The sequence below is a fragment of the Paraburkholderia phytofirmans OLGA172 genome (assembly GCF_001634365.1).
GTDB lineage: Bacteria > Pseudomonadota > Gammaproteobacteria > Burkholderiales > Burkholderiaceae > Paraburkholderia.
This window is the reverse complement of the sequence record NZ_CP014579.1, coordinates 2,756,323-2,812,026: the sequence shown is the minus strand read 5'-3', so window position 1 is coordinate 2,812,026 and position 55,704 is coordinate 2,756,323. Positions and strand designations below refer to the sequence as shown.

Below are 55,704 nucleotides of genomic sequence, written 5' to 3'. Positions count from 1 at the left end.
GAACTGTCGATCCGGAACGGATCCGGGACAAATTGGTGCTGGTCGGACTGACCGGTGCCGGCTTGACTGACATGCGCACGACGGCGTTGGGGGAGCTGGTGCCGGGTATCGAAATTCAGGCGCAGGTGATCGAGACGATTTTCGAGGGACGCTTTCTGCGCCGCCCCACCTGGCTGAAATGGGTGGAATGCGCCTTCATCATGACGTTCGGGTTGCTGATCATCTGGTATGTGCCTCGCCCCCATTCGCGGTTCGCGTTATTCATCAGAACCCTCCCCAAGGGTGTCACCGCACTGGGTATATGCCTGCATCTGCTGAATCTTCTTTGCTGCTTCTTTGTTTTCATGCGCTTCGGACTGCTGGTCGATGCGGCCTCGATTTTTATTATCCTGTCCGCGGTCATGGGCTGCTTCCTTTCTCCCGCGTTGCTCCGCCTCGACGAAAAAACCAGAACGGAGGCCATGCACGCGCCGGGGCGTGAAGACGACAACGACCGCACCGGCAGAGCGCCAGGACCTTGAGGTAGCGGTCTGCCCACTAACGCGTTTCTCCATGCCCGCTCACAGCATGGATTTCCCCTGGGAGAGAATCTTGTCGCAGATCTGCTTCGTGGCCTGTTCCTTCAGGCCGCCGCCGCTCAGGTCCAACTGTTTGCCGTTGCTGCCGCTCAGGATACCCTTGGCGCCGTCGGTATAGCCACTGTCGGACGAGGCGGAACTGGAACCGCCCGGGAGCTTGCTCATGAGCGAGTCCTTGACCGAAGACGCGCTGTTCCCGCTGAGATAGTTGTTCTTGATGCAGAACTCCAGCACCCCCGCGACGTTGCCGGTGCTGCCAGAAGTTAATGATTGACCCGACAAGGCACTGCCCATGCCGCCGAGGCTTCCGAGGCCACCGGACGATCCGCCACTCTCGCCCTGCTTGAGCAGGTCTCCGAGTTGCGCCTGAGCGGCCGAGACCGGTAGCAATAGGGCGATCAGGATCCCTGTAGCTGCGGTGCGATACGTCCGTGCTTTCATATTTGAACCTCTCTGCTGGCTGAAAATCCTTTCTACTATAGTTCGTCTCAGCGGTACGGCAGGCGGATGCACCACGGCGTCGCACCTGGAAGAGCGGGAACCGAATCGACAAGGATCTTGGCGGTCAGCGCCGCATGCCGATCCTCATACTGTAGGGAGCAAATATACGACAGCTGAGGAGACCATGGACACGACAACGTCGCCGCTACTGGGACTGATGATGGATGTGCCGCTCACCGTGTCCTCGCTGATCGCACATGCCGCGCGGCACTTCGGCGATACGGAGATCGTGTCGCGCCGGATCGAAGGCGACAGCTGCCGTCGGCATGATCTGCCCCCGGCTTTGCGCCGGGGGTAGGCGAATGAGCCAACGTCCGTGGCTTGAACCTGCTTTGCCGTCAGGGAAACGCTGGAATCGTCGGATCTGTTCCCTCGATGTCCGCTTCCGGATGATGACCCTTGACCAGTTCTTCGATTTCGTCGACGCGATCCTTCCCGACGTCGACCATCATCAGCAATTCACCCTTTTCGATCGCGCTTTCGAAGCGCTTCAGACGCGTGCTCGGAATGCCGACACCGATCATGGTCGCGGTCCACGCGCCGAATCCCGCGCTCGCCAGCGTCATCAGGACGACGACGCCGCCCGCGATCGTCAGCCCGGCCGGCGGAAAAGCCATCGCGACAAGGCCCGCGAGCATGCCCGTCACACCGCCCGCCGCAGTGCCTCGCGCAAGCGCGGGGAGCAGGTCGCTGCGCTGGGTAAGCGTTGCCTCCGGCAACTTCTCGAGTCGCACGTCCGGACGTGCGAGCACGTGGATATGCCGCCACTCGACCCGCTTCAGCAGCAGTTCGTCAATGATTGCCTTCCCGCTTTGCACGTTGGGCAATAGAAAATAAATGCGCCGCATATCTGGCCTCCTATCGGGAGTAATCGCCGGTCAGTCCAAAGCGAAGATACGAAATCTGCCGCCCTGATTACCACGGGTTCGCCCTTATTTCAGACATCGAAATACAAATAAAACTCCCATGGATGCGGACGCAGTTTAATCGTATCGATCTCGCGTTCGCGCTTGTATGCGATCCAGGTCTGGATCACGTCGTCGGTAAAAACATCGCCCTTGCGCAGAAACGCGGTATCGGCTTCTAACGCTGCGAGGGCCGCATCGAGTGAGCCGGGCACCTGGCGGATGTTGGCGGCTTGTTCCGGGGGAAGGTCGTAGATGTTCCGGTCGAGCGGTTCGCCCGGATCAGTCCGGTTTTCAATTCCATCGAGTCCGGCCATCAGCATTGCCGCAAAAGCAAGGTACGCGTTGGCCGACGGGTCCGGACAGCGGAACTCGACGCGCCGCGCGTTCGGCGAATCCGAATACATTGGAATACGTGCCGCGGCGGAACGGTTGCGCTGCGACATGGCCAGATTGACGGGCGCCTCATACCCCGGGACCAGGCGCTTGTACGAATTGGTGGTCGGCGCGCAAAAAGCCATCAGCGCGGGCGCGTGCTGCAATAAACCGCCGATGTACCAGCGGCACAGGTCGGAGGTCAGCGCCCAACCGTTAGCGTCGTAGAACAGATTCTGCCCATCTTTCCACAGGCTCTGATGGCAATGCATGCCGCTCGCGTTGTCGGCAAATAGCGGCTTCGGCATGAAGGTGGCCACCTTCCCATGCCGGCGCGCCACGTTCTTGCAAACATACTTGTAGATCATCACGTTGTCGGCCATGCGAGTGAGCGTGGCAAACCGCATGTCGATCTCGTTCTGGCCTGCCGTCGCGACCTCATGGTGATGCACTTCAATCTGTACGCCAGCCTGCTGCAGCGTGAGCGCAATTTCCGAGCGGATCTCCTGCAGCGTGTCGTGCGGCGGCACCGGGAAATAGCCTTCCTTGTAATGCTGCTTGTAGCCGAGATTGCCGCCACCGTACGCGCCCTCGTCGCGACCCGTGTTCCAGTCGCCCTCGGCCGATTCGACATAGTAGAAGCCGCAGTGCTGGTCCTGGCCGAAGCGGATGGAGTCGAAGATGAAGAACTCCAGTTCGGGCCCAAAATAGCATGTCGTCGCGATTCCGCTCTGGCGCAGATAGGCCTCCGCCTTGTTCGCCACATAGCGCGGATCGCGCGAATAGCGTTGCTGCAGCACGGGATCGACCACGTCGCAGATGATCGACAGCGTGGGCGTGTCGCAAACCGGATCGACAAAGGCGGTGGCCGGATCGGGTCTGAGCAGCATGTCCGATTCGTGAATCTCCTGGAAGCCGCGGATCGACGAGCCGTCGAAGCCGATCCCGGCGTCGAACAGGCCAGGGTGAATTTCCGGAAGTGTGATTGAGAAGTGCTGCCAGAGGCCGGGGAGGTCGGTGAATTTCAAATCGACGATCTGGATATTTGTTTTCTCCAGCAGATCGATCACATCGTTCGCGCTTCCCGGCCGAGTGACGTGGAAGCTACCTGCATCGACAGACACCGCGAAAGGCGATCCAGAAGCGTGTTGCGTCGTGGACATTGGCGACCTCCCTTTCTGGCCCTCTGCCTTTGGTCCAACTTTAGTTTGTCCGCGTGCGAAAACAAAGCAACCCCGCAAGGCAACCCCGCAAGGCGGCCCCGCGCCGCGCTACCGGTCTGCGGCCAGCCCCTTCAGATAGGCTTCGCCGGCGTCCTGAGCCGCAGCGCGCATAGCGAATGTGTCGTCCGAAACCAGTGAACGTTTAATTTTTTGTGCCCCAAAGTCGACCAGCGTAATCACCCAGACATACTCGCCGGCCTGCTCGGCCGTTTGAACGAATGCGCGTACGTCTTCGCTGTCATTTGCCTTTGCGTTCATTGTGACCTCCTGAAAAAGAGTCGCGGGAAGAAAACGGCTCGCGTTCCGGATGACTACCTGTTTTATGGGAGTTTGCCGATAATCGCGCTGCATTCGTCCTTCGTGAACGCACGGAGCGTTTGCGTGCGGACATTGCCGGCCGACCCTAGCGCGTAGCCGAAGGCCGCGAAGCTTTGCTCATCGGGTGCTTCGACGATCGTGACAATGTCATATTTGCCCACTGTCCAGTAGATATCTTTCATTTCACAGCCAAAGGTCTTGGCTAACTCCGCCGCCTGACCGGCCCGCTGCGGGCTGTTTTTGATGTTGCGAATACCCTGATCGGTGAATTGTGCAAGAACCACATAAGTCGCCATGGCGATTCTCCTTACGATTGGTGCGAGAGGGAATCCAGACGCGCAAGTCGGACTGCGGACGCTGCTGCGGTCGTCGTAGTCGAAAGCGTTTTGCGCGCAATCTGAGTGTAGGCAATGGAAGCGCGTGCCACCGGGTGTTTAGCTTCGATCAGCAGCCCCGGAACTTCCTGTTCGACCCGGGGTGACCTCTACGGCAGCATCCAGGGGGAAGCGATCATGTCAGGTCCGCGACCAGGTCCTCAAGGAGCTGATCTGCCAGTGCGGCCTCCCATCGCAGACCTGCAGCGCTTCGGCATAGGCGTTCCCGTGAGGACAATGGTAATCTTCCGCCGTTTCCGTCAACACGTTCAGTTACGAGCCTGACATTAACCCGGCCGGCGCGGCACCTTCCGCGCCGGCCATCCATCACCGACCGAAAGAGTGACCATGACAAGTTCCATCTACAGCGCCTCCGTCCCAGTTTTCAAGCAAATGCTGACTGCATTGTCCGACGTGCTGAAGAAAGCCGAAGCACACGTGACCGAAAAGAACATCGAGCCGAACGCGCTGCTGCAGGCGCGCCTGTTCCCGGATATGTTTCCCCTCGTGCGCCAGGTGCAGATCGCTGCCGATTTCGCCAAGGGCATCAGCTCGCGCCTGGCCGGCGTGGAGGTGCCGTCGTGGCCCGATACGGAAGCCACGTTTGCCGACCTGCAAGCGCTTATCGCCAAGGCGTTGACGCACATCGGCACACTCGAGGCCGCCCAATTCGAGGGTAGCGAGAACAAGGAAATCGTCTTGCGTCCGGGCACGCCGAAAGAGAAGAAGCTGGTTGGCAGCGCCTATCTGCAACACTATGGCCTGCCCCAGTTCTTCTTCCACCTGACGACGGCCTACGCAATTTTGCGCCACAACGGCGTCGAAATCGGCAAGCGCGACTATATGGGCTCTTACTGATCGTCAGCGCGCAGGGGCCACGCGAGTTACCGGCCGGTGGCAGTTTCAGCGGTGCTTGCCGGCCGGCCCGCGTGCTCGAAGGCAAGCCCGATGTCTGGATCGACCGCGTACTTCATCTCATTGCTGAAGGCGAGTGCGCGCGGAAGAACGCGAATGCCAGACAAAGGGCATCCAGTCAGTGCCGGCGATTATCTTTAACCGCCGCAATCTGGTGAGCGGCGGACAACCCGTGGAAACCTTCGAGCAAGTCATGCAGCAGATTCTCGCTGAAGCGTAGAGTAGCTTTGCGACGTTCGATGCGTCACGAGCCACCATCCTTAAGCCGGATTCTGCGTGGGATAGAGGCCAGCGAACCGGCCCGATATGCCCGTCAAATAGTGGGAAATCGGCGCGCGATCCGATTGCGCACAATACTAGGGAATGCCCAATTGAGCCGCGACTGTCCAGCGGCGTAAAATCGTGGCACATCGGTTTGGGGGCACCAGGCAATGTGTCTGGCTTCTCGTTGCGATTTCAGCCGCGATTCCAGCCGGAATACCCGGCGACGCCAAGCGCAGCGGCGCTTCATGCTTTGTCGACCCGCTCCTTGCAATGAGGCCAGCGGCGCTCGCGGCATTGACGTTCAAGCCGCCCCATGATCCCGCTCATTTCCGTCCAAAGGCTCAACAAGCGCTTTCCCGGCGTGAGAGCGCTTCACGAAGTCCAGTTCGAGCTCATGGCGGGTGAAGTCCACGCGCTGATGGGCGAGAATGGCGCCGGCAAGTCGACGCTGATGAAAATCCTCGCCGGCGTATACACCCGGGATACCGGAGAAATCCTCTACGATGGCCAGCCGGTCGAATTCTTGAGCCCGCGCGAGGCGCAGGCCATGGGTGTCGGCATCATTCATCAGGAACTCCAGTTGATGAGTCACCTGACCGTCGCCCAGAATATGTTTATCGGCCGCGAGCCGCGTGGACGCCTCGGCCTGTTCCTCGACGAAGACAAGCTCAACGCGCAGGCGCGCGACATCCTTGCCCGCATGCATGTGAACATCGACCCGCGCGCGGTTGTGAGCACCCTCACCGTCGCGAGGCAGCAGATGGTCGAGATCGCCAAGGCTTTGTCTTTCGATTCGCGCGTCCTGATCATGGACGAGCCCACCTCGGCGCTCAACGACGCCGAGATCGCCGAACTCTTCCGCATCATCCGCGAGTTGAAGAGCCGCGGCGTGGGCATCATCTATATTTCCCACAAGATGGATGAGCTGAAGCAGATTGCCGACCGCGTCACTGTGTTGCGTGACGGGGAATATGTGGCCACCGTCACCGCCAGAGACACCAGCATCGAAGCAATCATCGGCATGATGGTCGGGCGAACGTTGACCGACGTCGCGCCTTCTCACAGCGCGGCAGACAAAGGCGAAGTCGCCCTCGAAGTCAAACATCTGAACGCTGGCCCGCTGGTCAGAGACGTGAGTTTCGCGCTGCGCCAAGGCGAGATATTGGGCTTTGCCGGCTTGATGGGCGCCGGCCGCACCGAGGTTGCCCGCGCGGTGTTCGGCGCCGATCCGATCGAATCGGGCGACATTGTCGTGAGAGGCGTGAAGGCGACGATCAGGAATCCGAGCGATGCGGTGGCGCGTGGTATCGGCTATCTCTCGGAAGACCGAAAACGCTTCGGCCTTGCGACCGGCATGAACGTCGAATCGAACATCGTGATGTCCAATTTGCGCAAATTCCTGTCGCTCAACTTTTTCCTGCGGCGCGCCCAGATACGCCGGACAGCTTCCCATTTCATCAATCTGCTTGCCATTCGTACACCCTCCGCGACGCAGGAAGTGCGGCTTCTCTCGGGCGGCAATCAGCAGAAAATCGTCGTCGCGAAATGGCTCGAGCGCGATTGCGACGTGCTCTTCTTCGACGAGCCCACGCGCGGTATCGACGTCGGCGCCAAGAGCGAAATCTACAAGCTCCTGCGCTCGCTCGCCGAGCAGGGCAAGGCGATCGTGATGATCTCGTCGGAACTGCCGGAAATCTTGCGCATGAGCGACCGCATCGTCGTGATGTGCGAGGGCCGCATTACCGGCGAACTCTCAGCCAAAGAGGCGACGCAGGAGCGCATCATGCAACTGGCGACGCAACGCGAAACCTTAAAAGCGGCGTGAGCCTGAAGAGGAGAGGTTCGGTTTATGACACTGCCATCGGATACGTCGGCGCTGGGTAACAAGGAAAGGTCCTCGGGCCTGAGAGCCCGCGTCTTCACGCCGACCGCTCTGCAAAAGCTGCTCGCCTTCGGAAGCCTGATCCTCCTGCTGGTCTTTTTCAGCTTCGCGTCTCCCGCGTTCATGCAGATGGACAACATGCTCGGGATTCTGCAGGCGACGGCGGTCAACGGTGTGCTGGCGATCGCCTGCACGTTCGTCATCATCACCGGCGGCATCGATTTGTCCGTCGGCACGTTGATGACCTTTACGGCGGTCATTTGCGGCGTGTTTCTGACCTATTGGCATTTGCCGATGTGGACCGGCGTCGTTGCTGCGATTGGCACGGGCGCGATCTGCGGGACCATTTCGGGAACCCTCACGGCGAAAATGAAAATACCGCCGTTCATTGCCACCCTGGGCATGATGCTGTTGCTGAAGGGACTTTCGCTCGTCGTCTCGGCCGACAAGCCGATCTATTTCAGCGACACCGAAAACTTCTACCGGATCTCGCAGGATTCGCTGATCGGCTATGTGCTGCCGAGCCTGCCCGTTCCGAATGCAGTCCTGATTCTGTTTTTCCTTGCGGTCGTGAGTTCCATCACGCTCAATCGCACGGCGCTCGGCCGCTACACCTTTGCACTCGGCAGCAATGAAGAAGCCGTGCGCCTTTCCGGCGTGAATGTCGATCGGTGGAAGATCGCCATTTACGGCCTGGCCGGGGCCATTTGCGGCGTCGCCGGGCTGCTGATCGCCTCGCGCCTGAATTCGGCCCAGCCGGCGCTAGGCCAAGGTTATGAACTCGAAGCAATCGCGGCCGTGGTCATTGGCGGGACCTCGCTCAGCGGCGGTGCGGGCACGATTCTCGGCACGATCATCGGCGCGTTCATCATGAGCGTGCTGACCAACGGCCTGCGCATCCTGTCCGTTGCTCAGGAATGGCAGATCGTGGTGACCGGCCTCATCATCATTCTCGCGGTCTATGCCGATATTTTGCGGCGCAAGAAGAGCTGACGAAGTCAGACGAAGGCTTACGCCGCGCGCAACAAGATCAAGAAAGGGGAGCGCTCAAGGCTCCCCCAATGGCTGAAGGTAGACGGCCCACTTAGGAGGAGAAACCCCATGTTGAAAAGAAGACTAATCGGTGTCGTGGTCGGCGTTGGCGCGCTCATTGGCGGGACGAGTGTGACGTACGCGCAAGATACCTACATCCCGCTGATCTCGAAGGGCTTCCAGCACCAGTTCTGGCAGGCGGTCAAATCCGGCGCGGAACAGTCGGCCAAGGAGCACAACGTCAGGATCACCTTCGAGGGACCGGAAACCGAGGCCATGGTCGATAAGCAGATCGACATGCTCTCGGCCGCGCTTGCCAAGAAGCCCCAGGCGCTCGGCATTGCCGCGCTCGATAGCAAGGCCGCCATTCCGCTGTTGAAGCGGGCGCAGGCCGCCAAAATACCCGTCATCGCCTTCGACTCCGGCGTCGACAGCGATATTCCGCTGACCACCTGCGCGACCGACAACCTTGCCGCGGCCGCGCTTGCCGCCGACAAGATGGCCGAGGCGATCGGCAATGCAGGTGAGGTCGGCCTGGTCGTGCACGACCAGACGAGCCGCACCGGCATCGATCGCCGCGACGGCTTCCTGAACGAGATGAAAGCGAAGCACCCGAACATCAAGATCGTCTCGGTCCAATATGGCGGCGGCGACCATCTGAAGTCGGCGGAAATCGCCAAGACGATGATCCAGGCCAACCCCAATCTCAAGGGCATTTTCGGCGCGAATGAAGGATCGGCGGAGGGGGCCGCGATCGGCGTCAAGGAATCCGGCAAAAAGCTCGTCCTGATTGGCTACGACTCCGGCAAGGAGCAAAAGGACGACATCAATTCGGGTTTGATGGCCGGTGCCATTACGCAGAACCCGGTCGGCATTGGCAAATGCGTCGTCGACTCCGCGGTGAAGGCGTTGAAGGGCGAGAAGCTGCCCAAGAAAGTCGACACGGGCTTCTACTGGTACGACAAGAGCAATATGAGCGATCCCAAGATCGCCGCCGTGCTCTACGACTGACCGTCGCCGCCAGGCGCGAAGAGAGAGGAGGGGCGCGGCGCTCTCTTTTCTTTTCTCGCCTCGCCTTGCATCGCGAAGAGAGCAGATGGCCGCAAAGAGGCCGGGCGAGCGCGCACGGCCCTCTTTGCGCATAGGCGCAAGCCGATAGCTGTCGAAGAAGAGGGTGTTCAGATGCCCACAATCACCAGCTTGTCCGTCCGGGACATTCGGTTCCCGACCTCGCGTTCACTCGACGGCTCCGATGCGATGAACGCCGCGCCGGATTACTCCGCCACCTACGTGACGCTCGAAACCGATTCGCCGAAGGGGCTCAGCGGCCATGGCCTCACCTTCACTATCGGGCGCGGCAACGAGATCTGCGTGACTGCGGTAGAGGCGCTTGCCCCGCTGGTCGTGGGCAAGACGCTCGAGGATATTGCGGCGAACATGGGCGCTTTCTGGCGCGCGCTGACGTCAGACAGCCAGCTGCGCTGGATCGGCCCGGACAAGGGCGCGATTCATCTGGCGACGGCGGCTGTCGTGAATGCGGCCTGGGACCTGTGGGCCAAAGCGGAAGGCAAGCCGGTGTGGAAGCTGCTCGTCGACATGAGCCCCGAAGAACTCGTGCGTTGTCTCGACTTCCGCTATGTGACGGACGCGCTCACGCCGCAGGAAGCCATCGCGATGCTGCACCGTCATGCAAGGACCCGGGGCGAGCGCGAGAGGGAAATGCTGGCGCACGGCTATCCGGCCTACACGACGTCGGCTGGCTGGCTCGGTTACGACGACGACAAGATTCGCCGGCTCGCGCGTGAAGGCGTCGCGCAGGGCTGGACGCACTTCAAGCAGAAGGTGGGCGGCAATCTCGAAGAGGATATGCGCCGGGCCCGCATCCTGCGCGACGAAATCGGCGAAAACCTGAAGCTGATGATGGATGCGAACCAGGTGTGGGATGTCGATGAAGCGGTCGCGAACATGCGGCGCCTGGCGCAATTCGATCCGTGGTGGATCGAGGAACCCACGAGTCCCGACGACATTCTCGGCCACGCGGCCATTCGCGAGCGGATTCGGCCCATCGGTGTGGCGACGGGCGAGCACTGTCATAACCGGGTCATGTTCAAGCAGTTGCTGCAGGCGCAAGCCATCGACTTCTGCCAGGTCGATAGCTGCCGTTTGGGCGGTCTGAACGAGGTGATCGTCGTGCTGCTGATGGCGGCGAAATTTGGTGTGCCCGTGTGTCCGCACGCGGGCGGCGTCGGCTTGTGTGAGTATGTGCAGCACATTTCGCTGTTCGACTATATCTGCGTGTCGGCTTCGCTGGAAAACCGCGTGCTCGAATACGTGGATCATTTGCATGAGCATTTTGTTGATCCTGTCGTGATTCGAAGCGGGCGTTATATGCCGCCGCAACGTGCCGGTTACAGCATCGAAATGCATGCGGCGTCGCTCGATCAGTATGACTTTCCCGAGGGGTCGGCCTGGCGGGCATGAGGTGGTACGCGTGGGGGGCTGCCGGCCATGAAGCGACATTCGACGTGGCCCCCGATAGCCGTCTTTCGCTTGTGTTTACCGCCATTGACCGACCCGTGTCCCGGCGGTTCGTCGCCCCCGCTTCTGGTCAACGTCGGTCCGGATTCGTGTGCGAACCGATTTTAAATCTGTCCATCCGTCATGCTCCCGCTGAAGCTCACGCTATCGCCGGTAGTTGGCGGGCCCGTAGCTGCGGGCACGGGCAATCACAGTGCTTTTGAAATCGACTGCCCGAGCAGTAGTATTTCGTCAAACTGGGCGATTAATTCGAAACACAGAAGAAACGCCAACGTATAAGCGGGTCCGGGAAATCTGTAAATCCATCGCAGGATAGGCGCTGCAAAACGCGCTCTAACGGAGTCGCGAGTCATGAAGTAGGCGATGATAATCCCGATCGCCGCCCCCCCGAGTATGTCGGTCGGATAGTGCAAGCCGAGATAGACGCGCGGCAGGCATATGAAGATCGCGGTGTACAGAAGCGCGAGCACGCCGACGCGGCGCCAGATGAGAAAGATTCCTGTCGCGACCGACATCCACAGCATCGCGTGGTCGCTCGGAAAGGAACTCCAGGTTCGCAGCACCGCCTCTCGCAGACCGGCCGATGGAAAGTGCAGGTGCAACTCGGGGTTATAGATCGGCCGCACCCGAAATGGCAGGTAATGGGCGAGAAGCCTGCCGATTGCGAGCGCCATGAGGCCGCTCGCAATCGTCGCGATGACCATTTCACGCTCCCATTCGACACGCTGACTGGGTTTGAACCATATCCACCACAAAATGGGTACGAGCACGAAGCCCTTAAATGTATATAGGCCCGCGATTACCCTTATCGCGTGGTTAAGCGTGATCGAGTTAAAAGCGATGTGCGTCAGGAAAGTCTGGATTGCCGTATCGAAACTGTTCATTTCGGCACCTCCTCTTGGATTTACAGCTATAAAAATGCCTGGCTTGCGCAAGCTGCCGCCCGTTTTCTCGCAACCCCACGTGAGCCAAGTGTGGCACCCAAAAAATCGGTAAAAAAGTAAAAAAAAGTAAAAAACACGAGCGGGGAGAGAAAAAATAACCGTTATCAGAAGTGCCGGCGCGACTCACCCGCGGTTGCGCCGATACGCGTCACGGCAGGCAGCCAGCGTCCGTTCGCGACGGAGGCCGAGGCACGCATGGCAGGTACAGCTGCTGAGCAGCGGTTAGTCGACGACAGACGACACGTCGGCGCCAAAGTTGGCGCAGGTGGAACGTGAGCTTGCTATTTTCAGACAATTGCGATCGATCGTTTCGGGCGAGGATGACCATTACTTCAGGGAATAACTATGATTCCGCGCCCGCTGCTACCGCGCAACTACCGCCGGGACTAAATTTGTCGCGACCGGCAGCCAGTCGGGAAGCGCGCCCAGGCAGATTCGATATTTTCAGAATCGAATATGAATGTTTGGGCCGGGACAGAAATCGCGGAAATGGAGAAAAGTAATGAGCACGAAAAATAGGGCTTTGGTTGTGGGAGCGAGTGGACTCATAGGCGTAGCCGCCATTGAATCCTTTCTCTCTGCGGGCTGGGATGTCGTCGGTATTTCGCGGCGTAAGCCGGAACTGCCGAGTGGGCGAGACTTCGCGTTTATCCCGGTGGATTTGCGTGATGAGAGAGCCGCCCGTGAGGCGCTGTCTGCGCTCACAGACATTACGCACGTAGCGTATGCGGCAATTTACGAGAATGCCGATGATCTGGTGAGCGGCTGGTCGAGCGCAGACCAGATCGAAGTGAACAATGCGATGCTGCGCAATGTGATCGAGCCCCTCATTTCAGAGAAATCGGCGCTCAAGCATGTGTCTATCCTGCAGGGAACGAAGGCATACGGCGTCCACCTTCACCCTATCGCTATCCCGGCACGGGAGAGCGACCCGCGCGACAATCACGCGAACTTCTTCTTCGATCAGCAGGACTACGTTCGCGACGCGGCTGCGAAGCACGGTTTCACTTACACCGTGCTGCGCCCTCAACTCGTCACCGGGAAGACGCCCGGGGCGCTCAACGTCCTCCCGGACATCGGTGTGTATGCGGCTATCCGCCGCGAGAAGGGCGAGGCATTCAGCTTTCCCGGCGGCCCGTCGTTCGTCTGGGAAATGGCAGACGCCGATCTGGTCGGCGAGGTGATGGTGTGGGCGGCGCAATCTCCGCAAGCGGCGAACGAGATCTTCAACGTCACCAACGGCGATGTCTTTGAATGGCGAAGTGTGTGGCCCGCAATGGCGAAGACGCTAGGCGTAAAAGTCGGAGGCGATGAGCCTACCAGGGTGGCGCAGTACATTCGCGACAACGCTGACGTCTGGGCGAAGATCGTCGAGAAGTACAACCTTGCGAGTGGTGATCTTCGTTCGTTTGTCGGTCAGGGCGATCAACATGCCGACTTTGCGTTTGCATATGGAGCGCCTGCGGGCCCCGTCGCTTTTGTCAGCACCATCAAGCTTCGCAAAGCCGGATTCAACGCTGCGGTCGACACTCGGGACGCATTCTGCGCAGCGCTCCAGTCTTTCATCGACCAGAAGCTTTTGCCGCCAACGCTGCAATGAGGGCGCGCTGGCAAGCAACGCGGTCCACTTTCTACGTTGGTGACGCGCGCGGCTATACGGACTACGAGTTGCCATAGCGTAACGTGTTGTGGAACAGCACCGCGATGTTGCGTGCCGTGGCGGCGACAGCTTTCGCTTTTCCGATGCGGCCCGACAAACGAGTCTCAAATGGTTGTGCGGGCCGCCATTGCAGCCAGAATGACCGGCAGTTGGGCCGGTTTTACAAAATGGTGATCGAAGCCGGCCTTGAGCGATTCGACTCGTTCGGAGGGCGCACACAGTGCGGTCACCGCCAGCAGCAACGGCCAGGGGATGACGTTCATGCGCCGGATTTCTCTCGCCACTGCCCGACCGTCCATATGAGGCATCTGGATATCGAGCATCACCACGTCGGGACACCAGGCGCGGTACGCGCTGAGCGCGCCTACACCGTCTGCAGCCGTGTGGATGGTGTAACCGTAAGCCTCGAAGAACCGCACGTAGGCCTCGACCAGATTCGGGTCGTCGTCCGCGATAAGTAAGCGCTCCGTTTTTGCAGTGGACATTGTGGTCCTATAGGTTGCCCCCTATGTCACGCAATTTAGGGACCCGATAGAATCGAAGCAGCTATTTGCGCGCAATTTAAATTCAGCGCATACGCCATACGAACTTTTTCCCCTTCTTCGAGGGCGAACATGCGATTGGCTGACTTCATCCTGCATGACATGGAAACGATCCTGGCGCAATGGGAGGCGTTTGCCGGCACCCTGCTGCCGGCAGCCGCAAACATGAAATCGCTCGCTCTGCGAGACCATGCGCAACAGATTCTGCAAGCCGTAGCGAAGGATCTGTCGACGGCCCAGACCAGGGAAGCGCAGGCCGAAAAGTCGATGGGACGAGCCCCCGTACTGATCGGAGCGCCGGAGACAGGTGCGCAGACGCACGCCCTTCTGCGGGCGCGGGGCGGGTTCGACATCAATCAATTGGCTGCTGAGTACCGCGCCTTGCGCGCCAGCGTCCTGCGCCTCTGGATAGACGAATGCCAGCCCGAAGCCCCACATCCGGACGATGTCATCCGGTTCAACGAGGCCATCGACCAGGCGCTTGCCGAATCAGTCGGCTATTTCAGCGCGCAAGTAGATCAGGCTCGTAACCTTTTGCTTGGCATGCTCGGGCACGATATGCGCAGCCCACTTCAGACCATCCAGATGACAGCCCAATATCTGGCGGCGCTGAACGCTGGGGAGCAGGTATCGGTAGCCGCATCCCGTTTGATCAGAAGCGGCGCCCGCATGCAGGCCCTTCTGAACGATATGCTTGATTTCAATCGAACCAGGCTCGGTTTGGGTATCAATATCGCGCCGACCGATGCCGACCTCGAAAAACTGCTTGCCGACGAACTCGACCAGTTGCGGGCAGCCCATCCAGATCGTCAGGTTGATCTGGACGTGGAAGGTGACTGTCGGGGTGTTTGGGACGGCCGCCGTCTGCAGCAGTTGCTGGGCAATCTGGTGCTGAATGCGATCAAGTACGGCGCGCCGGACGCGCCGGTGCGGGTGGTAATGACCGGCGAAGAGGGGAGCGTTCGTTTCGAGGTCAGGAACCACGGGCCCGCCATCGATCGATTGACTCTGCATCGGATCTTCGACCCGCTTCAGCGTGGCCTGAGTCATAAAGACTCCTATGACGCCGACGGCAATCTGGGGCTCGGACTCTATATCGCGCGCGAGATTGCCAAGGCCCATGGGGGCGAGATCGAGGCGCGCTCCGACGGAACAGAAACCGTGTTCGCTGTGCGCCTGCCGCGCCATCATGCTCGGAGCTTTCCGCCGGACGAGTGCCAACGCGCCGGCGAAACACCGACGTGACGCTTGAAGACGCGTTGAAACGCGGCATTCGATTGATAGCCCACCGCTTCGCCGATCCCGGCGACCGGTTTGGCGGTATGCACAGCATTCGGCCCGCGACGATCATGCCGAAGGACTCGGGCCGTTGTTGTCGAATGTGCCGGCTCGGGCGGCGGGATGATGGGCGCGCCGGTCGTCCGCTTGCCGGCCAGCAGGGCTGCTGTCCGGCAGGCTGGTCACACTGCTTACCACTTATGCCGGAGCCCGATCACCGCTGAGACTTGCGACTTGGTGGTGGACGGGGAAAGCGAATAGATCTGCGCGTACTGCGCGTCACCCGCTGCTTTCTGATAGATGCCGACGAGGAAGAGATCGGTGCGCTTGCTGAGCAGGTAGTCCACGCCAGTATTCACCTGATGCCATTTGGGACTGTTGTTCTGCGGGTGGTATTGCCCGGTGGTGAAGATATACGCGGCGCCAAGAATGAGTTGCGGCGTCACGTAGTCGGTCAGCGAAACCTCAAAATTCTGCAGCGTCAGACGCGACGTGTCGAGATAGTCGAATCGCGCGTTGGTATAGAGCAGTGACAGGTTCGCCGGCCCGAACGCGTAAGCGCCGCCCGCGCCAAACATCCTTTGCTTGCTTACGCCGGCATGGGTCGCCGGATTCGTGATGAACGGCGACGTGAAGCCATAGTCGTTCACCACCGCGCCGTTCGTATTATTGGCGTCGTTCGGTGTATTGACCTGAAGGAACGCCAGGCCGGCCGACACCGGGCCGTTGCGATATTGCACCGCGGCGCTATAGGCATTGTTGTCGGAGAAACCGCCCGCCTTATTCGAGAAGCCGTAGAGCCCTTCAAACTGAAGACCTTTGTAGTCGATGCTCTTGTACTGGACCGCGTTGTTGATCCGGAACGTGTCGAACACGTTATCGCTGTCGCCAATGTGCGCACCGTAGGCCGCGAACTGACAGGCCGACGAGAAGACGCACAGTGTGACTGCCTCGTCATATTGACGGCCTAGCGTCACCGTCCCGAGGGTATTCGACGACAAGCCGACAAAAGCCTGCCGGCCAAACTCACGGCCGCCTTGCGAGAGTGCGCCAGTCGCCAGGCTGTAGCCGCCTTCCAACGTGAAGATGGCCTTCAGGCCTCCACCCAGATCCTCTGTGCCCCTCATTCCCCAGCGAGGCGTCTGCATCGGGCCGCTCGCGAATTGCCACGTGGCATGGCCCTGCTTGTCGGCGCCTTTCTGGTTGTTCGTATAGACGATGCCCGTCGAGATCAGCCCATACAGGGTCACACTGCTTTGGGCGGACGCCGCCTGACAGAACAGGGCCATTGAGGCAAGAACAACGATGCGTCGAATCATGATTTCCTTGAGTGCTTGTTTTGGGAAAGTGAAAGCGAATTTTTCAACTTGTGTCGTGATTAGGATCGCGAAACAAAATCATTGCGCAGCGAAGGCATTGCGTCTTCGATAACTGTCTCAGCTTTCTCTGGTTAATCGGCGGCGCAGCAATGCGGTCCCGCGTCGAGATTGCTTGCCATTACAACCGCCTTTCGGCAATCGCCTTGCACGCTGAAGCAGATCTGGAGCGATTGCTGGCGATTCTTGCGGAACAAAATTCGCGACGGCTAGCACTGAATTTGACTACCAGTGATCGAATTTTTAGCGCGCCGAGGCCGAACCGGTGCACGAATCACGCACGCTTTTGGGCACTTTGTCAGAAAGCGTGCACGGGCGTGGTGCTCTAATTTTGGCATCGCTCATCTTCAAAATTGATGCTTGCGGGGACACTTTTGGCTCTCAATAATCGTTTGGACCGGCAGCACTGAGCGTTAGACGACCGGCCCCTTGTATCCAGGCAGGACCAACGGAGGAGATGATGTCAGTAATCGAAAATGCCGGACGTCGGCGTTTGCTGCGGATGACACTCGCGGCGGGCGGCATGGCTGCAACGGGCGCACTGCTTTCGGTGCGCGCCTTTGCAGGCGACAGGACAACCGTCAACATGCAACTGGGCTGGATTCCCGGCGGCAACCAGGTCGGCGAGGTGACGGCGAAGCGACTCGGCTATTACGAGCAGGAAGGAATCGATTTTCACATTCAGCCGGGCGGCCCGAACATCGACGGCGTCGCGATTGTCGCCTCGGGCCGATTCGAGGCCGGTGAGATTTCGTCGAGCCCTTCGATCATGCTTGCGGTCTCGGAAGGCCTGCCGATCAAGTGCATCGCGGTCGGGCTGCAGCAGCATCCTTACAGTTTCTTTTCGCTGAAGAAAAATCCCGTGCGCACGCCGCACGACATGATCGGCAAGCGGATCGGTATCCAGTCGACGGGCATGGTGCTGCTCAAGGCGCTGCTCGCGAAGAACAAAATTCCGGAAAGCCAGGTCAATATCGTGCCGATCGGCGCGGACATGATGCCGCTTCTGAGTGGTCAGGTCGATGCGGTGACCGGCTGGCAAACCAACACCACGGCACTCAAGCCGCTCGGGGCAGATCGCGTCGACCTGCGCCTGTGGGACACCGGCGTGCGCCTCTATGCGCTGCCGTACTACGCGAACACCGCGACACTCAAGGACCATCCCGACACCGTTACGCGTTTCATGCGCGCAACCGCGCGTGGCTGGCTCTACGCGAACGCGCATCGCGACGAAGCTGTCGATCTGCTCATCAAGGAATATCCGAACCTGAACCGCGCCGACGAGCGCGTCGCGATCGATTCGCTGATGGGCTACGCGTTCGATCAGACCACGCAGACCCAGGGCTGGGGCGCGATGGACGCGAAGGTCTGGGAAGAGCAGATCGCGCTGTACGGTCAGCTGGGCCAGTTCCGGGGCAGTCAGCCAAAAGTCGACGACGTGATGACGATGGACGTTCTCAACGCTACCCGTTCCTCTCGCCTCAAGGTGTAATCCATGCATGCTGCCACTATCAATCCGCCGCGCGCGGACGGGGCCGGTTCGTCCGTCGCCGGGATGCAAGACACCCATCTGTCTATTAGCTGCCGCAATATCAACGTGCGCTTTTTCACCGACCGGCGCAGCGTCACCGCGATCGAGGGCTTGAGCCTTGACGTCGCGGCCGGCGAATTCCTCACGCTTCTCGGCCCCTCGGGCTGCGGGAAGTCGACGTTCCTGCGCGTCGTCGCGGACCTCATCAAGCCGAGCCGCGGCGACATCAGCGTGCTCGGTGCGGCGCCCCGTGTCGCCCGGGAGCATCGGGACATCGGCTTCGTGTTTCAGGACGCGGCGCTGCTGCCGTGGCGCACGGCCATCCAGAACGTGCAGTTGCCGCTTGAAGTGGCGGGCGGCAAGGCGCGTGCGGGCCGCGCAACACCGCGTGAACTGCTGGAGCTCGTGGGTCTCAAGGGGCGCGAGGACGCTTACCCGCACGAGATGTCAGGCGGGATGCGCCAGCGTGTCGCGATTGCGCGCGCCCTCGTCAGCGACCCGAAAGTCCTGCTGATGGACGAGCCGTTTGGCGCGCTCGACGAAATCACGCGAGACCGTCTGAACGAAGAATTGCGCCGCGTCTGGAAAGAGATGGGCCTCACGACCCTCTTCGTCACCCACAGCATCTATGAAGCGGCGTTTCTCGGCCAGCGCGTGCTGATGCTGGCCGCCAACCCCGGGCGTGTGAAGGAGATCGTTCCGGTCGGGCTGCCGGAAGATCGAACGCTCGATATCCGCGAGACCCGCGAATTCGTCGAACTCGCTGCCTATCTGCGACGCGTACTGGAGACCTGCTGATGGCCACGTCCGAAATGCAATTGAACCTGTCGTCCCAAGCGGCGGACCCTGAAGCGCAGGCCTGGCTTGCGCGTCGCCGTCAACGCCTGTGGCGCGCGCGCTTGCTGCCGGTACTCGGCGTTGCGGGTTTGCTGTTCGCGTGGTGGGCGGTGGTGGCGGGCTTTCATGTGAAGCCGTTTATCGCGCCGTCGCCGCTTCTGGTTCTGGAGACGCTTTTTAGCAAGAGCGATGTGCTGTTGCAGAACCTGGTGCCGACTGCAATCGAGGCATGCGGAGGTTTTCTGCTAGGCAACCTGGCGGCGATCCTGATCGCCACCGTCTTCGTTCACAACAAGACGCTGCAGGACATCTTCTATCCGGTCGCCGTGATGATCAACTCGATTCCGGTGGTCGCGAAGGCGCCGATCCTCGTCCTCATCATGGGTAACGGTCTCGAGCCGAAGATCACGATCGCGGCGATCGTCTGTTTCTTCCCGACGCTCGTGAACATGGTCCGCGGGCTGCAGGCGGTGAACCCGCAGGCGATGGAACTGATGCAGATCCTGTCGGCGAGCAAGCGTGAAATCTTCTTCAAGCTGCGCCTCTACGCTTCGCTGCCGTATCTCTTCTCCGCATTGCGCATTGCCGCGTCGATGTCGGTGATTGGCGCGGTGGTCGGCGAATGGATTGGCGCCACGCAAGGTATCGGCGCAATGATCATTCAGGCGACTTACAGCTTCGATTCGGCCTTGCTATATACGGCGATCATCATGAGCGCCGTGCTGTCCGGCCTGTTTTTCCTGGTGATCGCGATTGTCGAGCGCCTGGTGGTCAGATGGCAGCCCGAAAGCTCGCATTGAATCGAACACGAAACACCCGAATTCTCAGAGGAGACAGACGAACATGATCAGCGATTGGGTTCAGGAAAATGCGCGCGATGTGCGCGTTGCGGCCAAGGCAAACGTCGTGGTGGTCGGCGGTGGCCCCGCAGGCCTGTCGGCGGCGATTGGGGCCGCGCGTAACGGCGCCGAGGTGATTCTGCTGGAGCGTTACAACCACCTGGGCGGTCTCGCATCCGGCGGCATGGTGCTGGTGCTCGACGACATGTGGGACAGCCACCTGCAGGAAATTTCGGTGCGCGGCGTCTGCATGACCTTCATCGAGCGGATGGCGGCGCGCAAGCTGGCGATGTTCCCGCGCTCGGACGAATGGGGCGAGGATCCCGCGGCGTATCGCAAGTGGGGGCGCTGGGGCACTTTCGACTTTCACAGCCAGAAGACGCCCCACCCGGTGTGTTTCGCCGCAGCGTTCGATCCGGACGCGATGAAGCGCGTCGCGCTGGAGATGGTGGAGTCGCTGGGCATCAAGTTGCGTCTGCATTCATGGTTCTCGCGCACGCTGGTCGAAGACGGTCAGGTGAAGGGCGTGATCTGCGAGACGAAGAGCGGCCGTGAAGCGATCCTCGCCGACGTGGTGATCGATGCGACGGGGGATCTGGATGTTGCGGCGTCGGCAGGCGTGCCGCATGTCGGCGGCACCTATATCACGACGACCGTGTTCCGACTCGGCGGCGTCGATACGGAGGCGGCCGAGCGTTTCGAAGCCGAAGAACCCGAGGCGTTTGCGGCACTGGATCGTCAGATCAAGCGCATTCTCGGCGGCTCGTGGGGCTACTGGTGGTTGAAGACACCGTTGCCCGGTGTGGTGTGGTGCAACTGCCCGCACATGGCCGGTCTCGATGGTCTCAAGCCTGAGGACCTGACACGCGCGGAAGTGCAGGGACGGCAGCACATTCACGCGGTGGTCGATTTCGTGCGCGAGAAGCTGCCAGGCTTCGAGCAGTGTTACGTGATCGATGTCGCGCCGCAAACCGGCGTGCGCCAGACGCGCCTGCTCGAAGGCGAATATGTGATGACCAAGGATGACCTCGCGCAGCGTACCCGTTTCGACGACAGCATCGCGCGTGGCCGTGACTACTACATGCCATATCGCGTGCTCCTGCCGAAGCAGATCGACAACCTGCTGGTCGCCGGCCGCCACTATTCGGCGACCTCGCAGGCGCAGAAGATGTCGCGCGAAATCCCGCCTTGCATGGCGATGGGCGAAGCCGCCGGTGTGGCTGCCGCGCTCGCACTCGGTGCGGGCGTGCGGGTCCGCGATGTCGACGTCCACGCGCTGCAGAAGACCTTGCGCGCACAAGGCGCCGATCCGGGCGACCAGAGCGGCCGCAACGCCGACGTGCCGCCGCTTGCCGCGCACATCCAGAAACGGGAGGCCGCATGAGCGTCGCTAACAACGTTGCAAAGACGCATGACCTGCCGCTTGCCGGCGTGCGTGTCGTCGATCTCACGCAGGTGATGATGGGCCCGGTGTGCACGCAGATGCTCGCCGATTACGGCGCCGACGTGATCAAGGTCGAGCGAAAGGGCGCCGGCGATTTGAGCCGCTCGACGTTCGAGCCGGTGGCCGGCGCGGACAATCCGATCTTCTGCAGTCTGAATCGCAACAAGCGCAGTGTGGCACTCGACCTGCGCGACGCGCAGCAGATGGCTGATTTGAAGGCGCTGATCGCGGACGCGGATGTTGTGGTCAGCAATTTCCGCGCGGGCGTGATGGACCGCATGGGTATCGGCTATGAAGACTGCCGCCGATTGAATCCGGGAATCGTCTACGCGGTCGGCACGGGCTTCGGCGAAACCGGACCCTACGCGCACAAGGGAGGCCAGGACGTGCTTGCCCAGGCGATGAGCGGTGTGATGGCGCGCCGCGCGGACGAATCGCTGCCGATTTCCGTGTACCCGACAGCGCTCGCCGACTATTCGGCCGGCATGCACATGGTGCAGGGCATCCTGCTCGCGTTGCTGCATCGCGAACGCACGGGCGAGGGGCAGAAGGTCAACGTGTCGCTCTACAACTCGATGCTCGCGATGCAGATGCAGGAGGCCGCCATGATCATGATGGCCGACTCGGAAGTGAACTGGGCCGCGATGCCGCTTTCGGGGGTCTTCGATACCCAGGATGGTGCGCTGGTGCTCGTGGGTGCGTTCAAGGCAAATCCGCTGCGCGATATCTGCGCGGCGCTGGACATCGAAGACCTGTCGCGCGATGCACGCTTTTGCAATCTCAACCAGCAGTTCGTTCACAAGACCGAATTGCAGCGCATCTTCCGGGAGCGCTTTGCGAGCAACACGCGCGACTTCTGGCTCGCCCGCCTCGAAGAGCAGGACCTGCTGTGTGCACCGGTGCGTGATCTGCGTGAAGCACTGGTCGATCCTCAGACGCTGCATAACCAGCTGATTCTGGAAGGCGAGGGCGAAGGCCAGCCGGTGCGCTTCATCGGCAGCCCGATCGAGCTCTCGCTCGCGCCGGTTGGTTTGCGGCGTGGGCCGCCGCGCCTCGGCCAGCATACCGAAGAGGTCCTGCAGCAATTACGCGGCAAGGTCGCCACGGAGGCTGTATGAGCGTACGTCTTGTCATCGACCAGCACGTTGCCACGGTAACGCTGGCGCGGCCGGAAGCGCTCAACGCCGTGGACCTTGCCACCGAAGCGGAACTGCAACGCGTGTGGACCGAGCTCGAGCATAACCGCGACGTGCGGGTCGTGGTCCTGACCGGGGAGGGCGAGCGCGCGTTCTGCGTCGGCGCGGACCTGAAGAATCCGTCGGTTAGCGGTCTTGAATACTGGGCGGCGCCGCGCCCGGGCGGCTTCGGCGGCATTGCGCTGCGCGAGACGCTGAACGTGCCGGTGATCGCGCGGGTCAACGGCTATGCGCTGGGTGGCGGCTTCGAAATGGTGCTGGGGTGCGATCTGGTGGTCGCCTGCGACGAAGCAAGCTTCGGGCTGCCCGAGGCACTCGTCGGGCGCATGCCGCTTGACGGCGGCATGACCCTGCTGCAACGCCAGATCCCCTATCGTCAGGCGATGGCAATGCTGATGACCGGCCGCCGCGTGTCGGCACGCGAGGGGCTCGACATGGGCCTCGTCAACGAAGTTGTGCCGCGTGCCGAACTGGATGCCGCCGTCGAGCGCTGGGTTCAGGCGCTGCTCGCGTGCGCCCCGCTGTCGCTGCAGGCGATCAAGCAGGTGGTGAGGCGCACGTCCACACTCTCGCCGGCGGACGCCCAGGCGTTGCGACTGCCTGCCGTGGTGGCCGCGCTGCAATCCGAGGACGCGAATGAAGGCGTGCGCGCGTTCCAGGAGAAGCGCAAGCCGGTTTGGAGCGGACGCTGATGGCCTACGTCATCACTTCGCCCTGCATCGACGTCAAAGACGGTGCGTGCGTGCAATGTTGCCCGGTCGACTGTATCTATGAAGGCGGCCGCACGCTCTACATCCACCCCGAGGAATGCATCAACTGCGGGGTGTGTGTATCAGTGTGTCCGACCGAAGCGATCTTTCACGATGAAGAGCTCCCGCAATCGGAGGCCATGTTCGCCGCCGTGAACCGGGAATTCTTCGGGCCGCAGGCGAGTGCGCTCGGTTCCCCGGGTGGCGCATGTGACGTGGGCAAGGTAGCCTGCGATCATCCCGTGGTCGCGGCCTGGACGGTGCGGCCGATGAACTGAGAAAACACGATGCATGCGAATGTCCTGAAGTATTTTGTCGAAGTGGCGCGGTGCAGTTCGATCCGCAAGGCGGCGCAGAATCTCTATGTCGCGTCGAGCGCGGTCAACCGGCAGATCCTGAAGCTCGAAGCGGAGATGGGGACCGAACTGTTCGACCGGCTGCCGAACGGCATCCGGCTGAACGCGGCCGGCGAGCGCATGCTGCAACACATTCGCGCAACGCTGAACGACTTCCACTTGATGCGCAGCGAACTCGACGATCTGAAGGGCGAGCGGAAGGGGCACGTGTCGGTGACGGCCATGGATTCGCTGTTCGTCGATTTTCTGCCGGCGACCGTCGAGGAGTTTTCGGACGCCTATCCGGCCGTCACCTATTCGATCGCCGCGGTGCCGCCGCACGACGTACCGACGCGGCTTGTCAGCGGTGAGTATGACGTCGGCATTTCGTACATTACGAAGCTGCCCGCCGGTCTCGATGTCGTGAGCGAGGTCTCGTTGCCGCCGGGCGTTGTGATGGCATCGTCGCATCCGTTAGCGAAAACGGAGCGCATCAGCTTCGACGAATGCCGCAGTCATGCATTTCTGAGGCTGGAAGGACGATCGCCGATTCAGGGTGTCGTCACGACCGACTTTCCCGAGTACTGGGAGTCGTTGCAGCCGAGCGTCACCTGTAACTCGACGACACTGCTCAAGCGGCTGATTGCGTCGGGGCGGGGCATTTCATTTTTCTCCAAACTGGCTTTCCTCGACGAACTGGCGCGTGGCGACGTGGTATGGAGACCGCTCGACGACGTGAACGTCAACGCGCTCACCGTCGGCGTCATCACGCCCAATCAGCGCGTGCTGCCTCACGTGACGCTGGAGTTCGTCGAACGTATTGTGCGGCGCCTGAAACACGTCGAACTGGCGCTGCGCGACGTCTGATCGCTGCGTTGCCGCCGATCGCAGTTGATCGTCCTCCAACCCTCAGGAACACAACATGGTCATACCAGGCTATAGCGATACCCGACTTCTGATTAACGGCGAGTGGTGCGACGCCGCCAGCGGCAAAACCCTCGACGTCATCAATCCCGCCACCGGCAAAGCGATCGGCAAGGTGGCTCACGCCGGCATCCCGGATCTGGACCGGGCGCTGGCCGCCGCGCAGAACGGCTTCGAAGCCTGGCGCAAGATTCCGGCGAACGAACGCGCCACCACCATGCGCAAGGCCGCCGCGCTGGTGCGCGAGCGCGCTTCCGACATCGCCCGCCTGATGACCCTGGAACAGGGCAAGCCGTTCGCCGAGGCCCGCGTCGAAGTGCTGGCCGCAGCGGACATCATCGAGTGGTTCGCCGACGAAGGCCGCCGCGTCTACGGCCGGATCGTGCCGTCGCGCAATCTGGCGGCGCAGCAAACGGTGCTCAAGGAACCGATCGGCCCGGTGGCCGCCTTCACGCCGTGGAATTTCCCGGTCAATCAGGTGGTGCGCAAGCTGAGCGCGGCGCTCGCGTGCGGCTGCTCGTTCCTCGTCAAGGCGCCGGAAGAAACCCCAGCGTCGCCGGCGGCGCTGCTGCAGGCGTTCGTCGAAGCCGGCGTGCCGCCCGGCACGGTCGGCCTCGTGTTCGGCGACCCGGCGGAGATTTCCAGCTACCTGATTCCGCATCCGGTGATCCGCAAGGTCACGTTCACCGGTTCGACGCCGGTCGGCAAGCAGCTGGCGGCCCTCGCCGGCACGCACATGAAGCGCGCGACGATGGAGTTGGGCGGTCATGCGCCCGTCATCGTGGCCGAAGACGCCGACGTGGCGCTGGCCGTCAGGGCCGCGGGCGGCGCGAAGTTCCGCAATGCCGGCCAGGTCTGCATCTCGCCCACGCGCTTCCTGGTGCACAACAGCCTCCGCGAAGAATTCGCCGCGGCGCTCGTCAAGCACGCAGAAGGCCTCAAGCTCGGCGACGGCCTGGCCGAAGGCACCACCCTGGGGCCGCTCGCCAATGCGCGCCGTCTGAGCGCCATGAGCAAGGTGCTCGACGACGCGCGCAAGACCGGCGCCAGGGTCGAGACGGGCGGCGAACGCGTGGGCTCGGAAGGCAACTTTTTCGCGCCGACCGTGCTGACCAACGTGTCGCTCGAAGCGGACGTGTTCAATAACGAGCCGTTCGGCCCGATCGCCGCGATCCGCGGTTTCGACACGCTCGAAGAAGCGATCTCCGAGGCGAACCGTCTGCCGTATGGTCTCGCGGGTTACGCGTTCACGAAGTCGTTCCGCAACGTGCATCTGCTGTCGCAACAGATGGAAGTCGGCATGTTGTGGGTCAACCAGCCTGCTACGCCGTCGCCGGAAATGCCGTTTGGCGGCGTGAAGGATTCGGGCTATGGGTCGGAAGGCGGACCGGAAGCGATGGAAGCCTATCTGGTCACCAAGGCCGTTTCGGTGATGGCGGTGTAGCCTGGGCCAGCCGACACCGCGACGGACCGCAACGGCCGAAGAGGATGTACTCGTGGTGACTTCCTCGCTACCTTTTCGGCCGGTGCGGGCCCGTCGCGGGAGTGGGAAATACGACGCTGCGAGGGTGGCGCCCCTCAACTATTGTCAGTGAGTAAGCGCCGCCTGCGTTGCCGATTACGCGCCGGACAGCAGCGCGCCCGCGCCAGGGACGATCGGCTCAAGCTTGAGCCGATCCAGCATGCCCCGGACGGTGCATACCGCGGTCGAGACGGTGCGGATGCCCAGCATGTCTTCGATGCGCTGAATCGCCGGCAATGAGGGCATTTGAACGCATGCGGACGCCACCACGACGTCCGCGCCTTCCGTGTTCAGGCCGCGAACGTCGTCGACCAGCTGCATTGGGTCGCGCAGACCGACTTCAAGGTTGTCGGGAATCTCAAAGGAGAGGGAATCGATGACCTCAATGCCTTCGTTCTCGATATAAGCGACGACCAGGTCCGTCAAGGGCCGCATGTACGGCGCCATCAGCGAAATCCGGCGCGCGCCCATGATCTTCAGACCTTCTACCAACGCTCCCGCGGAGGTCATGATGGGCGCAAGGCAATGATTGGCACGAGCAACCTCCAGCAGTTCGCGTTCAGTTTGCCGATGATAGCCGGGCCCCATTGCCATGATCGCGACCAGGCACGCCGTGCTCATGACATCGACACGAGCGTCGGCGAGTTCGGCCGCACAGCGCAAGCCTTCCTTGTTCATCGCTTCCAATTCTTCCTTCGTAACCTTGTGCATTCTCATCCGGCTCGAATGGAAAGTGAACCGCTCCGGGCGGATCGCTTCACGGGCACGAAACATGGCGGGAATTTCAGTTTCCATGGTCGTATTCGAGCTTGGGACGATCTGTCCGATACGAAAATTTTGAGTCATCTTTCTCTCCAGAATAGGGTTAGGTATCCAAAATACTGAGCGGAATTAGTCCGGCATGCCTGCGCCATTCGTCTCAGGCAAGAACCACGGCAGCACGATACCGAGCAGATACACGGAGCCGAGTGCCAGCGCGGCCTGCGACACACCACCGAACGATTTGATCATGCTGCCCGCGATGATCGGGAACACCCACGCGATCAGGCGCGCCGCATTGAACACGAAGCTGATGGCAGTGGAACGCACGCTCGAACCAAAGAGTTCACAGGGGTAGATCGCCATCCAGACATAGGCACAGCCCAGGGTGAAGAAGCCATTGATCGGCGCCACGATCATCATCGCTTCGACGCTTGTCGTCAGTTTGTACGTGACGAACGTTGTTACCAGCGCGCCGACGAAAGTGAGTGACAGGAACGCCCGCCGGCCGATCGCATCCACCACGAAGCCCGCGATCATGTAGGCCGCAATCGCGCCAAGGGTGTACGCGATCGATATCTTCGAGCCCCACGACAAGGCGTCGGCGATACCTTCGGCTTTAGCGAGCGACACGGTGTAGGTCGGCAGCCAGCTGGAAATGGCCCACCAGCCGACCGTCGTAACGATCGACAACACCAGCAGAAGCAGCGTGCGGCGCAGCGCTTCGGGTTCACTGAACAGTTGCGTGAGCGTGAAGGGGCGCTTGTCGGATGCAGGCGCGTCGCCAGCAACCGGCTGCGTGTTCGTCGTGCTCGTCGTGCTTGTCGCGCTCCAGCGTTTCTCGCGCACCGCGCGTTGCCATTTCTCCGACTCGCTGACTCCGCGGCGGATGTACAGCACAAAGAATGCCGGGACCGCGCCAAGCACGAACATCAGCCGCCAGGTTTCGGCACCGAGTGGATGCGTCGACGAAAGCGCGTACCACACGACGGCTGCGATCAGCGTGCCCCAGCCGAAGCCCGATTGCAGGAAGCCCGCCCCTTTCGCACGCGCCCGCTCCGGCCAGGTTTCCGACAGCAGCGCGACGCCCGTGCTCCATTCGCTGCCCATGGCGAGGCCAGTCAGGAAACGCAGCCCGCACAACACCCAGAAGGTTTGCGAGAACGCAGTCAAACCCGAAAACACCGCATAGAGGAATACGGACCAGAGCATCATCCGTTTGCGGCCGACATAGTCTGCGAGAATCCCGCCGATCAGACCGCCCGCCCCCCAGCCAAGCAGCGTGATGCCGATTACCAGGCCCGCGTAAGTCGTGGGGGATGCGGCTTGCGTCGGCGACAGCACCGAATGCAGCATCGGCCCAAGCACGACGACGAGTGCCAGGGCCTCGTAGCCGTCGAAAATCCAGCCGAGAAAGCTAGCCTTCAGCACACGCCAGTGCATTGCCGTGAGACCCGCGTACCAGTGAGTTCGCGAGCTCAAGGCGAGTTGTTTGTGTTCCATCTATCGTCTCCTTCGTATTTTCAACAGCGTTGTCAAGCGTTCCCGCCGGGCACCGGCTGGTGCTTCTGACAAAGCCAATGTTCCGGCGTCCAGGACAACGTCGCCTCCTCGACATAGAATCGCGGTGCGCGCTGCCCGGCCGCGCGCCTTGACCGATGGTCCTGCGAGGATCGAACGCTATGGCACACAGAATGCCGGTCGCGAGGCGTGTTGAAAACTTCTCAATGTTCAATAGAGGCATCGCCAAACGCGATGGGTGAAAACCGAGCGGATATCCAACCCGAAGGAGTGAGGATGCGTGTTTCAGCAGATCGGCCGTTGCGACTCGACATGGAGTCTCTGCGCATTTTCGTGGCTGTCATCGAGGAGGGCAGCATTGCTGCGGCGGCGGCCCGCACGCACATCGTGGCGTCGGCCGTCAGTAAGCGCGTATCGGATCTCGAAGACGACGCCGGCACGCCTCTCTTATATCGACACAGCCGCGGCGTACAGCCTACGCCCGCGGGCGAGGCGCTCTATCATCATGCGAAGCGGCTGAGCGAGCACTTGCAGCAAATTTCCGACGAATTGTCTGAATATTCGGCGGGGTTAAGGGGACATACCCGGATTTATGTGAACTTCACCGCCATGGTCCAGTATCTGCCGGGTGTGCTGCGTGCCTTCCTGCGCACCAATCCGAAGGTGCGGATCGATATGGTCGAGAAATCGAGCGATGAAGTGGTGCAGGCGATCGCAAGCGGCGTTGCCGATCTCGGCATCTGCTCGGCCACCGAAGACTCCCTCGGCGATTTGCAGTGGCGTCCGTACAGCGTCGATAAGCTGGTTGTGATCGTGCCGTCGGATCATCGGCTCGCCGGGCGCGCAAGCGTGAGCTTTGCGGAAGTGCTGGAGGACGACGTCGTCAGCATGCCGTACGGCACGTCCATTTCGAAACTGTGTCGTACCGCCGCCGAGCGTGCGGGCAAGCGGCTTCGCGTGCGTATCGAGGTGACAAGCTTCGAGGGCGTGCGCAACATGGTCAGCGCGGGGCTCGGCATTGGCGTGCTCCCCAAGGGAAGCGTGACGCCTTATATGCATTCGGTGCCATTTCGCGTCGTTGAGCTTGACGAACCGTGGTCGCTGCGGCCGCTGTTAATCATCGCGCGCCATTTCGACACGCTGCCGCTTCCTGCGCGCATGCTGGTCGACCACCTCGACAAGCAGCAAGGCAGCGTGTCATGAAGGCTGTTGCAAGTCGATGGCCAGCCATCGCGGTTCGCGATGGGTCGCGTCGCCACTTATTGATTTACGTGGTGGGCCGGGTTTCTTAGCATTCAGTTGGCAGCAACGTCAATAACTTATGGAGCGCGCAACATGAACCCCAAATTGCCTATCAAGGTGGCCGTCCTCGACGACTATCAGAACGTCGCGCTGAGCATGGCAGACTGGTCGCCTCTTAAGAACCTGGCGGACGTTACGGTGTTCAACGACCACGTCGCTGACATCGGGAGCCTGATTCAACGCCTGCAGCCATTCGACGTCGTATGCGTGATGCGAGAACGCACACCGCTGTCCCGCGCGGTCATCGAAAGCCTGCCGAACCTGAAGCTGATTGCCTCGACCGGCCCCGTGAACGCGTCGATCGATCAGGAGGCGGCTGCGGAACGCGGCATCGAAATTCGTCATACGGGCTATTCGTCCACGCCGACGATCGAGCTGACGTGGGCGCTGATTCTCGCGATGGCCCGCAACATTCCCCTCGAGAATCAGTCACTGCGTCAGGGCGGCTGGCAGCTTTCGCTTGGCGATCAACTCGCGGGCAAGACGCTCGGATTGCTTGGCCTTGGCCATATCGGCTCGGCTGTCGGCATCATCGGACGGGCATTCAGAATGAACGTCATTGCGTGGAGTCAGAACCTCACCGAGGAGCGCGCCGCGGAAAAGGGCGTGCAGCGCGTCAGCAAGGATGTGTTGTTCTCCACGGCGGATTTCCTGTCGATCCATGTGCGGTTTAGCGAGCGAACCCAAGGTTTGGTCGGTGCTGCGGAACTCGCGCAGATGAAACCCACAAGCCGGCTGATCAATACGTCGAGAGGCGCGATCGTCGACTCTGCCGCGCTGCTTCGGGCACTCACGACCGGTCAGATCGGCGGCGCCGCACTGGACGTCTACGACGTCGAGCCGCTCGACAATCCGCACCCTCTGCGTGAATTGCCCAACGTGCTCGCGACGCCTCATATCGGCTATGTGTCGAAAGAGCTGTACCGCACTTTCTATGGCGATACTGTGCGTAACATCGTTCGCTGGCTTGATGAAACCGGACGTTCGGCGCAAGTTGTATAAAGCGCGAGCTTCCTGACAAAGCAGGCATGCGGGTTGAGCGGAATGGCGAGACATGCGCCACGGATGAGTTAAACGCGTCTATCCGGCCACCACACGGTTGCGGCCATCGTGCTTGGCCTGGTAAAGGCGCTCATCGGCGACGCGTAAGAGGGTGTCGATCGTATCGCCGTCGCGGCCGAACTCGGAGATCCCGACACTGACGGTAACGGCGACGGCCCGCCCGGTTCCGGTATAGAACTTCTCGGTAGCTACGGCGCCCCGCACGCGCTCCGCAATCGAGCGTGCCGCGTCTCGCGCGGCTTTAGGCAGCAGCACCATAAACTCTTCGCCACCGACCCGCGCGACGCCGTCGTAGGGGCGAATGGCATCAAGGCATTTCTGCACGAATCGCTGCAATACCTCGTCACCCACCTGATGGCCGTAGTTGTCGTTGATCAATTTGAAGTTGTCGAGATCCAGCGCCAGCAGCGAGAACGGCGCACCACCTCGCTTGGCTCGTGCGATTTCCGCCGTCACTTGATGGATAAACTCGCGCCGGTTCGCGGCGCCCGTCAGCGGATCGGTCGCGGCGAGATGCTCGAGCTGGTGATTGGTACGCTGGAGTTCCTGCAGCGCGCTTTCCGTGCGCGCCATCGCTTCGGCGAGGCGAGCCATCAGTTCTTCCTGGCTGTAGATCGTCGAAAAGGACCGCGTCGTGCGAAACGCTTGAACCACGCCATAACTCAGCAGGAAAAAACCGGCGGCGAAGATCGCGTGCGCCAGCCACCACATATGATTCCAGGGCTTGCCGAGAATGAACGCGAGAGACGCAAGCGCGAAGGAGGTGACCGAGATGCCGTAGATCACCATCAGCGGGGAGCGAATGCGACGCAGCATGAGCACCATGACGTTCAGCGTCGAGAAGACGAGCGCCCCACCTTCCATGGATAACCGCACTGCGGGGGTGCCCGCAATTGGCGAGTTCGCAATGAGTCCGACGACCAGGTCGATCAGGACGAACACGGCGATCCACGTCAGCCACGGGCGCGGTTTCGAGCGCCGCTCGACTGCGTCTGGCGTGCTGTGGTACGAGAGAAGCCCCACCAGCAGGAGCACCGACATCACCAGACGCGATGCCGGTCCGTAGAGCAGGAATAGCCAGATATTGTGGTGAGCCATGCCGGTGAACGCGCCGTGCAGCGCATAGACCAGCACAAAGCCTAGAAAGCCCAATGTCAGCCACCGTAATAGCGGCTCGCCTGACGACAGATAGCAACGCCATGTCACGTAGGTGACAAACAGCCCCTCGAGCGTCGCTGCTGCGATCGCGATTTCGTGAAACGCGTGGTTTTCGAACTTCAGGCTCGGGTCCTGAAAGAAAGCCAGATAGGCAATCAGGTAAGCGGGAATCAGCGCGCAACCAATGATCAGCAAACCCGAGTAGATCTTGGTCACGATCCAGATGATGCGGCGCGGCTCTTCGATTGAGATGGTCGTGCTCATGGGCCCGTCTCCGACAGTATTACCGTGGTTTTTCGCATCGCCGGGCGATTGACGCGTGAATCGCCCGACCCGGGCACGGCACCATGCCGTTATGCCGAGCCGAGCATACCGCGCAGCGGACTATCTTCAGGCAATTGGCAGTATAAGCGCCAGGTTTCATCTGACAAGACGTCAATGTTGCACCTGACTATCCGGATCTCGATGGCACCCCAGTAGCGCCACGACAAGGAGGCTGGCGGCAATCACCGGCGAGGGCCGCCGAATCCGGTTCAGCCTAGGCTGCAGCGCCTCGTAAATCTCTAATATGCTGGTAGACGGTCGCGCGGCCCATACCTAGGACGTTGGCAACGTAGTTAGCCGCGCTTTTTCCTTTGAACGCGCCTTCCTCCCACAGTGCCTCGACAAGCTCGCGACGGTGCTCCCGGGTCAGGGAGTTCAATGCCAGTTGGCGTTCCTGAAGCCATGCGTGCAGAAAAGTGTTGATACGCTCTTGCCAGTCGTCCTTGAACAGCTCCTCAGGCTGCTTCACGAGGCCTGCGCCTGACACCACGCGGTCGATGACATGTTTCATGTCCTCAAAGACGGCGATGTTGTAATTGACGCACATCACGCCGACAGCCGCGCCGGCGTCGTCAAAGAGCACCGTGCTGACACAGCGCATTCGCCTGCCGTCCCAATTGATCTTTTCGTACGGACCGATCGTGCCCGACTGCGCCGAATGATCAATTTCTTCCAGCGCGGATTCATCGCCCAGTTCACGCTTTGACAGGTTGTTTGCAATGTACGCAACCGTCTGGCTCTGCAGGTCATGAATGACGATTTCGACGTACGGAAAGAAGAGCAGCGCAATGCCGTCGGCGACACGGCCGTAGCGATCCAGCAAAAGCCGGCGCGCGGGTGTGGTCTTAGTCTTTCGCATAGGGAAGCATGGGATTGTCAGTTACGCCGGGTCTGGCGGCGTGTGCGTGCGTCGAGGGGCAACGGATATTCGTTGCAGTGCACTATTTTGCCACGGGAGGTGTTCATGCCTGGTTGGGTCAACCCGTTCACAGCCGCCGCGGTCCTGCTTAACTTATCGGCTGTCCCGCCATGTGCCTGAATAAGGCGTAAGCGATCGCCACATCTTCCAGTCCGAGTCCGATTGAGCGGAAGAAGACATGCCGTCGCCGGGAGGGTTGCCTGGCCGTGCCGGATACCAGTTCGGGCAAATCTCCCAGAATACTTTCCGGCGACCAGTCATGCAGTTGCGCCGCCAATTTCATTTCACCGGCGCTGGCAGGCGTGGTGCGCCGGTAGTCGCAATAGACGTCCATGTCTTGAATCCACGCCGGTGGGATCTCGTGTGCGTTGGCGACATTCGTGCTGATCGACGTGATGAGCGCCGGCTTGGTCAGCATCGTGTCCGACAGTACGGGCGTGCCCGAGGATGTGCACAACGCCACCACGTCGGCATCGCGCACGCAATCGTCAAGCTGGGTGCAAATCCGCACGCGCTCATGAAGGGCGGCGACCGCTGCGCGCTTTGCCTCGTTTCGCGCAAGCTCCGGCGAAAACACATTGATCGAGTCCCACGGCCGCAGTGGCGCAAGCTGGCGCAAATGCGCCTGCCCAACTGACCCCGCACCGACGATGGCGAGTCGGCGCGCCTCGTTCGTCGCAAGGTGCTCCACCGCAAGTGCCGTCGCACCGGCGGTGCGCTCGATGGTGAGCAGACCCGCATCGCACCACATCAGCGGCTGGCCCGTTTCCATCGACATCAGTGCGGTCCACGCGGTAATGACGGGTTTGGATTCCGTCACGATGTACGGCGACAGCTTGGCTCCGAATACCTTGGCGTCCGCCATGACGCCGAGGTATGTAATGAAATCGCCAGCTCCGTGTGGAAACGGGGTGAAGGTCTGAGGCGGCTGCACCGCGGAATCGTTCGCAAGCGCGAGAAACATGCGTGTCAACGCGCCGCGCACATCGAGGTGGGGCAGTGCTTTACGCACCGCGTCCTGCTGGACGATCAACGGGAATACTTTGTCTGTGCTGCTCATGGGCCTGCTCTCCACATCGTTGCCGGCTTGCGGCGTTAGCGCAATTCTAAAGTCAAAAAGTCCAGTCTGGACTTTTATTTTGAAAATTGCTTGCATTTGCGAGTGTCCAGAATAGACTGTTGTTCCAGAACGAGTGTGAGGACAGGCCCTTTGGGCATCTCATTCGTCTTCTTGAGGTCGCGCCGTCAGTTAGCGCCCGTACCCTAAATTTGCGAACCCCAATTTCATAGGGAACCATCATGCGTCTGAAGCTTCCACTCTCACTTTTCGTCGCGGCTGCGTTAATCGGGTCGGTCGGCACCGTCAGCGCCGAGACTCAAAGCACCTTGCGTTTCGGCATCGAGGCCGCGTATCCGCCGTTCGAAAGCAAGTCGCCGGCAGGGCAATTGCAGGGATTCGACGTCGACGTCGGCAACGCGGTGTGTGCAAAGATGGGCGTGAAATGCGAGTGGGTGGAGAATTCGTTCGACGGCCTGATTCCCGCATTGCAGGCGCGCAAATTCGACGTCATCAATTCCGCGATGAACATCACGGACAAGCGCAAACAGTCCATCGACTTCACGCCGCCGATCTACGTGGTGCCGATCGTGATGGTGGCAAAGCGCGGTTCCCCCTTGCTGCCGGACGTGAAGAGCCTGCAAGGCAAACGGGTCGGCGTCCTGCAGGGTTCGTCGCAGGAAGATTTCCTCAAGCGCCACTGGGCGAATGCCGGCGTGTCGATCGTCTCGTACCAGGACCAGGATCAGGTGTATGCCGACCTCGTTGCCGGACGCCTGGATGCCGCCGTCCAGGAAGCGCAGACGGTTGAGGATGGTTTCCTGAACAAGCCGTCAGGCCATGACTATGCAATTGTCGGCCAGCCGCTTAGCGATCCGGCAACGCTTGGCGAAGGAACGGGCTTCGGCTTGCGCAAAGGCGACAAGGCCCTGGCCGGAAAGATCGATGCCGCGCTCGACGCTTTGAAGAAGGACGGCACGCTCAGCAATCTTTCGCAGAAGTATTTCAAGCGCGACATCATCGCGAAGTAACCGGTTCATGACCCGATGCGATCGGATTCGCATCGGGTTCCGATATGAACATTCGAGCGAGCTTATGGATTTCGATGTGATCGTGCTGGGAGCCGGGATTGTCGGCGTGTCGTCTGCGCTGCATCTGCAGGATCGCGGTCGTCGCGTGGCGCTCATCGATCGACGCGGCCCCGGCGAAGAGACCAGTTTCGGCAATGCCGGCCTGATCGAAAGTTCGTCCGTGGTGCCTTACGGCTTTCCGCGCGATCTCGGCACGCTGCTGCGCTACATGCGCAATCGGTCGACCGACCTGTACTGGGACTACAAGGCGCTGCCTTCTTTCGCGACATGGCTTGCGCGATTCTGGTGGGAGTCGTCTCCGGAGCGGCTCGAAGCGGCCGCGCGCGACATGCTGCCGTTGATCCGGCAAAGCGTCGCCGAGCACGATGTGCTGATCGGGCGTGCCGGCCTCCAGAGCCTCGCGCATGACGGCGGCTGGCTCGAGGCATTCCGCACGCGAGCGGAATATGAACGGCAGGCATCAGCCGCCGAAGTCACGGCGAGGACATATGGACTGCGTGTGGCGCCGCACGATGCCGACGCACTGGTGGCGCGCGAGCCCGGTATCGCGCCGGGATTTTGCGGGGCATTGCATTGGCAGGACCCGACGAGCATCTCCAATCCGGGTGCGTTGACGAAGGGCTATGCACGGCTGTTCGAGGAGGGCGGCGGCGTGCTTCTCACTGGCGAGGCGGTCACGGTGCGTCAGGAAGCCGATGCATGGACTGTTCAGACGCCGCAGGGCAGGATCAGCGCCAAAGAGGTGGTCGTGGCGCTCGGCCCGTGGTCCGACAAGGTATTCGAGCCGCTCGGATATCGGATACCGCTACGGGCCAAACGCGGGTATCACATGCACTACGAGGCCATGAAGCCGATGCTCTCGGTACCGCTGGTCGACACGGAAAAAGGATACGTGGTCGCGCCCATGCAAGGGCGCCTGCGGCTGACGACCGGCGTGGAAATCGCCCGGCGCGAGGCACCGCCGACGGGCGTTCAGCTGGAACGCGCGGAAGCCGCCGCCCGGCCGATATTCGGTCTGGGCCGCCGGCTCGATGATGCCCCATGGCTCGGGTTGCGGCCGTGTACGCCCGACATGCGGCCCGTCATCGGGCGCGCGCCACGCCATCGAGGGCTGTGGTTTTCGTTCGGGCATAACCACCACGGATTGACGCTCGGTCCCGTGACAGGCCGTTTGCTGGCGGAAATGATGACGGGGGGCGAGCCTTTCGCCGATCCCTATCCGTTCCGTCCCGAGCGATTCCGATAATTCTGTCACCGTTGCGACAGTAAGCTGGCAGTGCGGTCTTCATTGAAATCAATCGACATGTGCAGCGTCTACTGCGCGGATCGATTGCACGAAGGGCGCACCCAGCAGACCGGGATTGAGCTCGACGCCATCGGCGTCGGCCTCGATCGCGCGGGGACATGCCGTATGCTGTCTTGAATGGGTGCTTGAAATGCGCGCCGTCGTTGAAGCGGCGCGAAAACGCGATATAGGTAACAGACGATGGCTCATCCGTTCATGAAGGGTAGTTCAAAAGGCGCCCTTGTCTATTCCACCGATGGCGGGCGGATGTGTCCCAAATGCAGTCAGGTGCTCGCGGCATGTGTCTGCAAGACGGTCGGCAAGACCGCACCGACAGGTGATGGTGTGGTGCGAGTGACTCGCGAGACCAAGGGCCGGGGCGGGAAGTGCGTGACGATCGTTAAAGGGCTGGCGCTAGATCCTCTTGCCCTGGCCTTGCTAGGCAAGCAGTTGCGCACGGCCTGCGGTTCTGGTGGAACGGTCAAGGATGGCGTAATTGAAGTCCAGGGTGACCATTGCGAGCGGGTTATTGAAGCGCTCAAAAAGTGCGGCCACAGCGCGAAGCGGGCGGGAGGCTAATCGCTTCGGTGCGCTCGTGTCCGCTGCTTTTCATGTAGCGGACAAAAGCGCTTGAGCCTGCTTGAGAAGCGCGTGCGACGCGGCAAACTCATTACGTCCAGCCATGGTGAGTGCGGCGTGACCCGTGCGCGCGAACAGCGCGTCGTCGGACGTTGCGACCGCGTTCGAACCGGCACCAGGATGGTCGTATTGGCGAAAGAACGCGAGCATCTGGAAAGCATCGGACCGCCAGTCTTGGGGGCCGGCCTTGGCTAGAATCTCAGCGGCGGCTACAAGCTGTCGCGTGGCGGCAAGAAATTCAGCGCGTTCCATGACTTCGGTCTCCTCATGCCGCCGACAACAGCCATGTGCGAAAAGCCGCGGCGTTAGGGCGGTTCAGTGCTGCCGGCGGATAGACAAGCCATTAACTGTAGTCGTTGGGCAGCACAATGTCGAAAGGCCGTACCAGTCGGCCACTATTCTGGTGATGTTTTCGCAGTTTCCCGATCCGGCCCAATCGCTCCCGACACAGGTCCTCCAACTTGCGACCGCGTTTCTTTGCGTGTGCGTGGCCTGCCACTTTCCATGGACATCCGCATGATCTTCGTGGCGGCTTATGCCGCGTTCGCCTGAAACCAGAAGTTGCAGGTGCAAATGCGACGGCTGATCGAATCTCTGCAGGCGGCTGAAGCCGGTGGAACGACAGCCTGGGTGCCTGATTGAACGGCTCAGCCGATCGTCTGCACCGGCTGGCCCTGCTTACATGACACCCTGTCTATACAGGATTACGCAAGCTGGTAAGTGTAATATGTATATACAACTTCGGCGATTTTCATACGGAGAGCGCTCGTTCAATCTGTCGCAGGTATTTGTAAACTCCCGTAAATTCGTGCGTAAATCGCGCATCATGCGCGCAAACCCTAGTTGCGGTGTCGAAAGCGGACTCGCTACTATGATGTCTAGACAACATAAGGCGATTCAGGTGCATGCGAAGAAAAAATCGTCATGTCTATACAACATCGCTGGGCAAAATTCACGGAGTTAGGGGCAGCTCGCCTCCTGCACCGTTCAGCGCCTTGAAGACCGTTTCTGGAGAGTTTATGAAGAAGTTTGTCCTGTGCATCGCCCTTGCCGCCATTGCAACCGGTGCGTATGCAAAAGACTGGTCGACCGTTCGGTTCGGCGTAGATGCCAGCTATCCGCCGTTTGAATCAAAGGGCACGGACGGCAAGCTCGCGGGCTTCGACATCGACCTCGGCAACGAAATCTGCGCGCGCCTGAAGGCCAAATGCGTGTGGGTTGAAAACGACTTCGACGGCATGATCCCCGCGCTGAAGGCGAAGAAGTTCGACGGCGTGCTGTCGTCGATGTCGATGACGCCGCAACGCGCGGAACAGGTTGCCTTCTCGGCGAAACTGTTCAACACGCCGACGCGCCTTGTCGCCAAGGCCGGCTCGCCGCTGCTGCCGACGCCGCAAGCGCTGGCCGGCAAGACGGTCGGTGTCGAACAGGGCACGATTCAGGAAACGTACGCGAAGACCTACTGGGAGCCGAAGGGCGCAAAGATCGTGCCGTACCAGAACCAGGATCAGGTCTATACCGACCTGCTCTCGGGGCGCCTCGACGCTTCGTTGCAAGATGCGGTGGAAGCTGAACTCGGCTTTCTGAAGACACCGCGCGGCGCAGGCTTTGCGTTCGCCGGCAAGGATATCGTCGACGAGAAGGTCCTGGGCAATGGCGCGGGCATCGGCATGCGCAAGGACGACGCCGACCTGAAGGTCAAGCTTGACAAGGCCATCGCCGACATCATCAAGGACGGCACCTACAAGAAGATCGAGAAGAAGTATTTCGACTTCGACGTCTATGGCGGCTAAGCGCTAGCCAAGCGCTTTTCCCGGCGCGCTTTCTTGTCGCGCTTTCTTATCGATTTACACGATCCACTCGCCGCGCGGCGGCGCGGCGTCATCTGTTCAAGCGTCCGAAGTCAGCCGTGCAGAACAGATGCGCTGCGCGCTCAAACGCCTCGCCATCAAGGATACGTAAGCATGTTATTTCACGGGTTTGGCCCGCTTCTTCTTGCGGGCATGTGGGAAACGATCAAACTGGCGATGTTGTCGCTGGCCGCTTCGTTTGTGCTGGGCCTGGGCGGCGCGGCGGCGAAACTGTCGCCCAACCGGGTGCTGTCCCGCATCGGCACGATTTATACAACGCTGATTCGCGCTGTTCCTGATCTCGTGCTGATGCTGCTGCTGTTCTACGGGATTCAGATCCTGCTCAACAATCTGACCGACTGGCTGGGTGTCGATCAGATCGACATCGACCCGTTTGTTGCCGGCGTCATCACGCTCGGTTTTATCTACGGGGCCTACTTTACCGAGACATTTCGCGGTGCTTTTCTCGCGGTTCCTCGCGGGCAACTCGAGGCAGGCTACGCCTACGGCATGAGCTCCTGGCGAGTATTCAGCCGGATCATGTTCCCGCAAATGATGCGTTTCGCAATGCCCGGCATCGGCAACAACTGGCAGGTGCTGGTCAAGGCGACAGCGCTAGTCTCGATCATCGGACTCTCCGACGTGGTCAAGGCGTCTCAGGATGCGGGCAAGAGTACGTTGCAGTTCTTCTTCTTCACGTTGATCGCCGGTGCGATCTATCTTGTGATCACAACCGTGTCGAACCTTGTATTGATCTGGCTGGAAAAGCGTTATTCGATGGGCGTACGGAGGGCAGCGCTGTGATTGAACTCGTCAGGCAATACTGGCAAAACTATCTGTACACCGATGGCTATCACTACGGTGGTCTTGTCATTACCTTGTGGCTTCTCGTCGCGTCGATCGGACTGGGTTTTGGTCTCGCCGTTCCACTTGCCGTTGCGCGCGCGTCGCGTAACCGCTTCATCTCCGGACCGGTCTGGCTCTATACGTATGTTTTCCGCGGCACGCCGCTCTACGTTCAGTTGCTGCTCTGCTATACAGGCCTCTACAGCCTCCAGGTTGTGCACTCGCACGAACTGCTCGATGCTTTCTTCCGCAGTGCGATGAATTGCACGTTGCTCGCGTTTACGCTGAACGAGTGTGCGTACGCCACGGAGATATTTGCAGGCGCGATAAAGGCGACGTCTTATGGTGAGATCGAGGCCGGGCAGGCTTTCGGGATGTCGAAATTCAAGCTCTACACCCGCATCGTCCTGCCGTCCGCATTGCGGCGCGCGCTACCCAACTACAGCAACGAAGTCATCCTGATGCTGCACGCAACAACGCTCGCTTTCACCGCTACGGTACCTGACATTCTGAAAGTGACGCGCGACGTCAACTCTGCAACCTACGCTTCCTTCCAGGCATACGGTATCGCCGCCGTGCTGTATGCCGCCATCGTCTTTACGCTGGTATGGGCGTTTCGCCGGATGGAAACACGCTTGCTGGCCTTTCTGAAGCCGCAAGGGCATTAACCGGCTACCCGCAGCCAAGATGGAGTGTATTGAGAATGTATAAGCTGATTGTCGATGACGTGCACAAGAAGTTTGGTGACAACGAGGTTCTGAAGGGCGTATCACTCAAGGCAAAGGCCGGTGATGTCATCAGTATCATCGGTTCGAGCGGCTCGGGGAAAAGCACCTTTTTGCGTTGCATAAATTTTCTTGAGCAGCCTTGCTCTGGGCGTATCACCGTCGACGCGGAAGAGATCCAGACGAAGCGTGACAGAAAGGGCGCATTGCAAGTGAGCGACCGCAGGCAACTGCAGAAAATGCGCGCCAAGCTATCGATGGTGTTTCAGCACTTCAACTTGTGGGCACACATGACCGTGCTCGAAAACATCATCGAGGCGCCCGTCAGCGTGTTGGGTTTGAGCCGGGCCCAAGCGGAGACGCGGGCTCGCAAGTACCTGACCAAGGTGGGGCTCACGGCCGGCACGGAAAGCAAGTATCCGGCTCATCTGTCCGGCGGCCAGCAACAGCGGGTGGCCATTGCGCGCGCACTGGCGATGGAGCCCGAAGTCATGCTGTTCGACGAGCCCACTTCGGCGCTTGACCCGGAACTGGTCGGTGAAGTGTTGAAAGTCATGCAGGCGTTGGCTGAAGAAGGGCGCACGATGATCGTGGTCACGCACGAAATGGGATTCGCTCGCAACGTATCGAATCACGTGGTCTTTCTGCACAAGGGCAAAATCGAAGAGGAAGGCAATCCGCAAGACATCCTCGTCAATCCGAAAAGCGAACGGTTGGGGCAGTTTCTTGCTGGCAGCCTGAAATGACGCAGCGGTTCGCTTAAGGCTCAATGCCCGAGCCCGCTCAGGGCGATCTGCTGCTCCACGTACCGGGCGAACAGTGCATGCAGATGGGTTGTCGGATGAAGGTCGTCGGCGAACATATAGGTTTGATCGGCATTGGACGTCACGTAGGTCGACGGTGAGCACAACAAAGCGGTGTCATCCGGCGTTTTCGTGGGGTCGCAGGCCTGGCCGGTGTTGGTCACGGCGAAGCCGTTGGCCTGAAAGTTCGCGATGATCTGGTCTACCCAGGTATAAGAGTCGATCTGGATGACCTTGCCTTGCAGGCCATCGGCTTGCAAGGCAGCGTTCAGGTCCTCGTTGAAGAGTTGCGATAGCTGGGTCAGATTGGCCCCGCCGTCGGACGAGGTGATGCCTTTGGGCGACAGGCCGACATTCGGCACATTGACCACCACCACATGAGTAGCGCCGTTCTGAACGATCTGCCCGACAATCTGCGCGAGGGTGGATGCCGCCGTTTGCACGGTCGGCGCCGCGGCCGGCAGCGAACCGGCGCGAAGCACGTCGTTTGCGCCAGCCCAGACCAGCACCAGTTGACTTGAATTGAAGCTTCCGTGCGTGCTCAGGTAGCTCGAAACCTGCTGGTTGACCGGCATTTCGATATTGCCGATCACGTCAGAAAGAAAGTCGTACAGATTTGCCGGCGTCGCGACCGTGGCGCCGCCCTCCGCATAACCGAGGCCGCTTTGCGCACTCAGCTTATGCGTGATGTCGATGGTAAACGCAGCGCTTAGCGAGCCGCCGTAGTATTGCGCGACGTCCTGAGTCCACACTTGACCCGGATTGGTCGTGAAACGCCCCCCGCCCACCGCGCTAGCGATCGGCGCAAAGGTCCCGACGTCCGACAGGCTGTCGCCGAACGAAACGACCTGGAGGTTAACGCCGCCCGGCGAAGTAACAGTGCCACTGCCGCTGCTCGAACTGCCTCCATGGCCGCCGCATGCGGTAAGCAGTGAAATCATTCCAGCAAGAATTGCAATACGTACCGTGTGTACCGTGTCATGGATCGCTCGCATAGCTCTTCCACTGCGGGTCGGCCGGGCAGATGCCCTTACGTGGCGGGCGGATTGCCCGCCTATCCGTTGCCTTGCGACAGGTACTTACGTGAAGCAAAAAACATGCTTGTACCGGGACCCTGGCGCAATCGAAACGCCCTCACCAGTTGTCCCGCAGCGGAATCGACTCGACCGACCCGGTCGCCAGCGCAAGCGCCGCCGCTGCCGACAATGCACTGCTGTAACTATCCGCGTCCGCGTTCTGCGCCGCGAGCAATTGATTCTGCGCGAGCAGCGCGTCGGTCACCGAGCCGACGCCTTGCCGATAGGCGTCGAACGCGGCGTTGTAAGTCGTCTGCGCAGCAGCAAGCAATTCTTTGGCCGCAGCCTGTGCGGCAAGACTCGTTTGCAACGTGTTTTGCGCAGCGACGATTTGCCGGACCGCTTCTTCACGGCTGCGAGTAAGACGGGTCGAGGCGCTGTCCGCGTCGTTGCGTGCCTGTGCGAGCACCGCCGAGCGCAAGCCGCCGTCATACAGCGGAATCGTCACGCCGACGATCACGCTGCCGCCGTAGCGGCCGCCGCTCAGGTTCACTGTCGGCAGTTGCTGACCGATGGCCGGAACCGCCGAAATCGACGAACTGCCGTTGTTGTACGCCCCGGTCGCAGAGACGAATACCTTCGGCATGAAGTCCGACTCGGCCGCCTTCACTTTTGCCAGATTGACCCGCTCGGCCGCATAGGCGCTCAACACGTCCGGGCGTCGGGCGATGGCGGACGACACGATCCGGTCGATCGAATCGTTCGTCATGGCTGGAAGTGTGTGCGCCGGCATCTCCGCGATCCTGGGCTTCGAGAGTGGAGAAATTCCCATTGCGGAAATCAGGCCGAGATAGCTGCTGCTTTCCGCGCCCTGGGCCTGGACGAGTGCGAGCCTGGCCTGCGCGCGATTCTGACTGGCCTGCGCCACTTCGATGACGGTGCCGATACCATGCTTGTAGCGCGACTGTGCCGCGGCCAGGATTGCTTCGGCGTTGTCGAGGCCTTGCTGCGTCGTGGCGATGCGGGCGCGCGCGGCCTGGTACGCGTAGAACGCGACGCTGACGTCGAAAATCACCTGTTGGTGGACCGCGGTGAAGCCGATGTTCGCCATCACCGATGCCTGCGACGCGGCCTCGACCCGCGCGGCGCGTCCGCCGAAATCGAACAGCAGCCATTGCAGCGCAACCACCGAAGTCATGCCGTGCCCCGTTGCGGTCGCCGACGAATTGCCGAGCACGGATGAACCCGAATCATGCAGGCCGGCGTACTGCCCCATCGCCGCGACCGACAGTTGCGGAAGGTACGCACTCTTCGCGATGCCGGCGGCGAGCGCCACATTGCGCGCGTCGTTCCAGGCGATGCGCGTCAGCGGGTTCGCTGTTTCTGCCAGATCGATCAGTTCGGGGAGGTCGTATGCATGCGCCTGCTCCAGCGCAGGTGGAGGCGGCACGGCGGCGAGGGCGGGATTCGCGGGGAGTTGATAGCTGCGTGCGGCCCCAGCCGACGCCGCCGGCCCAGGCACGATCGCGCCCGCCGCATCCGTCTGCGGTTGCCACGGACGGTCGGGGCTGTCCGGCGCCATGTCCAGCGATGACGTGGCGCATCCGGCCAAACCCGCTGCGGCCAGGATCGCCAGTGCGAATGAAGGGTTACGCCGGCGCATGGGTCGCGAGTTCCTTCGCTGCGTCGTTCGACGCTGCGTGTTCGAGTTGAGTGAGGCGGGCGTCGCCGAGGTGCAGCAAAGCGGTGCGTGTGTCGTCGTCGGCTGCTGCTTCCCGTAAAGCCGCGTTGGGGGCGACCGGCAAAGCCGCGTCCTGCGCGAGCGGCACCGTTGGCCCACCCACAACCCGTTTAAGCCAGCCTTCAATCGCGGCATCGCCCGGCCGACGTTCGGCGAGCAGAAACATCGGCCCTTCCAGCGCATCGAGCCTGGCCAGCGCGCCGCGGCGCTCGGCGATCCACTGCGCTTCGGGGCGAACCCACGACGGCTCGTAGTGCATCAACGCGATGTCCTGTTCCAGCGCGCCGCACTGAGCCATGGCGCTTGCGGCCTGCGCGCGGCGCGTGATGGAATCAGGCAGCGCCGCCAGCCGTGCCCACTGCTGCCGCAGCGCGTCGAGCCCGGTGTCGACGCGCGCGGCCACGCTAACCGGCCACACGCGCGTGAAAACCAGATAGACGACCACATTGCCGATCAGGATCCCGATCGTGCGATCTCGCGCAAGCGTCAGATCGTAGCCGGGCGCCGCGCCTTGCAACACGCACATGAAAAATACCAGGGCGATCTGGAAGCCGGCATAAGCCATCCGTGGCGAACCGAAAGCGACCCACGCCGATAGCCACGCGCCGATCAGCACGAGCGCCATCAGCCCGGCGACGGACGTCAGCATGGGTGTCACGAACACGATTGCCGCCGTGCCGAGGAGCGCGCCCACGAGACACCCGGCGATCCGCAGCGTCATCTTCTCGACGGTCTCGGCGGTGGTGCCGAGCGATACCATGTAGACCGTGATGAAACAGGTGTGGATGCCCGGCCAGTTGATCTGCGAATACAGCAGATAGCAGAACATCGCCGCCGCGGTGGTCTTCAGCGCGTAGCGGACGTGGTCGGGATTGGTGAAGGCATCCGGGAGGAAGAAGCCACCGCGCTTGCCGGCCGCTGGTGGCGGGGTCCCGGCTTCGACGTGAGCCTGGGTTTGTGTTGCGGTTCGCGCGTCGCTTTCAGCTGTGCCTTCGCCTTTGCCTTTGCCTTTGCCTTTGCCTTTGCCTTTGCCTTTGCCTTTGCCTTTGCCTTTGCCTTTGCCTTTGCCTTTGCCTTTGCCTTTGCCTTCGCCTTCGCCTTCGCCTTCGCCTTCGCCTTCGCCTTTGCCTTCGACATCGGTTTGCGCTTCGACCACGGCGAAGCGGGTGATTGCATCGCGCAGATCCTCAGCAACGAGTCGCGCGAGCGGCGTCAGTTCGGCCACATTGGGCAGCTTCAGTTCGATGTCGACGGGATACCCGCCCGCCTCGAGCATCCGCGCCATGTTCTCCAGCGTCTCGGCAAGCGGCGCGGCGAACGATGCCGGCAGCCGCCCCGACGGTTCGCTGGCCGCCAGATCGGCCGCGACCAGAATCGCCAGCGTCGATGACACGGCTTGCCGCAGCGGCCCGACATCGTCACGTACCGACGACCCGTCGACCACCGAGAGCTTGAGCCACGTGCCGATTTCCGCGTCGCCTTCGCGCAGGCATGCGCTGAGTGCCTCGGCCGCCGCCTCGGGTTCGGCGAGGCTCCGGGCCGCGAGCCGCAGACGCTTCGCCAGCGCGCGGCCGGCGAGCTTGCGCGGCGACGGCGCGATCAACAGGCTGACGCCGATCGAGACACCGAACGGAATCGCGACCATCAGCCAGACATAGAGCAGGGCGCGCGTCGCCACTTCGCCGAACGGCACGCTGCCGAGTTCGTCGAGCGCAAAGCCGACGATCATTGCGATGATCGCGCCCACCGGCCGCAGCTTGCTCGCCGAGGTCACGAACAGCAGACCGAACGAAAGCCCCGCGATGCACGCAACCCGCCACATCGGATCGTCGAGCGCGAACATGGCCACCACCATGACCAGTCCGATGAGCATGGAGACCAGCACGAGCAGGGCCGAGCCCAGCACCGCGCTCGAGACCCGGTCGGGACGGTTCAGGAAGAACACGACATAGGCGGAGATCGCGGCTTCCGGTGTGCCGTACGCGCTCGTCACGAACGCCGTCAACGCGCAGATCAGCGCGATGCGGGTCGCCATCGCCGCGCGCCCGGGATAGGGCGCAAGCAGCTTCAGGATGTCGGCGGCGCCCGGCCGGGCAAGATCACCGGCAGGCTGCGCCATGCCGGACCTCGACTATCGCACTCGCACCGATCCGCACCAGCCGGGCGGCCGGCTCGTCGAGCCGCACTCGCACGGGAAAGCGTTGGGCGACCCGCACCCAGTTCACGGATTGCTGGACGATCGGCAAGGTCCGCGGCAGATTGATCCGGTCGGAATCGGCCACGCCCGCGCTGATGCCGACCACCTCGCCGCGAATCGCCTGGCTGCGGTCGATCATGGAGTAAACGGTCGCACAATCTCCCGGCTGGATCCGCGCGAGCGCCCCTTCCCGGAAGTTGGCGACGGCGAACCATTCGTCCGCGTGGACGAGCGTGAAGATCGACTGATTCGGCGCGATCGTCTCGCCCGCCAGCACCGACAGACCTGTGACAAAGCCATTCTGCGGCGCACGCACGACGGTGTCGTCGAGGCCGCGCTGCGCGAGTGCGAGAGCGGCCTCGCGCGCATGCACCGTGGCGACGGCGCCTGCTTCGTCGCCGATCGTTTGTGCGGTGGCCTGCTTCTGCTCCTGCGCCTGTTTTAGCGACAACGCCGCGTCGCGCTGCGCGACCTGCGCCTGATCCAGTTGCTGGACCGGCACGTAGCCCTTCGCCACGAGTGGTGTGAGCCGCTGCACGGTGCGCGAGGCCAGTTCGTAGTTGTGGGCCGCCTTGCCGGTCTGGTCGCCGGCGATGACCGCATTGGCGCGCTCGCCGACAATCGACCTGCGCCGCGTTTCGAGCGCCGCGCGGGCCAGTTCGAGGTCGGCCTGGGTTTGCGCGACCGCCAGCCGATAAGGCAAAGGATCGATCTCGAAGAGCACCTCGCCCTTGGCGACCCGCTGATTCTCCTGCACCGCCAGCCGGATGATCCGGCCGCCGACGGGTGACGCAACGTGTACGACGTCGGCGTCGATCGTCGCGTCGTCCGTGGATGGAAAGCGGGTGGTCCGGTCATAGCCGTACCAGGCTGCCGCGACGCCAAGTACGACGATTACGCCCGCGATCGCGCGGCCTTTGACAGAAGCTTTGCGCAAGCCGGCGATTTTCATAAGAGCTGTCCTGTTCCCGAAAGCCAGAAGAGCGCCGCGACCGTCAGACCGATGGCCACGCAGACCGCGAGCTGAAACGGGACGATCTGCGCCCACCCCGTGGAGACAAAGATCCGATGGGCGATGAGTGCGCCGACGAACCCGACTACCGCGCTCAATAGCCAGAGTGGGAAATACGCGCCGAAGATCTCATACGACGGCGCACCGCGTAGCGTACACCCCTGCAAGGACAGGCTCAGGGCCACGACGGCCGGAAGATGCCGCGTGCGGAGCACGATCGAGTCGCGGGCGCTTCTTTGATTTGGCTTGAACGGCATTGCGGCGTCGTGGGGTGGGTGAATACGTTAGGGGAGCAACGGAATCACGGGCACTTTACCAGCGCGCCAGTTTTGTTTCGACTTTTTCCTGTGTACCAGCCGGTTACCTGTTCCAAATCATTGATATCCAATCAGATGTTCGTATTTGAAGCGAGTGTGTGCTATGCGTTAGGAATATTAAGCATCGTGCCAGTGCCGATGTGAATCGAAAAAAATTCTGCCCGTCAAACCTGCATTATTGAAAAGCGGTTATTCAGTAAACGTTAAAGCCTTTTTTGCTGTCGTTTACAAGATTTCGCGATTTTTCGCAGAGTATATCGAGGTCCAATTAATCGTATTGCGGCATTGAGAGTCCGCACTACGAACTAATAATATGAACACAAGGCAGCCGGCAATCCGGTGATCGCCTACGGTCAGCTGACGAAGCAGTAAGCCGGTTCAGGGCCACGGCGCGCGCTAGCTCGCCGTGGCCCACGGGGCTCCTGATGACCCGGTTTCCCCACGGCGAGTCCAATCCGCAGCGGAGCAGATGGCAACGTTGGGTGCGTTGTGTGTGGGGCCGTTGCGGGCGCCGCCAGGCGGCTTACTGACCGACGAAGATCAGTCCATGTGGCGTTTTCATACCGGTGAACACCGGCGTCATCGCTCCCGTCGACGTGTTCACCTGCAAGAGCGTGCCTTGGCCGGCGCTGTATGCGGTGCCGGCAGTGAAGCCAGCGGTCGCGTCGATGCGATAGACCAGCTGTGCCGAATTGTCCGCCAGCAACATGAACGAGTTGCCCGACGGCGCCCAGCGCGTGTCATCGACCGGCCATGCGTTGCCGTACAGCGTCAGCGGCAGCACGCTTACCGACTGATTCGCACCGGGGTTCGCGACGAACACCAGCTCCGAATCCTGCTGGCTATCCACAACCAGATCGCCGCTCGGATCGATCGCCATCGAATCCGGGTCGGTCATATTGAGCGTCACTTGCGTCTTGGTGGGGATGTTCGTCGCCGTTGCGTTACCCATCAGCGCAGGCGTCAGATGGAACGTTTGATGATCTGAATTCAGCGTCACGCTATAGACCGACGGCACCGAGCTCACGCCGTTGGGCGCCGTCGCCGTGGAGGCACCCACACTGGGATTGGAGGCGGCCGCATACACGACGCCGTTGAGCATTTTCATGTCGTCCAGCCCCCCGCCATGTATCGGCGTTGCGTCAGGGGTGAGCGTTTGCTGGGTATTGGCGGTCGTGTCGATCACGATCAGCATTGGGTTCGCGTCTTCGTTGGTGCTGACCCACACGGTATGCGAATCGTATTCCATCAGCCCATCCGGGTGACCCGGTACGTTGAACGTCCGGACGATATTCCCGTTCATATCGTATTCGATCACTTCGCTTTGCGGCGAGGTCCCGGCGACGGCCGTGCCGTCCGGATTGTTATTGTTGTCCTGCGCAATGACGAAGAGGTTGCTGCCGTGCATGAGAAGGTCATCGGGGCGCAGTGTGCCGGGCATCTGCGCAAACACGGAGATCTTGTAGCCCGGGAGCGCCGTGGCAACCGACGCCGGAACCGCAACCGAAGCTGCAGCATTCGTGGGCGCCGATACGCTACCGCCACCACCACATGCCGCAAGGGTCGAAATAAGGCCGGCGATGTAAGCAAGTTTCTTCGGAACCATGTGTGTTTAGCGTCAAGAATTGGAATTTCATTACCTTATATTTCCACATTGAATTCTTAATGACACTAAGACTCCGTTTCACCGACGATTCGCCGACAATAACCCTACATCGCGGAAAGGTCGGCTGTGCAACTATATCGGTATCCTATTTAATTATTCGATCCGGGTGCCGCCGAGCCTGGCGTCGCAAATGGATGTTGATTGAAAATCAGCGCGGCTCCAGTCATGCACGCACCTGTGATTTGCCAATGTCCCGGAACCACGCCGGTCAATGAGTATCAGGAGACAGAAATCCGTCTGGAGCGATTGCGCTCATGGGTGCCGTGCCGAAGATGCGCCCGCTGCAGCCCGAATCTGGGCCAGCAGTGCTTCGCCCGACCATGAGGGCCGCACGTCGCTTCGCTCGGCCTCGCGCACGAGCTCGCATAGCCGTTCGTTCACCGGCGCCGTACGCCCGAGGCGTTGCGCGAGGCGCACGACTTCGCCATTGATCCAGTCGATTTCCGTGGTGCGCCCCGCCGCAAGGTCGTCGGACATCGACGAGCGCGCGAGCGGATCGATCGTCAGCATCGTGCGGCCCAGCCGTTCGAACACCGCATCGGGTACGCTGAGCACACGCGGTATCCAGGTGGTGGGAAGCGGCGTCACTTTGACTGGCCGAATGTCGGCCCGTTTCAGAAGCGCGAGCGCTTCTTTCTGCGCCATGGCGAGGCAGATTCGATAGGCACGTTGCGAGAGCTCCGCCTTCAAAGGCTGGTTAGATAGCGCGTTGATCGCATTGTTGAGATTGAGGAGCAGCTTGGCCCACTGCACCGGCAGCATGTCGGCGTGCTGGGTCAGCGGCAGACCCGCTTTCCTGAAAGCGTCGACGAACGGCTGCAAGGCCGGCGCTTGCCGGATCTCCAGCTTGCCCGCCGAACCCTGATGAAATGCGCCGGGGCCGCGTTCGACGACATTGAATGGCACCATGCCTTCCAGCACCGTGTGATGCGGCAGCGCAGCGCGCAGCACGTCGGCATTGCCAACGCCGTTCTGGAAGCTGACCACGACCGCGCCGGGGCGAAGCACGCTCGCCAACTCCGCCGCGGCCGTGGGTGTCGCGGCAGACTTGACGGTCACCAGAACGAGGTCGGCTGCGGCGGCCGTCGCCGCGTCCGTCGATACGTCGGTCCGCTCCGGCGGCACATACCAGCGGCTATCGTCGTGCCGCGACAGTGTGATGCCTTGACTGCGCAACTGGTCGGCCATGCGCGCACGTCCAATAAAGCTGACCTCGCTGCCCCCGGCAAGAAGCCGTCCGCCGACATAGCAGCCAATCGAACCAGCGCCGTAAACACAGATTTTTGCCATACCGTTTCTCAAGTGACCTGCCTGATGACATCCGCGATGCGTTGAATCGGCGAACGCGGCGCATGACGTTTGCGCCGCTTGCTTCGCGCATCGTGCTAATCGACAGCGCTAGTCGGCATAGCCGGGGTTACGGCGGTCGAGTCGGCGCAGCAGCCCGGGCCACACTAGCGCCCCTGGCGAGACGCCCCTCGTCGCCATCCGGATCTGCTCCTTGATGCCGTCGAGAATCGGCTGCGCGATGGGCGTCAGCTTTCCGCCACCGGCTTGGGCACGGACCTGAATCATGCAGGCCGCTTCGAAGAAGTACATTGCGACGAAGGCGTCGGCCGGCGCAGCGCCGACTGTCAGCAGGCCGTGGTTGCGCAGCATCAGATAAGTGTTGTTGCCGAGGTCTTGAACGAGACGAGGCTTCTCGGCTTCATTCAGCGCGATGCCTTCGTAGTCGTGGTAGCCGAGCGACGCCAGCACGCCGAGTGACTGCTGGGAGAGCGGCAGCAGCCCCGCCTCCTGCGCCGACACCGCGACGCCGTTGACCGAGTGGGTGTGCATCACGCAAAGGGCGTCTTCGCGTGCCGCATGCACGGCGCTATGGATCGTGAAGCCGGCCGGATTGACGTCATACGGCGACTCGGACACCTTGCGGCCGTCGAGATCGATCTTGACCAGCGACGACGCGGTGATCTCGTCGAACATCATGCCGTACGGGTTGATCAGGAAATGGTGCTCCGGGCCGGGCACGCGCGCCGAGATGTGGGTAAACACCAAGTCGTCCCACCCAAACAATGCGGTGAGGCGGTATGCCGCTGCGAGACTGACTCGCGCTTCCCATTCGGCAGGCGATACGTCGTTCTTCAGACTGACTTGAGATGAGACCACGTCGACACTCCTTATTGGATGATTCAAGCAATGGAATAACCTGATACAACGCTTTGTAAATCGCGTACACCGTGCTTGCGACGCAACGGGGGCACCCAGGCCCAAACTCATGACGTTGTGGGATGCGAGTCCAGATGATGTTCGCAAAGCCGCCTAAAATCTGTCGGATACCCGACAGGTCGACGCGCCCATGGAATCCAGCCTGCACCGCTACCGCTCACAACTCGAAACGACTCCGTGGTTTCGTGGCCTGCCCGTCGAGTTGCAGGACTATCTGATCAGCCATGCCAACCTGCTCACGCTGGAAAGGGGCCAATTCCTGTATCGGCGTGGCGAACAGTCTTATGGCCTGTACGCCGTGCTGGGCGGCGCACTCGCGTTCGGCACAGTAGGGGTGGATGGGAAAGAGGCGTTGCTCGCGGTGCTTGGACCGACTGCATGGGTGGGGGAAATCTCGCTGTTCGATGGGCTGCCGCGTCCGAACGACGCCACCGCTGTCAGCAGGACGCTTTTGCTGCACGTGCCCGAGTCTGCGCTGCAAAGCCTGCTCGACGCCACGCCCCGCTATTGGCGCGATTTCGCGTTGTTGATGGCTCAAAGACTTCGGGTTTCGTTCGAGACCACGGAAGCGATGACGCTGTTGCCCGCGGCGCAGCGCGTGGCGAGCCGCTTGTTGCTGATCGCAGGAGGCTATGGCGGCCTCAACGCCACGCAGAGCAAGATAAGGCTCTCGCAGGAAAGTCTCGCTTCCATGGTGTCCCTGTCGCGGCAGACCACGAATCAGTTGCTCAAGAATCTCGAAAGCCAATGCATAGTGAGCCTGAGGTCCGGGGAAATCGTCATTCTGGATTTCGACCGGTTGCGGGCGGCTAGTCTCGGTGACGCGAATCCGTAGTCCCCGGGTTGTCGTGCTGCCGCCCTCAAGTGCGCCGGTGAGCAAGCCGCGGTAAGCTGGCCGCCCTAGCGACGGCCGCTGCGGCCCCACACGTAGCGCACCCAGCGTTGCCACCTGCTGCGCTGCGGAGCGATAGCGTGGCGCGATGCCTGCTCTTCGCGGTCGCGCTCCACGCTCTTCTGCACCTGTTCGTGGATCTGACGCAACGTCAAGCCGCCAGGACCTTTCAGTTTGTCGGGATCGGAGTCGTCTGTCATGGCAATCGCCTGGTCCGGATGAGTCGATTCGATCTTGATACAGATGGACGGCCGGGGCAAGCATGGGGAAGCAGTCTGCCGACCGGCGTGGCGCTGCAGAGGCGCCCAGTTCTTCTGGACGATGCGTGGCGGACACGGAGGCACGCATGGATCAGTGCCAGGCTTTTACGCGAACCGCCTTCGAATCCGCAGGACTGGCACAATCTGGATGACCTTCGATTCGCTTGGGAATCTTCATGCCAGACGCTGTTCCGTCCTCGCCGCCTGCTTCACCTTCACGACGTATCGGCCCGCTGTTTGCCCTGTTTCCCTTCCTGCGCCCTTATGCCGGCCGCTGGGCGCTCGCGTTCCTCGCGCTGGTGACGTCGGCGGGCTCCACACTGGTATTGCCGGTGGCGTTCAAATACCTGATCGACCGTGGCTTCGCGGGGGGAGACCGGGCGCACATCGATCGTTATTTCTTCGCGCTCTTCGTCGTTTCGCTGGTATTGGCCGGCGCCACGGCGCTGCGCTTCTACCTCGTGTCATGGCTGGGCGAGCGGGTCACGGCCGACTTGCGGCGTGCGGTCTACGACCACGTGCTGGGGATGAGTCCGCAATTCTTCGAGACTACGCAGACCGGCGAGGTGCTGTCACGACTCACCGCCGACACCACCTTGATCCAGACGGTGGTGGGCACCAGCCTGTCGCTCGGGTTGCGCAACTTCTTTCTGCTGACCGGTGGCGTGACGATGCTGGCGGTGACGAGCCCCGTGCTGTCCGGCTACATCATCGGGACGTTGGTGGTGGTGGTCGCGCCTATCGTGATCTTCGGCCGGCGCGTGCGGCGGCTCTCGCGCGCGAGCCAGGACAAGATCGCGAACACGAGCGCGCTGGCGGGCGAGGTGCTTAATGCCATGCCGACTGTCCAGTCGTATACGCAGGAGCCATTTGAGGCGCGGCGCTTTGCCGGCGCGGTGGAGGCGGCTTTTGAGACCGCGCTCACGCGCATTCGCGCGCGCGCCTGGCTGACCGCCGTGGTGATCGTGCTGGTCTTTACCGCCATCGTGTTCGTGCTGTGGCTCGGGGCGCAGGCGGTGCTGGCCGGGCGCATGACGGCGGGCCAATTGTCCCAGTTCATCCTCTACGCGGTGTTCACGGCCGGCGCCGTGGGCGCCGTCGCCGAGGTATGGGGCGATCTGCAGCGCGCTGCCGGGGCCACCGAACGTTTGCTGCAATTGCTGGCGGCGCGCTCGCCGGTGCTGGAGGCCGAGACCACGGTTGGGCTGCCGGCGCGAGGCGAGGGCATCCGTTTCGACAACGTCAGCTTCTCGTATCCATCGCGCCCTGGCATTGCTGCGCTCTCCGCACTTTCGCTCGAGGTCCGTCCGGGCGAACATGTCGCCCTGGTCGGGCCGTCCGGCGCGGGCAAGACTACGCTGTTCCAACTGCTGCTGCGCTTTTACGACCCACAGTCCGGCAGCATTCTGATCAACGGCGTCGCGATGCGTGACGTGCCGCTCGTCGCATTGAGGAAGGAAATCGGCGTAGTGCTGCAGGAATCGGTGATCTTTTCAGGGAGCGTGCTGGACAACATCCGCTACGGCGCGCCGGAAGCCACGCTGGCACAAGTACAACGGGCTGCCGACATGGCCGCTGCGGCCGGCTTTATCGAAGAACTGCCGCAAGGCTACGACACCTTTCTCGGCGAGCGTGGTGTGCGACTGTCTGGCGGACAGCGCCAGCGCATTGCGATCGCACGGGCGATCCTGAAGAATCCGCCGATCCTGCTGCTCGACGAAGCGACCAGCGCGCTCGATGCCGCCAGCGAACGGCTGGTGCAAAAGGCGCTGGACAATGCCGCGCAGAACCGCACCACCCTGGTTATCGCGCACCGCCTCGCGACCGTTCAACAGGCCGACCGCATTGTCGTGCTGGAACAAGGCCGCATCGTCGCGCAGGGCCGTCACGCCGAGCTTCTTCTGAGCTCGCCGCTCTATGCCCAGCTTGCCGCGCTGCAGTTCGGCGGGCAGCCGGGGCAGCCGGTGCAGCGAGGCGCTGTGAGCGACCCGATTGGGTCCGCGTGACGAGGCGATCCTGGTCGCAAACCTTGTTCATTGCGGTGGCGCCACCGTTAGCGCTTCGCCTGCCAGCGCTGCATGAACGCGATCTCATCGTGTTGCGCCTTGATGATGTTTCGCGCCAGGCGCTTCAACTCGGGATCCTTGCCGTATTTCAGTTCCACCTGTGCCATTTCGACCGCGCCTTGATGATGCGGAATCATGTGGGCCACGAAGTCCTTGTCGGCATCGCCCGTGTAGGCCGGTGCGTCCATGGCCTGCATCATTTTCTCGTCGGCGTCCTTGAATGCCTGGGTCGATGCGCTCGATCCGGCGTCCGCCGAACCGGGCATGTCGATGCCGGGCATCGACGCACCCTGCTGGGCGTAGACGGGTGTTGCCGCGACGGCAAACGCAACGCCGCCGAGAAGGCAAAGGGCACGGAATGCGTGAAGGTTTTTCATATTGGGTTTTTCGGTGGGGGAAAGAGTTTTCACGATTTTAACGGGGACATCGACGGCGACCTTCGCGCGGGGTCGAGGCCAGTCACTGCACGAGCAATGGCATTGGCGCATCCGCCGCACGACCTATCCGGGATTTCGAATTCCATTTCTTGCCTCCGATGAGAAATCAGAACGCAAGCGTAGACCTTCCCACGGCGGGAAGGTCAAGCCTATATGCCGATGTTCATGCTGTCGCCAGCCCTGGCCTTATTCGAGTCCGTGCACACCGCCTCGGGCGCCGCGATTACCCATAAGGTGAGGCTCGTCTCGCCTGCGCGCCCGGATGCATTCTGGTTTCCCCGATAGCTGGCTCTGGCGGTCTCTCGCATCGTTCCCATCGTTTTTACGAAACTCCGTAATGTATTAACACTGCGTTTACGCGGATTTTCATAAATTTCACGGTGCAGGAGTCCCTTGTGGGAGACCAGACCATGGATCTGCTTTACCTCATCGCAATCATTGCGTTCAGTGG

Annotated in this window: 54 protein-coding genes and 2 pseudogenes (2 of these 56 cut by a window edge); 31 read left to right on the top strand and 25 right to left on the bottom strand. The window is 61.4% G+C overall.

Translation table 11 applies throughout. From position 1 onward, the window contains the following. On the top strand, positions 1–521 hold the 3' portion of the coding sequence (locus AYM40_RS32505) for a CHASE2 domain-containing protein (protein ID WP_063500848.1). 964 nt of this gene lie to the left of the window's left edge; 521 of the gene's 1,485 nt are visible here — the last part of the coding sequence; its start codon lies off the left edge, out of view; the stop codon is at positions 519–521. Between the two features lie 39 nt (positions 522–560). On the opposite strand, the gene AYM40_RS32500 is transcribed toward AYM40_RS32505, so the two are convergent. Further along, on the bottom strand, positions 561–1,019 hold the full coding sequence (locus tag AYM40_RS32500) for a DUF2501 domain-containing protein (protein ID WP_063500088.1): 459 nt from the start codon (positions 1,017–1,019) through the stop codon (positions 561–563). Positions 1,020–1,203: 184 nt separating this feature from the next. Here AYM40_RS32500 and AYM40_RS41630 point away from each other — a divergent pair, with 184 nt between their 5' ends. Continuing rightward, the gene (locus tag AYM40_RS41630; protein ID WP_158515368.1) at positions 1,204–1,377 is read left to right on the top strand and encodes a hypothetical protein; all 174 of its coding nucleotides are present in this window, start codon (positions 1,204–1,206) and stop codon (positions 1,375–1,377) included. Between the two features lie 40 nt (positions 1,378–1,417). Here AYM40_RS41630 and AYM40_RS32495 read toward each other — a convergent pair whose 3' ends face one another. The 4 genes from AYM40_RS32495 to AYM40_RS32480 form a co-directional block, all read right to left on the bottom strand. After that, positions 1,418–1,927: a hypothetical protein gene (locus AYM40_RS32495; protein WP_063500087.1), complete on the bottom strand. Its 510-nt coding sequence runs from the start codon at positions 1,925–1,927 to the stop codon at positions 1,418–1,420. Positions 1,928–2,016: 89 nt separating this feature from the next. Next, positions 2,017–3,522, bottom strand: a complete 1,506-nt coding sequence (gene glnA / locus AYM40_RS32490; RefSeq protein WP_063500086.1) for a type I glutamate--ammonia ligase — start codon at positions 3,520–3,522, stop codon at positions 2,017–2,019. Positions 3,523–3,630: 108 nt separating this feature from the next. Then, positions 3,631–3,840 (bottom strand): hypothetical protein, encoded by a 210-nt coding sequence (locus AYM40_RS32485; protein ID WP_063500085.1) that lies wholly within the window; start codon positions 3,838–3,840, stop codon positions 3,631–3,633. A gap of 62 nt (positions 3,841–3,902) precedes the next feature. Next, entirely contained in the window at positions 3,903–4,196 is a 294-nt protein-coding gene (locus AYM40_RS32480; protein WP_063500084.1) for a GYD domain-containing protein, read from the bottom strand. Between the two features lie 426 nt (positions 4,197–4,622). Between AYM40_RS32480 and AYM40_RS32475 the strand changes: the two genes are divergently transcribed. From AYM40_RS32475 to AYM40_RS32455, 6 genes and pseudogenes are all read left to right on the top strand, one after another. Next, positions 4,623–5,132, top strand: a complete 510-nt coding sequence (locus AYM40_RS32475) for a DUF1993 domain-containing protein (protein WP_063500083.1) — start codon at positions 4,623–4,625, stop codon at positions 5,130–5,132. A 133-nt stretch (positions 5,133–5,265) separates the two neighbouring features. Continuing rightward, positions 5,266–5,409, top strand: a pseudogene (locus AYM40_RS39430) (DsbA family oxidoreductase); the annotation flags it as partial. A gap of 357 nt (positions 5,410–5,766) precedes the next feature. Next, on the top strand, positions 5,767–7,278 hold the full coding sequence (locus AYM40_RS32470) for a sugar ABC transporter ATP-binding protein (protein WP_063500082.1): 1,512 nt from the start codon (positions 5,767–5,769) through the stop codon (positions 7,276–7,278). Positions 7,279–7,302: 24 nt separating this feature from the next. Continuing rightward, the gene (locus AYM40_RS32465; RefSeq protein ID WP_063500081.1) at positions 7,303–8,328 is read left to right on the top strand and encodes an ABC transporter permease; all 1,026 of its coding nucleotides are present in this window, start codon (positions 7,303–7,305) and stop codon (positions 8,326–8,328) included. Positions 8,329–8,436: 108 nt separating this feature from the next. Then, on the top strand, positions 8,437–9,378 hold the full coding sequence (locus AYM40_RS32460) for an ABC transporter substrate-binding protein (RefSeq protein ID WP_063500080.1): 942 nt from the start codon (positions 8,437–8,439) through the stop codon (positions 9,376–9,378). A gap of 171 nt (positions 9,379–9,549) precedes the next feature. Beyond that, entirely contained in the window at positions 9,550–10,848 is a 1,299-nt protein-coding gene (locus tag AYM40_RS32455; protein ID WP_063500079.1) for an L-fuconate dehydratase, read from the top strand. Between the two features lie 245 nt (positions 10,849–11,093). On the opposite strand, the gene AYM40_RS32450 is transcribed toward AYM40_RS32455, so the two are convergent. Further along, on the bottom strand, positions 11,094–11,789 hold the full coding sequence (locus AYM40_RS32450; protein ID WP_063500078.1) for a phosphatase PAP2 family protein: 696 nt from the start codon (positions 11,787–11,789) through the stop codon (positions 11,094–11,096). A gap of 562 nt (positions 11,790–12,351) precedes the next feature. On the opposite strand from AYM40_RS32450, the gene AYM40_RS32445 reads away from it, so the two are divergent. Further along, the gene (locus tag AYM40_RS32445; protein ID WP_063500077.1) at positions 12,352–13,449 is read left to right on the top strand and encodes an SDR family oxidoreductase; all 1,098 of its coding nucleotides are present in this window, start codon (positions 12,352–12,354) and stop codon (positions 13,447–13,449) included. Between the two features lie 164 nt (positions 13,450–13,613). Here AYM40_RS32445 and AYM40_RS32440 read toward each other — a convergent pair whose 3' ends face one another. After that, a complete protein-coding gene (locus AYM40_RS32440) occupies positions 13,614–13,994 on the bottom strand; it encodes a response regulator transcription factor (RefSeq protein ID WP_063500076.1) in 381 nt (126 codons plus the stop codon). A gap of 129 nt (positions 13,995–14,123) precedes the next feature. Here AYM40_RS32440 and AYM40_RS32435 point away from each other — a divergent pair, with 129 nt between their 5' ends. Beyond that, entirely contained in the window at positions 14,124–15,296 is a 1,173-nt protein-coding gene (locus tag AYM40_RS32435; protein ID WP_063500075.1) for a sensor histidine kinase, read from the top strand. 224 nt (positions 15,297–15,520) lie between these two features. On the opposite strand, the gene AYM40_RS32430 is transcribed toward AYM40_RS32435, so the two are convergent. Then, positions 15,521–16,648, bottom strand: a complete 1,128-nt coding sequence (locus AYM40_RS32430) for a porin (protein ID WP_063500074.1) — start codon at positions 16,646–16,648, stop codon at positions 15,521–15,523. Between the two features lie 517 nt (positions 16,649–17,165). On the opposite strand from AYM40_RS32430, the gene AYM40_RS32425 reads away from it, so the two are divergent. From AYM40_RS32425 to AYM40_RS32385, 9 genes are read left to right on the top strand one after another with little or no spacing between them, the layout of a single operon-like run. Continuing rightward, entirely contained in the window at positions 17,166–18,197 is a 1,032-nt protein-coding gene (locus tag AYM40_RS32425) for an ABC transporter substrate-binding protein (RefSeq protein WP_063500073.1), read from the top strand. Positions 18,198–18,200: 3 nt separating this feature from the next. After that, the gene (locus AYM40_RS32420) at positions 18,201–19,034 is read left to right on the top strand and encodes an ABC transporter ATP-binding protein (RefSeq protein ID WP_063500072.1); all 834 of its coding nucleotides are present in this window, start codon (positions 18,201–18,203) and stop codon (positions 19,032–19,034) included. After that, positions 19,034–19,873: an ABC transporter permease gene (locus AYM40_RS32415; RefSeq protein WP_063500071.1), complete on the top strand. Its 840-nt coding sequence runs from the start codon at positions 19,034–19,036 to the stop codon at positions 19,871–19,873. Before AYM40_RS32420 ends, AYM40_RS32415 begins: the two co-directional genes overlap by 1 nt. A gap of 43 nt (positions 19,874–19,916) precedes the next feature. Beyond that, complete coding sequence (locus AYM40_RS32410; RefSeq protein WP_063500070.1) at positions 19,917–21,296, top strand: FAD-dependent oxidoreductase; 1,380 nt, start codon at positions 19,917–19,919, stop codon at positions 21,294–21,296. Further along, positions 21,293–22,474 carry a CaiB/BaiF CoA transferase family protein gene (locus AYM40_RS32405; RefSeq protein ID WP_063500069.1) on the top strand — a complete coding sequence of 394 codons (1,182 nt, stop codon included), beginning with the start codon at positions 21,293–21,295 and terminating at the stop codon, positions 22,472–22,474. Before AYM40_RS32410 ends, AYM40_RS32405 begins: the two co-directional genes overlap by 4 nt. Beyond that, on the top strand, positions 22,471–23,244 hold the full coding sequence (locus tag AYM40_RS32400; protein WP_063500068.1) for an enoyl-CoA hydratase-related protein: 774 nt from the start codon (positions 22,471–22,473) through the stop codon (positions 23,242–23,244). The genes AYM40_RS32405 and AYM40_RS32400 overlap by 4 nt, the downstream gene beginning before the upstream one ends. Continuing rightward, a complete protein-coding gene (gene fdxA, locus AYM40_RS32395; protein WP_063500067.1) occupies positions 23,244–23,579 on the top strand; it encodes a ferredoxin in 336 nt (111 codons plus the stop codon). The genes AYM40_RS32400 and fdxA overlap by 1 nt, the downstream gene beginning before the upstream one ends. Positions 23,580–23,588: 9 nt before the next feature. Continuing rightward, positions 23,589–24,503 carry a LysR family transcriptional regulator gene (locus AYM40_RS32390; RefSeq protein WP_063500066.1) on the top strand — a complete coding sequence of 305 codons (915 nt, stop codon included), beginning with the start codon at positions 23,589–23,591 and terminating at the stop codon, positions 24,501–24,503. A 55-nt stretch (positions 24,504–24,558) separates the two neighbouring features. Then, positions 24,559–26,004: an NAD-dependent succinate-semialdehyde dehydrogenase gene (locus tag AYM40_RS32385; RefSeq protein WP_063500065.1), complete on the top strand. Its 1,446-nt coding sequence runs from the start codon at positions 24,559–24,561 to the stop codon at positions 26,002–26,004. Between the two features lie 174 nt (positions 26,005–26,178). Here the strand turns inward: AYM40_RS32385 and AYM40_RS32380 are convergent, their stop codons facing one another. Continuing rightward, the gene (locus tag AYM40_RS32380) at positions 26,179–26,928 is read right to left on the bottom strand and encodes an aspartate/glutamate racemase family protein (protein ID WP_082855420.1); all 750 of its coding nucleotides are present in this window, start codon (positions 26,926–26,928) and stop codon (positions 26,179–26,181) included. Positions 26,929–26,973: 45 nt separating this feature from the next. Next, the gene (locus tag AYM40_RS32375; RefSeq protein ID WP_063500063.1) at positions 26,974–28,344 is read right to left on the bottom strand and encodes an MFS transporter; all 1,371 of its coding nucleotides are present in this window, start codon (positions 28,342–28,344) and stop codon (positions 26,974–26,976) included. Positions 28,345–28,638: 294 nt separating this feature from the next. Here AYM40_RS32375 and AYM40_RS32370 point away from each other — a divergent pair, with 294 nt between their 5' ends. Together AYM40_RS32370 and AYM40_RS32365 are read left to right on the top strand one after the other, a co-directional pair. Beyond that, positions 28,639–29,565 carry a LysR family transcriptional regulator gene (locus tag AYM40_RS32370; protein WP_063500062.1) on the top strand — a complete coding sequence of 309 codons (927 nt, stop codon included), beginning with the start codon at positions 28,639–28,641 and terminating at the stop codon, positions 29,563–29,565. Positions 29,566–29,697: 132 nt separating this feature from the next. Continuing rightward, positions 29,698–30,666 carry a D-2-hydroxyacid dehydrogenase family protein gene (locus AYM40_RS32365; RefSeq protein ID WP_063500061.1) on the top strand — a complete coding sequence of 323 codons (969 nt, stop codon included), beginning with the start codon at positions 29,698–29,700 and terminating at the stop codon, positions 30,664–30,666. Positions 30,667–30,744: 78 nt separating this feature from the next. Here the strand turns inward: AYM40_RS32365 and AYM40_RS32360 are convergent, their stop codons facing one another. From AYM40_RS32360 to AYM40_RS32350, 3 genes are all read right to left on the bottom strand, one after another. Next, positions 30,745–32,148 carry a GGDEF domain-containing protein gene (locus AYM40_RS32360; RefSeq protein ID WP_063500060.1) on the bottom strand — a complete coding sequence of 468 codons (1,404 nt, stop codon included), beginning with the start codon at positions 32,146–32,148 and terminating at the stop codon, positions 30,745–30,747. Positions 32,149–32,422: 274 nt separating this feature from the next. Further along, entirely contained in the window at positions 32,423–33,067 is a 645-nt protein-coding gene (locus AYM40_RS32355; RefSeq protein ID WP_063500059.1) for a helix-turn-helix transcriptional regulator, read from the bottom strand. A 148-nt stretch (positions 33,068–33,215) separates the two neighbouring features. After that, a complete protein-coding gene (locus tag AYM40_RS32350; RefSeq protein WP_063500058.1) occupies positions 33,216–34,187 on the bottom strand; it encodes an ornithine cyclodeaminase family protein in 972 nt (323 codons plus the stop codon). A gap of 239 nt (positions 34,188–34,426) precedes the next feature. On the opposite strand from AYM40_RS32350, the gene AYM40_RS32345 reads away from it, so the two are divergent. From AYM40_RS32345 to AYM40_RS32330, 3 genes are all read left to right on the top strand, one after another. After that, positions 34,427–35,215 (top strand): ABC transporter substrate-binding protein, encoded by a 789-nt coding sequence (locus tag AYM40_RS32345; RefSeq protein ID WP_063500057.1) that lies wholly within the window; start codon positions 34,427–34,429, stop codon positions 35,213–35,215. Between the two features lie 64 nt (positions 35,216–35,279). Beyond that, complete coding sequence (locus AYM40_RS32340) at positions 35,280–36,521, top strand: NAD(P)/FAD-dependent oxidoreductase (protein ID WP_063500056.1); 1,242 nt, start codon at positions 35,280–35,282, stop codon at positions 36,519–36,521. 255 nt (positions 36,522–36,776) lie between these two features. Next, positions 36,777–37,139: a translation initiation factor Sui1 gene (locus AYM40_RS32330; protein ID WP_063500847.1), complete on the top strand. Its 363-nt coding sequence runs from the start codon at positions 36,777–36,779 to the stop codon at positions 37,137–37,139. Between the two features lie 30 nt (positions 37,140–37,169). Here the strand turns inward: AYM40_RS32330 and AYM40_RS32325 are convergent, their stop codons facing one another. Beyond that, on the bottom strand, positions 37,170–37,451 hold the full coding sequence (locus AYM40_RS32325) for a hypothetical protein (RefSeq protein ID WP_063500054.1): 282 nt from the start codon (positions 37,449–37,451) through the stop codon (positions 37,170–37,172). Positions 37,452–38,218: 767 nt separating this feature from the next. On the opposite strand from AYM40_RS32325, the gene AYM40_RS32320 reads away from it, so the two are divergent. The 4 genes from AYM40_RS32320 (at position 38,219) to AYM40_RS32305 (ending at position 41,366) form a co-directional block, all read left to right on the top strand. Next, a complete protein-coding gene (locus AYM40_RS32320) occupies positions 38,219–38,992 on the top strand; it encodes an ABC transporter substrate-binding protein (protein WP_063500053.1) in 774 nt (257 codons plus the stop codon). Between the two features lie 171 nt (positions 38,993–39,163). Beyond that, on the top strand, positions 39,164–39,853 hold the full coding sequence (locus AYM40_RS32315; RefSeq protein WP_063500052.1) for an ABC transporter permease: 690 nt from the start codon (positions 39,164–39,166) through the stop codon (positions 39,851–39,853). Next, positions 39,850–40,563, top strand: a complete 714-nt coding sequence (locus AYM40_RS32310; RefSeq protein WP_063500051.1) for an ABC transporter permease — start codon at positions 39,850–39,852, stop codon at positions 40,561–40,563. The genes AYM40_RS32315 and AYM40_RS32310 overlap by 4 nt, the downstream gene beginning before the upstream one ends. A gap of 35 nt (positions 40,564–40,598) precedes the next feature. Further along, entirely contained in the window at positions 40,599–41,366 is a 768-nt protein-coding gene (locus AYM40_RS32305) for an ABC transporter ATP-binding protein (protein WP_063500050.1), read from the top strand. 20 nt (positions 41,367–41,386) lie between these two features. On the opposite strand, the gene AYM40_RS32300 is transcribed toward AYM40_RS32305, so the two are convergent. From AYM40_RS32300 to AYM40_RS32265, 8 genes are all read right to left on the bottom strand, one after another. Next, the gene (locus tag AYM40_RS32300) at positions 41,387–42,418 is read right to left on the bottom strand and encodes an SGNH/GDSL hydrolase family protein (protein WP_063500049.1); all 1,032 of its coding nucleotides are present in this window, start codon (positions 42,416–42,418) and stop codon (positions 41,387–41,389) included. Between the two features lie 139 nt (positions 42,419–42,557). Further along, entirely contained in the window at positions 42,558–44,102 is a 1,545-nt protein-coding gene (locus AYM40_RS32295) for a TolC family protein (RefSeq protein WP_063500048.1), read from the bottom strand. Then, the gene (locus AYM40_RS42960) at positions 44,089–46,299 is read right to left on the bottom strand and encodes an FUSC family protein (protein WP_236721014.1); all 2,211 of its coding nucleotides are present in this window, start codon (positions 46,297–46,299) and stop codon (positions 44,089–44,091) included. The genes AYM40_RS32295 and AYM40_RS42960 overlap by 14 nt, the downstream gene beginning before the upstream one ends. Further along, positions 46,280–47,329: a multidrug transporter subunit MdtN gene (gene mdtN, locus AYM40_RS32285; protein WP_063500047.1), complete on the bottom strand. Its 1,050-nt coding sequence runs from the start codon at positions 47,327–47,329 to the stop codon at positions 46,280–46,282. Before mdtN ends, AYM40_RS42960 begins: the two co-directional genes overlap by 20 nt. Next, a complete protein-coding gene (locus AYM40_RS32280) occupies positions 47,326–47,646 on the bottom strand; it encodes a hypothetical protein (RefSeq protein ID WP_236721013.1) in 321 nt (106 codons plus the stop codon). Before AYM40_RS32280 ends, mdtN begins: the two co-directional genes overlap by 4 nt. Before the next feature lie 583 nt (positions 47,647–48,229). Continuing rightward, complete coding sequence (locus AYM40_RS32275; protein ID WP_063500046.1) at positions 48,230–49,312, bottom strand: hypothetical protein; 1,083 nt, start codon at positions 49,310–49,312, stop codon at positions 48,230–48,232. Between the two features lie 312 nt (positions 49,313–49,624). Then, on the bottom strand, positions 49,625–50,662 hold the full coding sequence (locus AYM40_RS32270) for a 2-dehydropantoate 2-reductase (RefSeq protein ID WP_063500045.1): 1,038 nt from the start codon (positions 50,660–50,662) through the stop codon (positions 49,625–49,627). A gap of 108 nt (positions 50,663–50,770) precedes the next feature. Then, positions 50,771–51,538: a class II aldolase/adducin family protein gene (locus AYM40_RS32265; protein WP_063500044.1), complete on the bottom strand. Its 768-nt coding sequence runs from the start codon at positions 51,536–51,538 to the stop codon at positions 50,771–50,773. A gap of 190 nt (positions 51,539–51,728) precedes the next feature. Between AYM40_RS32265 and AYM40_RS32260 the strand changes: the two genes are divergently transcribed. Beyond that, complete coding sequence (locus AYM40_RS32260; RefSeq protein WP_063500043.1) at positions 51,729–52,433, top strand: Crp/Fnr family transcriptional regulator; 705 nt, start codon at positions 51,729–51,731, stop codon at positions 52,431–52,433. A 65-nt stretch (positions 52,434–52,498) separates the two neighbouring features. Here AYM40_RS32260 and AYM40_RS32255 read toward each other — a convergent pair whose 3' ends face one another. Next, positions 52,499–52,690, bottom strand: a complete 192-nt coding sequence (locus AYM40_RS32255; protein ID WP_063500042.1) for a hypothetical protein — start codon at positions 52,688–52,690, stop codon at positions 52,499–52,501. Between the two features lie 236 nt (positions 52,691–52,926). On the opposite strand from AYM40_RS32255, the gene AYM40_RS32250 reads away from it, so the two are divergent. Further along, positions 52,927–54,756, top strand: coding sequence for an ABC transporter transmembrane domain-containing protein (locus AYM40_RS32250; protein ID WP_063500041.1), 1,830 nt, complete (start codon positions 52,927–52,929; stop codon positions 54,754–54,756). Between the two features lie 47 nt (positions 54,757–54,803). Here AYM40_RS32250 and AYM40_RS32245 read toward each other — a convergent pair whose 3' ends face one another. Together AYM40_RS32245 and AYM40_RS42955 are read right to left on the bottom strand one after the other, a co-directional pair. Further along, positions 54,804–55,193: a DUF305 domain-containing protein gene (locus tag AYM40_RS32245; protein ID WP_063500040.1), complete on the bottom strand. Its 390-nt coding sequence runs from the start codon at positions 55,191–55,193 to the stop codon at positions 54,804–54,806. Positions 55,194–55,211: 18 nt separating this feature from the next. Next, positions 55,212–55,339 (bottom strand): annotated as a pseudogene (locus tag AYM40_RS42955) (heavy metal transporter); the annotation flags it as partial. A 324-nt stretch (positions 55,340–55,663) separates the two neighbouring features. On the opposite strand from AYM40_RS42955, the gene AYM40_RS42140 reads away from it, so the two are divergent. Further along, a protein-coding gene (locus AYM40_RS42140; RefSeq protein WP_199203111.1) for a potassium ABC transporter ATPase crosses the window boundary here: on the top strand, positions 55,664–55,704 show its 5' portion. The gene runs 64 nt beyond the window's last position; the window shows 41 of its 105 coding nt (coding positions 1–41); it begins with the start codon at positions 55,664–55,666; the stop codon falls past the right edge of the window.

Excerpts from the sequence above, each read along its gene's own strand:
- AYM40_RS32500 (WP_063500088.1), bottom strand. The coding sequence starts at position 1,019 with ATGAAAGCACGGACGTATCGCACCGCAGCTACAGGGATCCTGATCGCC.
- AYM40_RS41630 (WP_158515368.1), top strand. The coding sequence starts at position 1,204 with ATGGACACGACAACGTCGCCGCTACTGGGACTGATGATGGATGTGCCG.
- AYM40_RS32495 (WP_063500087.1), bottom strand. The coding sequence starts at position 1,927 with ATGCGGCGCATTTATTTTCTATTGCCCAACGTGCAAAGCGGGAAGGCA.
- glnA (WP_063500086.1), bottom strand. The coding sequence starts at position 3,522 with ATGTCCACGACGCAACACGCTTCTGGATCGCCTTTCGCGGTGTCTGTC.
- AYM40_RS32485 (WP_063500085.1), bottom strand. The coding sequence starts at position 3,840 with ATGAACGCAAAGGCAAATGACAGCGAAGACGTACGCGCATTCGTTCAA.
- AYM40_RS32480 (WP_063500084.1), bottom strand. The coding sequence starts at position 4,196 with ATGGCGACTTATGTGGTTCTTGCACAATTCACCGATCAGGGTATTCGC.
- AYM40_RS32475 (WP_063500083.1), top strand. The coding sequence starts at position 4,623 with ATGACAAGTTCCATCTACAGCGCCTCCGTCCCAGTTTTCAAGCAAATG.
- AYM40_RS32470 (WP_063500082.1), top strand. The coding sequence starts at position 5,767 with ATGATCCCGCTCATTTCCGTCCAAAGGCTCAACAAGCGCTTTCCCGGC.
- AYM40_RS32465 (WP_063500081.1), top strand. The coding sequence starts at position 7,303 with ATGACACTGCCATCGGATACGTCGGCGCTGGGTAACAAGGAAAGGTCC.
- AYM40_RS32460 (WP_063500080.1), top strand. The coding sequence starts at position 8,437 with ATGTTGAAAAGAAGACTAATCGGTGTCGTGGTCGGCGTTGGCGCGCTC.
- AYM40_RS32455 (WP_063500079.1), top strand. The coding sequence starts at position 9,550 with ATGCCCACAATCACCAGCTTGTCCGTCCGGGACATTCGGTTCCCGACC.
- AYM40_RS32450 (WP_063500078.1), bottom strand. The coding sequence starts at position 11,789 with ATGAACAGTTTCGATACGGCAATCCAGACTTTCCTGACGCACATCGCT.
- AYM40_RS32445 (WP_063500077.1), top strand. The coding sequence starts at position 12,352 with ATGAGCACGAAAAATAGGGCTTTGGTTGTGGGAGCGAGTGGACTCATA.
- AYM40_RS32440 (WP_063500076.1), bottom strand. The coding sequence starts at position 13,994 with ATGTCCACTGCAAAAACGGAGCGCTTACTTATCGCGGACGACGACCCG.
- AYM40_RS32435 (WP_063500075.1), top strand. The coding sequence starts at position 14,124 with ATGCGATTGGCTGACTTCATCCTGCATGACATGGAAACGATCCTGGCG.
- AYM40_RS32430 (WP_063500074.1), bottom strand. The coding sequence starts at position 16,648 with ATGATTCGACGCATCGTTGTTCTTGCCTCAATGGCCCTGTTCTGTCAG.
- AYM40_RS32425 (WP_063500073.1), top strand. The coding sequence starts at position 17,166 with ATGTCAGTAATCGAAAATGCCGGACGTCGGCGTTTGCTGCGGATGACA.
- AYM40_RS32420 (WP_063500072.1), top strand. The coding sequence starts at position 18,201 with ATGCATGCTGCCACTATCAATCCGCCGCGCGCGGACGGGGCCGGTTCG.
- AYM40_RS32415 (WP_063500071.1), top strand. The coding sequence starts at position 19,034 with ATGGCCACGTCCGAAATGCAATTGAACCTGTCGTCCCAAGCGGCGGAC.
- AYM40_RS32410 (WP_063500070.1), top strand. The coding sequence starts at position 19,917 with ATGATCAGCGATTGGGTTCAGGAAAATGCGCGCGATGTGCGCGTTGCG.
- AYM40_RS32405 (WP_063500069.1), top strand. The coding sequence starts at position 21,293 with ATGAGCGTCGCTAACAACGTTGCAAAGACGCATGACCTGCCGCTTGCC.
- AYM40_RS32400 (WP_063500068.1), top strand. The coding sequence starts at position 22,471 with ATGAGCGTACGTCTTGTCATCGACCAGCACGTTGCCACGGTAACGCTG.
- fdxA (WP_063500067.1), top strand. The coding sequence starts at position 23,244 with ATGGCCTACGTCATCACTTCGCCCTGCATCGACGTCAAAGACGGTGCG.
- AYM40_RS32390 (WP_063500066.1), top strand. The coding sequence starts at position 23,589 with ATGCATGCGAATGTCCTGAAGTATTTTGTCGAAGTGGCGCGGTGCAGT.
- AYM40_RS32385 (WP_063500065.1), top strand. The coding sequence starts at position 24,559 with ATGGTCATACCAGGCTATAGCGATACCCGACTTCTGATTAACGGCGAG.
- AYM40_RS32380 (WP_082855420.1), bottom strand. The coding sequence starts at position 26,928 with ATGACTCAAAATTTTCGTATCGGACAGATCGTCCCAAGCTCGAATACG.
- AYM40_RS32375 (WP_063500063.1), bottom strand. The coding sequence starts at position 28,344 with ATGGAACACAAACAACTCGCCTTGAGCTCGCGAACTCACTGGTACGCG.
- AYM40_RS32370 (WP_063500062.1), top strand. The coding sequence starts at position 28,639 with ATGCGTGTTTCAGCAGATCGGCCGTTGCGACTCGACATGGAGTCTCTG.
- AYM40_RS32365 (WP_063500061.1), top strand. The coding sequence starts at position 29,698 with ATGAACCCCAAATTGCCTATCAAGGTGGCCGTCCTCGACGACTATCAG.
- AYM40_RS32360 (WP_063500060.1), bottom strand. The coding sequence starts at position 32,148 with ATGAGCACGACCATCTCAATCGAAGAGCCGCGCCGCATCATCTGGATC.
- AYM40_RS32355 (WP_063500059.1), bottom strand. The coding sequence starts at position 33,067 with ATGCGAAAGACTAAGACCACACCCGCGCGCCGGCTTTTGCTGGATCGC.
- AYM40_RS32350 (WP_063500058.1), bottom strand. The coding sequence starts at position 34,187 with ATGAGCAGCACAGACAAAGTATTCCCGTTGATCGTCCAGCAGGACGCG.
- AYM40_RS32345 (WP_063500057.1), top strand. The coding sequence starts at position 34,427 with ATGCGTCTGAAGCTTCCACTCTCACTTTTCGTCGCGGCTGCGTTAATC.
- AYM40_RS32340 (WP_063500056.1), top strand. The coding sequence starts at position 35,280 with ATGGATTTCGATGTGATCGTGCTGGGAGCCGGGATTGTCGGCGTGTCG.
- AYM40_RS32330 (WP_063500847.1), top strand. The coding sequence starts at position 36,777 with ATGAAGGGTAGTTCAAAAGGCGCCCTTGTCTATTCCACCGATGGCGGG.
- AYM40_RS32325 (WP_063500054.1), bottom strand. The coding sequence starts at position 37,451 with ATGGAACGCGCTGAATTTCTTGCCGCCACGCGACAGCTTGTAGCCGCC.
- AYM40_RS32320 (WP_063500053.1), top strand. The coding sequence starts at position 38,219 with ATGAAGAAGTTTGTCCTGTGCATCGCCCTTGCCGCCATTGCAACCGGT.
- AYM40_RS32315 (WP_063500052.1), top strand. The coding sequence starts at position 39,164 with ATGTTATTTCACGGGTTTGGCCCGCTTCTTCTTGCGGGCATGTGGGAA.
- AYM40_RS32305 (WP_063500050.1), top strand. The coding sequence starts at position 40,599 with ATGTATAAGCTGATTGTCGATGACGTGCACAAGAAGTTTGGTGACAAC.
- AYM40_RS32300 (WP_063500049.1), bottom strand. The coding sequence starts at position 42,418 with ATGCGAGCGATCCATGACACGGTACACACGGTACGTATTGCAATTCTT.
- AYM40_RS32295 (WP_063500048.1), bottom strand. The coding sequence starts at position 44,102 with ATGCGCCGGCGTAACCCTTCATTCGCACTGGCGATCCTGGCCGCAGCG.
- AYM40_RS42960 (WP_236721014.1), bottom strand. The coding sequence starts at position 46,299 with ATGGCGCAGCCTGCCGGTGATCTTGCCCGGCCGGGCGCCGCCGACATC.
- mdtN (WP_063500047.1), bottom strand. The coding sequence starts at position 47,329 with ATGAAAATCGCCGGCTTGCGCAAAGCTTCTGTCAAAGGCCGCGCGATC.
- AYM40_RS32280 (WP_236721013.1), bottom strand. The coding sequence starts at position 47,646 with ATGCCGTTCAAGCCAAATCAAAGAAGCGCCCGCGACTCGATCGTGCTC.
- AYM40_RS32275 (WP_063500046.1), bottom strand. The coding sequence starts at position 49,312 with ATGGTTCCGAAGAAACTTGCTTACATCGCCGGCCTTATTTCGACCCTT.
- AYM40_RS32270 (WP_063500045.1), bottom strand. The coding sequence starts at position 50,662 with ATGGCAAAAATCTGTGTTTACGGCGCTGGTTCGATTGGCTGCTATGTC.
- AYM40_RS32260 (WP_063500043.1), top strand. The coding sequence starts at position 51,729 with ATGGAATCCAGCCTGCACCGCTACCGCTCACAACTCGAAACGACTCCG.
- AYM40_RS32255 (WP_063500042.1), bottom strand. The coding sequence starts at position 52,690 with ATGACAGACGACTCCGATCCCGACAAACTGAAAGGTCCTGGCGGCTTG.
- AYM40_RS32250 (WP_063500041.1), top strand. The coding sequence starts at position 52,927 with ATGCCAGACGCTGTTCCGTCCTCGCCGCCTGCTTCACCTTCACGACGT.
- AYM40_RS32245 (WP_063500040.1), bottom strand. The coding sequence starts at position 55,193 with ATGAAAAACCTTCACGCATTCCGTGCCCTTTGCCTTCTCGGCGGCGTT.